This is a genomic window from Cohnella rhizoplanae (assembly GCF_948329515.1).
GTDB lineage: Bacteria > Bacillota > Bacilli > Paenibacillales > Paenibacillaceae > Cohnella > Cohnella rhizoplanae.
In genome coordinates this window covers 173,015-226,881 of sequence record NZ_CAOJCN010000011.1, presented here as the reverse complement: position 1 = coordinate 226,881, position 53,867 = coordinate 173,015, and the positions used below count along the sequence as shown (strand labels likewise).

The 53,867-nt window shown below is 56.3% G+C and carries 34 protein-coding genes (1 of these 34 cut by a window edge); all 34 read right to left on the bottom strand.

All coding sequences use genetic code 11. From position 1 onward, the window contains the following. Positions 1–1,044 (bottom strand): class I SAM-dependent methyltransferase (locus PQG80_RS17540; RefSeq protein ID WP_271752722.1); only part of this gene is annotated, 1,044 nt, incomplete at its 3' end. A 9-nt stretch (positions 1,045–1,053) separates the two neighbouring features. Next, complete coding sequence (locus tag PQG80_RS17535) at positions 1,054–2,295, bottom strand: ABC transporter ATP-binding protein (protein WP_271752721.1); 1,242 nt, start codon at positions 2,293–2,295, stop codon at positions 1,054–1,056. Positions 2,296–2,309: 14 nt separating this feature from the next. Further along, positions 2,310–3,107: an ABC transporter permease gene (locus PQG80_RS17530; RefSeq protein ID WP_271752720.1), complete on the bottom strand. Its 798-nt coding sequence runs from the start codon at positions 3,105–3,107 to the stop codon at positions 2,310–2,312. Positions 3,108–3,136: 29 nt separating this feature from the next. Next, a complete protein-coding gene (locus PQG80_RS17525; protein ID WP_271752719.1) occupies positions 3,137–3,628 on the bottom strand; it encodes a hypothetical protein in 492 nt (163 codons plus the stop codon). An 18-nt stretch (positions 3,629–3,646) separates the two neighbouring features. Beyond that, on the bottom strand, positions 3,647–4,624 hold the full coding sequence (locus PQG80_RS17520; protein WP_271752718.1) for a glycosyltransferase family 2 protein: 978 nt from the start codon (positions 4,622–4,624) through the stop codon (positions 3,647–3,649). A 15-nt stretch (positions 4,625–4,639) separates the two neighbouring features. Beyond that, positions 4,640–7,057: an O-antigen ligase family protein gene (locus tag PQG80_RS17515; protein ID WP_271752717.1), complete on the bottom strand. Its 2,418-nt coding sequence runs from the start codon at positions 7,055–7,057 to the stop codon at positions 4,640–4,642. A 15-nt stretch (positions 7,058–7,072) separates the two neighbouring features. Continuing rightward, positions 7,073–8,584 (bottom strand): sugar transferase, encoded by a 1,512-nt coding sequence (locus PQG80_RS17510; protein WP_271752716.1) that lies wholly within the window; start codon positions 8,582–8,584, stop codon positions 7,073–7,075. A gap of 137 nt (positions 8,585–8,721) precedes the next feature. Further along, on the bottom strand, positions 8,722–10,869 hold the full coding sequence (locus tag PQG80_RS17505; RefSeq protein ID WP_271752715.1) for a hypothetical protein: 2,148 nt from the start codon (positions 10,867–10,869) through the stop codon (positions 8,722–8,724). 163 nt (positions 10,870–11,032) lie between these two features. Next, positions 11,033–13,741: an S-layer homology domain-containing protein gene (locus PQG80_RS17500; protein ID WP_271752714.1), complete on the bottom strand. Its 2,709-nt coding sequence runs from the start codon at positions 13,739–13,741 to the stop codon at positions 11,033–11,035. Positions 13,742–14,318: 577 nt separating this feature from the next. Then, entirely contained in the window at positions 14,319–18,086 is a 3,768-nt protein-coding gene (locus PQG80_RS17495; protein ID WP_271752713.1) for an S-layer homology domain-containing protein, read from the bottom strand. A gap of 233 nt (positions 18,087–18,319) precedes the next feature. Further along, positions 18,320–19,450: an MraY family glycosyltransferase gene (locus PQG80_RS17490; RefSeq protein WP_271752733.1), complete on the bottom strand. Its 1,131-nt coding sequence runs from the start codon at positions 19,448–19,450 to the stop codon at positions 18,320–18,322. Between the two features lie 147 nt (positions 19,451–19,597). Beyond that, on the bottom strand, positions 19,598–20,365 hold the full coding sequence (locus PQG80_RS17485; protein WP_271752712.1) for a WecB/TagA/CpsF family glycosyltransferase: 768 nt from the start codon (positions 20,363–20,365) through the stop codon (positions 19,598–19,600). A 2-nt stretch (positions 20,366–20,367) separates the two neighbouring features. Then, on the bottom strand, positions 20,368–21,534 hold the full coding sequence (csaB, locus tag PQG80_RS17480; protein WP_334219829.1) for a polysaccharide pyruvyl transferase CsaB: 1,167 nt from the start codon (positions 21,532–21,534) through the stop codon (positions 20,368–20,370). 138 nt (positions 21,535–21,672) lie between these two features. Further along, positions 21,673–23,712 carry a DUF5693 family protein gene (locus PQG80_RS17475; protein ID WP_271752711.1) on the bottom strand — a complete coding sequence of 680 codons (2,040 nt, stop codon included), beginning with the start codon at positions 23,710–23,712 and terminating at the stop codon, positions 21,673–21,675. A 509-nt stretch (positions 23,713–24,221) separates the two neighbouring features. Further along, positions 24,222–25,925, bottom strand: a complete 1,704-nt coding sequence (locus PQG80_RS17470) for a phospho-sugar mutase (RefSeq protein ID WP_271752710.1) — start codon at positions 25,923–25,925, stop codon at positions 24,222–24,224. 91 nt (positions 25,926–26,016) lie between these two features. Beyond that, positions 26,017–26,457, bottom strand: coding sequence for a 3-hydroxyacyl-ACP dehydratase FabZ (fabZ, locus tag PQG80_RS17465; RefSeq protein ID WP_271752709.1), 441 nt, complete (start codon positions 26,455–26,457; stop codon positions 26,017–26,019). 181 nt (positions 26,458–26,638) lie between these two features. After that, positions 26,639–27,157: a CDP-alcohol phosphatidyltransferase family protein gene (locus tag PQG80_RS17460; protein WP_271752708.1), complete on the bottom strand. Its 519-nt coding sequence runs from the start codon at positions 27,155–27,157 to the stop codon at positions 26,639–26,641. A gap of 230 nt (positions 27,158–27,387) precedes the next feature. Then, positions 27,388–27,621 (bottom strand): DNA-directed RNA polymerase subunit beta, encoded by a 234-nt coding sequence (locus PQG80_RS17455; protein WP_271752707.1) that lies wholly within the window; start codon positions 27,619–27,621, stop codon positions 27,388–27,390. A 130-nt stretch (positions 27,622–27,751) separates the two neighbouring features. Further along, positions 27,752–28,597, bottom strand: coding sequence for a flagellar hook-basal body protein (locus PQG80_RS17450; RefSeq protein WP_271752706.1), 846 nt, complete (start codon positions 28,595–28,597; stop codon positions 27,752–27,754). Positions 28,598–28,618: 21 nt separating this feature from the next. Then, the gene (locus PQG80_RS17445) at positions 28,619–29,485 is read right to left on the bottom strand and encodes a flagellar hook-basal body protein (protein ID WP_271752705.1); all 867 of its coding nucleotides are present in this window, start codon (positions 29,483–29,485) and stop codon (positions 28,619–28,621) included. Positions 29,486–29,514: 29 nt separating this feature from the next. Beyond that, entirely contained in the window at positions 29,515–30,510 is a 996-nt protein-coding gene (locus PQG80_RS17440) for a rod shape-determining protein (RefSeq protein ID WP_271752704.1), read from the bottom strand. A 92-nt stretch (positions 30,511–30,602) separates the two neighbouring features. Further along, positions 30,603–30,890 (bottom strand): sporulation transcriptional regulator SpoIIID, encoded by a 288-nt coding sequence (spoIIID, locus tag PQG80_RS17435; RefSeq protein ID WP_090116189.1) that lies wholly within the window; start codon positions 30,888–30,890, stop codon positions 30,603–30,605. 204 nt (positions 30,891–31,094) lie between these two features. Next, on the bottom strand, positions 31,095–32,237 hold the full coding sequence (locus tag PQG80_RS17430) for an HD-GYP domain-containing protein (protein WP_271752702.1): 1,143 nt from the start codon (positions 32,235–32,237) through the stop codon (positions 31,095–31,097). A 165-nt stretch (positions 32,238–32,402) separates the two neighbouring features. After that, on the bottom strand, positions 32,403–33,143 hold the full coding sequence (locus PQG80_RS17425; protein ID WP_271752701.1) for a M23 family metallopeptidase: 741 nt from the start codon (positions 33,141–33,143) through the stop codon (positions 32,403–32,405). Between the two features lie 73 nt (positions 33,144–33,216). Further along, positions 33,217–34,554 carry a stage II sporulation protein D gene (spoIID, locus tag PQG80_RS17420; RefSeq protein ID WP_271752700.1) on the bottom strand — a complete coding sequence of 446 codons (1,338 nt, stop codon included), beginning with the start codon at positions 34,552–34,554 and terminating at the stop codon, positions 33,217–33,219. Between the two features lie 200 nt (positions 34,555–34,754). Continuing rightward, positions 34,755–36,158 (bottom strand): UDP-N-acetylglucosamine 1-carboxyvinyltransferase, encoded by a 1,404-nt coding sequence (murA, locus tag PQG80_RS17415; RefSeq protein ID WP_271752699.1) that lies wholly within the window; start codon positions 36,156–36,158, stop codon positions 34,755–34,757. Positions 36,159–36,388: 230 nt separating this feature from the next. After that, the gene (locus tag PQG80_RS17410) at positions 36,389–36,640 is read right to left on the bottom strand and encodes a DUF1146 family protein (RefSeq protein ID WP_271752698.1); all 252 of its coding nucleotides are present in this window, start codon (positions 36,638–36,640) and stop codon (positions 36,389–36,391) included. A gap of 40 nt (positions 36,641–36,680) precedes the next feature. Continuing rightward, a complete protein-coding gene (locus PQG80_RS17405) occupies positions 36,681–38,855 on the bottom strand; it encodes a S8 family serine peptidase (protein ID WP_271752697.1) in 2,175 nt (724 codons plus the stop codon). Positions 38,856–39,336: 481 nt separating this feature from the next. After that, positions 39,337–46,767: a cadherin-like beta sandwich domain-containing protein gene (locus tag PQG80_RS17400; protein ID WP_271752696.1), complete on the bottom strand. Its 7,431-nt coding sequence runs from the start codon at positions 46,765–46,767 to the stop codon at positions 39,337–39,339. Positions 46,768–46,988: 221 nt separating this feature from the next. Beyond that, entirely contained in the window at positions 46,989–51,170 is a 4,182-nt protein-coding gene (locus PQG80_RS17395; RefSeq protein ID WP_271752695.1) for a cadherin-like beta sandwich domain-containing protein, read from the bottom strand. Between the two features lie 237 nt (positions 51,171–51,407). Further along, complete coding sequence (locus PQG80_RS17390; protein ID WP_271752694.1) at positions 51,408–51,869, bottom strand: Dps family protein; 462 nt, start codon at positions 51,867–51,869, stop codon at positions 51,408–51,410. Between the two features lie 123 nt (positions 51,870–51,992). Further along, positions 51,993–53,018 carry a YpdA family putative bacillithiol disulfide reductase gene (locus tag PQG80_RS17385; RefSeq protein ID WP_271752731.1) on the bottom strand — a complete coding sequence of 342 codons (1,026 nt, stop codon included), beginning with the start codon at positions 53,016–53,018 and terminating at the stop codon, positions 51,993–51,995. A gap of 137 nt (positions 53,019–53,155) precedes the next feature. After that, positions 53,156–53,557 (bottom strand): F0F1 ATP synthase subunit epsilon, encoded by a 402-nt coding sequence (locus PQG80_RS17380; RefSeq protein WP_271752693.1) that lies wholly within the window; start codon positions 53,555–53,557, stop codon positions 53,156–53,158. Positions 53,558–53,581: 24 nt separating this feature from the next. Further along, a protein-coding gene (gene atpD, locus PQG80_RS17375; protein WP_271752692.1) for a F0F1 ATP synthase subunit beta crosses the window boundary here: on the bottom strand, positions 53,582–53,867 show its 3' end. Its footprint extends 1,121 nt past the window's final position; 286 of the gene's 1,407 nt are visible here — the last part of the coding sequence; its start codon lies off the right edge, out of view; the stop codon is at positions 53,582–53,584.

The window sequence follows — 53,867 nt, the reverse complement described above, 5'->3', positions numbered from 1 at the left end:
TATTAATTTTGATTTTTTTGCAAGTCTAATCGAAACTTGGCGTGACTTCCAGATGAGTGATTTTTTAATCGCTGCCATTTCTAATGTAAGTCTATACAGTTCTGAATTGAGCCACTGTTCCTGACGAGCTGCATAATCTAATTTATTAGTTACCTCCTGTATAACACTTTCGTAATAATTATGTTTATTCAATAAATCATTTATGTTTTCAAATTGCGTTTCGATTAATCTATCAAGTTGCGAATTCTTTGTTTTAAGTATTTCAATATCCACATGCAAATTTTTACTTTTATTAATTTCAATCTTCATTTTGTCACTCAGACGTTCATGCTTCAATAAAAGCTCTTTTCTTACATTATTTAAGATATCATATTCCTCTGACAAGTTTCCTATATAGTCTCCAAGTGTACGTTTGTGTTTGCTATTTATATTCTTACGTTCAAAGATAAGCAATAGCTGCTTTCCAGCCCAGAAGATATTTTCTACTTTAGAACAATCATACTCACGGGAATAAACAAGATCAAAATCTTTATAGTCAATTTGAAAATCACTGTATTCAAAAGTATAAAAATGCTCTTTAAACCTATTTCTCTCTTGAAAAGGAATTAGTATAACTACATATCGCTCAGCTTTTTCAAAAAGTTGATGTAAAATTTCAAAAGGCTCGTAAAAATGCTCAAGAGTGTTAGAAGAAAAAATGACATCAAACTTTTGATCCATTTCCTTAATGTCGGATACATAAAATGAATACTCTGGATACAATTTTAAAGCTCGTTCAATAGCTTCCTCTGAAAAATCAATTCCCACAAAATGGCTTTTTGGATATTTGGGGGCCAGGTGATGAACACCATCTCCTTCAGCACAACCTACATCAGCTACTGTCACTCCACTAGCGAGAATTTCGTGAAACCAATTAGGAAATAAACTATGAGCAACTTCAGCAAAATATAATGTCTGCTGACGCCCAGAGTTTTGCTCCCAGTCTGAGTCAAACCGATTATTCCAATAAGACCTACTATTAACTTCAGTTTTGAGATCTTCCATTCTTTCACACTACTTTCTTAAATACTTTTGAACTGGCGGATGGATGATGCCAAATATCTGACTTGGAGTAACGGACTTTAAGTACGTAGCCCCTTCTATATAATCATAATAACTCGGCTGAATGGAATTCCGATCTTCTACAGCAACCACCAATATAAAGTCACCATTAGTTAAATAATTCACAAATTCAAACGTAACTTCATTTTTGCTTTTTATCTCTTTGTTGCTAATCTGATCATCATCCATCGTTGTATAAACGACTAGATCTAATCCCATCGTATTTTTCAATGAAATCGCTACACTTATGTGCCCTTTCAAATCTGGAGGCAGATCATATATAACTCGAACTCGAATAGTTTCTCCAAAATTAATTAACGTGGTTTCTTTTCCTTTCTCATTAATCACCATTACTTTTTTAATTACATTCGGGTTACTTCCCCAACGATTAATATAGTTATTAACTTCATGAATATGTTCTGAGAAATCCGAATCCTTTTCTTGTGGGATAGCCTGCTCGATAAGCATTTCATCTGAATTCATAAATTCCATATATTCTGCTGTTACCTGCAACGTATCACCGAACGAAATTAACTTTCCTTGATGCATCCACAATGCTTTATCACAGAATTTCCTAATGCTTGATACATCATGTCCCACAAAAAGTATTGTTACATTCTCCTTTTTAAGCTCTTCAAACTTTTTAAAACACTTTGCCTGAAATTTCATATCACCTACTGCTAAAGCTTCATCCACAATCAATATATCCGGCTTAACATTGATGGCTACAGCAAATGCCAATCTAGCAAACATACCACTGGAATAGGTTTTTACTGGTTGATGAATATGCTCTCCTATATCCGCAAATTCTATTATTTTATGAATAACTTCGTCCATTTCTTTCTTTGACTTGCCTTCAATAGTGCCATTTAGGTAGATATTCTCAATCCCTGTATATTCCACATTAAAACCAGCACCTAACTCAAGAATTGCTGATACTTTTCCATTAACATTCACTGTCCCAGAGGTAGCATTAAGAACTCCTGTAATTATCTTTAATAGAGTTGATTTGCCAGACCCGTTTCTCCCAACAATCCCAACTGTTTCACCTTGATTAACCTCAAAGCTCACATTTTTCAGTGCATGAAATTCCGAATGATAACTCTTCCTCTTTCCAAAAAAAACCTCTTTTATCCTATCGTTCGCTGAATTATATATTTTATAAACTTTCGACAAATCCGAAACAATTATCATAAGTTTAACTCCTACTAAAGTACATCCGAAAAATGCGGACGCAATTTTTTAAATAGGTAAGAACCAAAAACCAGAAAAAATAGAGTTAGGAACCAAAAGTATGGAGTTTGTTTGTAATGCTCCCAGAACCACACTTGATCAACAAATGTATCACGAAAGCCTTGGATTATATAAAACAACGGATTAACTTCAAATATAATCCGATATTTCAATGGCACTAATGAAAAGGACCAGAATATTGGAGTTAACCAAAATCCAAACTGCAATATTATACTAACAATTTGCCCGACATCTTTAAAAAATACATTTAGTGCTGATGTTATCCAGGATAAACCTATAGTGAAGAGGGTTAAACAAATCATGTAATAAACTATTTGCAGTAAATAAAAATTCAAAGAGTATCCATACAATAAATAAACAACTATTGTAAGAATTATAAAAAACACATTAATACTTAGAGCAGCTATGATTTTGACGATAGGTAGAAGTTGAACTTTGAAAACAACTTTTTTGACGAGAAAACTGCTTTGTTCTATTGCAGAAGTAGCTGACGAGAGGCTTTCAGAGAAAAAGAACCACGGGACTATCCCGGCTAATAACCATAAAATAAAAGGCACATCGCCGACGGGAAAAGATCTAAAGCCGACTTGGAATACAACCCAATATGTTAATGTTAAAAGCATCGGGTGAATAAAAGCCCAAATCCCGCCTAACGATGAACCTAAGTACCTTGATGTTACATCTCTTTTTGCTAGTTGGAGTATTAGTTTGTAGTTTCTAATGATATCCCTAAAGTACCTTAATAAAGTCATTTTCTTTCCCCTTACTTAAATTCATAAAGCTACTTCTGAAGGGTATACTCCCCACGCACCAACACCGTCAGCCCATTCTTCTGCTTCGGATCGGGCTCAATGCCTCTTCCGTCTCGTGGAAACAAAATCAAATGATTTGTGGCGATCGGCATACCGGAAGCAATATCAGCACCAGCTGTAAGGTCTGATAGACCGTTTGTATCAGAACTATAGGCTACAGCTTTACCTGTGCGTACGACGATCTCTCCACCGGCACTTACCATCAGCTTGTTACCGAGCGGTACGGTGACGACTTCGAGCTTAGCGCTCGCTGATTCCGTGCTTGTATTCCCGCCTGTTGTGCCGCCATTCGCCAACTCTGCAATCTTCTGATCCACGTAACTTTTAGTCACGATCGGGTCATCGGAGAGCCCTGGCGTCGTCTGTTGAACGTCTGCATAGGCAGATTGGTACCAGTTGACGCCCCCGGCGACGACTGAGGCAGCGACGAGTATGCCGAAGATCTTGGTATATCGATTCATGGTGAACATCCTCTCCGCTCAATGATTGCTGACCGATTGTGCTTCGGCCTTGAAGATTACGGGCTCCCGCACGATTTGCGACTTGTCGTAATTTGACCAGAAACCTGGGTGCATGCTGAAGCGTCTTCTGAACATGACTGGCAGCTTTTTATAGGACACGCCCAAGCGGTAGCCTGCGTATTTTGCAGCTGCTTCTCCAATCCACTTCGGGATCCACTTCCAATCCCCCTGTTTCCACAAGCGCCCAAGCTGTTCCTTAACGAGCCTGCCGCCTTCCTTCTCCGCACGCGCATATTGAAAGATCCATTCGTTCATCCGCATGGATACGCCGATATCGAAGTTGCGCTTGAATTGCTTTTTTAAGCTGTAGTCATGCGAGTGTATGACGCTTGCGCGTGGGTTGTACACAACCGCGTACCCATTGGTAATGCACTTGGCTGCAATCATCATGTCCTCATTTAATATGATCGGGGCCGGAAATCCTCCCAGCTGCAGGAAAGTATCTCTTCGAATAGCCGAGCACACATTTGTAAAGAAAAACAGCTTAATACCGAATCGATCCAGATCGGCTAAGGTTTTATGGATATACAATTCCGGGTAGTTAATATCACGCGTCATTTGCTCGAGCACGTTGGAGTCGGATCTCGCGATCTGTCTGCCGCAGACGGCAGCCACTCTAGTATCCGCGAATGGCGCTATAATCTCTTCTAGGAATCTCTCATGATGCGGCACTGCATCCTGGGTCATAAAGACGATTACATCGCCAGTCGCCTTTTGCGCAGCGAGATTTCTCGTCCCGCCGTGGTCGAAGTCCTTACGTTCTACGGACATTACTCTAGTGCCTAGTCTTTTAGACATGAGTAGGGTCCCATCGTCTGAACGGGAATCTACGACGATAATTTCATGCGGACGGACAGTCTGTTCCTGCAGCTTGCCAATCAGCTTTACCAAGTATTTTTCTGCATTCAGAGTCGGCAGGATAACTGATATTTTCACCGCTATCCCTCCTTTCTAATTGAGCTGATCTAGTTGGCCCGCTTCATTGGCATCCACAGCTACTAGCTTCTCATACAACGCCTGATCATCTTGCCCTTGCTTTCTGAGCGAAGCCAGGTAGTATCTGGCCACCTTGCGATTGGTTTCCGCACTCAGATCTTCTTGCACGGTCGGCTTTAATATTTCAGTTGCTTGAGCATAATCCCCTGCACTAAAGGTGACTTCGCCCGCTGCCAGCCTTGTTGCACTTGAGATGGCGAATACCCGATTAACTTCAACGGTTTTCGGCAACTCCTGTACGATCCGCTCCTGTTCAAGGACCTTGCTGTAATACTCCATGATAGAAGCAGCCGTTGTCTTGGCGCCTTCGACATCGTTCGCTTGCGTCTGTTGCTCCCACTTCGCGAGCAGCGTCGTCTCCAGGCGATCATAAAAGGTTTGTTCAAATGGATATTGCGCGACGGCCTTCTGCATAATTTGAATGGCACCATCTTGGTTGCCACGTACCAGCTGAATGGTATAATCCAGGTCTATACCCGGACGATAATAGGGTTCAGTTTTTACAAGCTTCTGCAGATACTTCTCCGCTTCTACCAGATAACTCTCGTCCTCGGACTGGTCATACGCTTGATAGTTCCAGCTGGTTAACTGCTGCAGCAGCACGGGGTGTCCGGCTGTAACCTTCAGGCCTTGCTCCAGTAGATCGACAATCTCATTGAACGGTCTCTGCTGCGCATAAGCATCGTTCGCATTTTCGATCTGATTGGAGCTATAAAGCCGCAAGCTAGCGATGACGATCAGTCCTACGCCAAGCGCCGCCAGAATACTAGAGCCTGCTATTTTTAACTGACGAGCCTGCTTCTCCCCCCATTGCTTGACCGGCGACAGCGCGCCGCCAAGCACGCCGAGACATAGAAAGACTAGAATGTCATACAGCAGGTAGCTCATTTCAAAGTCGATCGATGCGTGCAATAGAATCGTAATCGGTACGATGAAGTAGAAAATATACTTATTTCGCAGCTCTTCGGACATTCTGCGATACTTAATTGCAAAGGAGATGAGCGAATATAGGATAAGACCAAGTATCGCAACCGCGCCGACAATGCCGACTTCGACGAGTAGTTGGGTAATAAAGCTATGCGTCTGTGCACTGAGGTAGGGGTAGGATTGATATTTTTCATAGGATGCCTCCCAGGCTCCGCTGCCCCCTCCGAACACCGGGTAGTCTTTCCACAACTGAATGGCATTCTTATACATTCTTAGACGCTCGTAAACGCTATGCGTTTCAAGATTAACGCCTTCAATGCGGTTGCGAAGTACCGGCGGCAGCAGCTTGACCATCGTATCGGACAGTACGGCTGCGGCTCCTAGGATAAATAATACGAGGAGTCCGATCGGCAGCCAAATGCCGGAGCGGTTGGAGGCTCGATTGCCGACCTTCTCCTGCAACCTAGGCTCTATGTATCTCTCTATTGCATAGGTTATAGCACCCATGGCGAGGGAGGCAACAATCAGAATTGCCCAATATCCTATAGCGTCTCCGGAGAAGATCGATACCGTATCGTACGGCTGCTCAGCCGCAATAGCGGCCTGGATGCCAGTGACGACTTCGATGCCTCGGTCGGCTAACTTAGAGTAAATTAGAAGCGCAATTCCCATGCCAATTACGGAGTAAAGGATCATCTTAATCTGCAGCTTCAACCGGAGCATGGCCAACGTCACGATCGCGATAATCGGGAGCACGACGAGCGCGCCCCGAGATAGCGTGAGAAAAAAGGACACCAACACGGGCACCAGCATGATGCCATGGAATATCTGGAGGCCCCTGCGAGTCGTTCGGCTAATCTCTATGAGCATGATGATCCACATGATGAGCAACAGCACGGCATATGCGTTCGCATATTGGAAGACGGAAGTGATCCGAATCCCATCTTGAGGCGTTAAGGAATCCAGCATATACGCATTGCCGAACATCGTGAGAAACCCGTATGCGACGAGGAGATAACCAAATATTAAAAATACTAGCGGGAACCGCTCAGTCAGTTGATTGGATCTGGACCAGAATGTACCGGCTGCATAAAACAAGAACAGAGCCAAGTGTATAAGAATCCCGATCTTAGCCATGTAGGGAGAAAAGGCTTGAAATGAACTTACGAGGTAAACGAGCGGTAACAACAGCGCTAGAGCGCTCATGATTAGATTGGCTCTCGTCCATTCGAAAGTGCTCGCACTCATCTGCACGATGAGCCACAAAGTCACGAAGGCGGAGACGATTAACGTCAGCATAGCCGGACTCTCGAATTGGTATTGGTTAGGGCTATGGAGGCCAAAGCCGAGGAAGATGCCGTTTTTAAACATCGCGATAAACAAGATAAACGCGATCCATGCCCACGCAAACCATTCTCTAAATCCCGACTTCTCTTGACGCTTCAACGCTGCCACTCCTCATCAATACGCTCCCGTGCCTCTTATGACGACAGGAACTGTTTTTAGCAATATTTTCATCTCAAGCGCAATACTCCAACGCTCGATATACTGAATATCCAGATTGATCCACTCTTCGAAATTCAGATCGCTGCGGCCGCTTACCTGCCATAGCCCGGTCATACCTGGCAAGACGTCCATGCGCCGCCAATGATAATTGGTATATTGGGCGACTTCATCGGGCAGCGGCGGCCTCGGTCCGATCAAGCTCATATCGCCCCTCAGTACGTTCCAGAGCTGCGGCAGCTCATCTAGCGAGTATTTGCGTAGCCACCGGCCCGTGCGCGTAACTCTGGGATCGTCCTTCAGCTTAAATGCAGGCCCTCCACTGACTTCATTCGACGTATCCAAGCGTTCTCTCAACCGCTCCGCATCGGTACGCATCGATCTGAATTTGATCATGGAGAACGGCACGCCGTTCTTACCGACCCTGACCTGTTTAAAAAACACGGGCCCTTTTGAATCGATCTTCGTCCACAATCCTAGAACTGCGAACAGGGGCGCTAATAGGATGAGCAACATCGCGCTGATCAAGATATCAAACAGCCTCTTCAATACGATGTTCATTCCTCTAAGCGGCGTTTTGACGACTTCCATATAGGGCTGACTAGAATCGGCGTGAAACGCGAAAACGGTAGATATGCGATCAAACATTTCCGGAATAATCCGGATATCCACATTGTATTTGTAAATGGTATGCAGAATCGATTCGATCACGCTTCGCTCGGATGGAATCGTGATGTACACGATATCGATATGCTGATTCTGAAGGGCTGCTTCCAACTCCGTCGTCTTGCCGATGACCTCCGAGCCGATCTTGTAATCATCTAAATAACCGACGACTTTGAATTTATGGCTTCGTTCCTGCTCCAGGGCCTTATGCAGCTCGTTACCTACCTTACCTGCGCCTACGATTAGAACACGGTCCTGCAAGTAGCCTTTGGCGTTCATAGCCTGATTCGTGTATTTATGCGCGGCGCGCCATATCACAGCCTCTACGAGCATGAGGATAGCAAACGTAACAAGCGTCACCCGGGAGTAGATAAACGTCGTTTTCAACAGAAAGGTAATACCGATAGACATGAGAAACGCATAACTTGTGGCTTTCGCAGAGAACAGCAGTTCCTCCGTTAGCCCGCGCTCTCTTTTCCCTGAAAAAAGAACGGCTTGCGCTCGAATAAACCCGTGAATAAGCAGAGTCATGCCTAGAAAGAGCAAGTACTTATCGAACACGTAAACATCTCGAATCCAATGTATCGGATTGAGCGTATCGACTGCAGGATAATCCGGTAATACCTTTAGATACATGAGCAAGTAGAACGTCAGAATGTATAAGCTATATTCGCCAGTTAAAAAGGAAATCTGAATTAATCTTCTTAGCTTATCAATCTTGATCCTCTGCTTGGAAGCATTCCCTACCGCCTTAATCCGCAACTGTGCCATGCTCTTGGCATGTGCTATCCGATTCACTTCCATGCTCGTTCACCATCATTCGGGTATAGATATCTCTATTTTATCACATTTTCCGACAAGCGGGTGGAATGTATTTTCCAGTTTTGTGAATAAAAAACTGCCGGTATAGGATGAATACCGGCAGTTAAAGGTTAGAGCGATCAGCTGTTCGTGTCTGCAGTCCAATCGTTTTGAATATACCAATTATCAATATTTCGTTCAGCAATGAGTTTCTTTGCCCCTTGGACACTTTCATATAATCTTAACTTATATTTAAGTGCACCATTAAAACCATTGTTTGGATTCGCTTTTTTTATAACAAGCTCTTGATTTGATCCTGCATGAAGAGTAGGCGTTGCCGGATCTCCTTCAATCGTCAATTCCTGACTAAGATAATTGGTCTCAGCGCCATTGGATGTATCTACGCCAACGACTTCCATTACGAGCTTGCGATCGGTGGGATAAATATTGTAAGTTGCGTCTTTATCTAAGTTATAAAGCAATGTCAACTGGACATCATCGCCAAGTAGGGTAGGAGTAATCTTATTTATTGAAAATTTATACGGTAACAGACTAATGTCTTTATAAGCGCTGTATAATCGCTGTTCTTGCGGAAGACCATAGGAGACTGCATTAATGAATCCTTCGGCGGTCGTCTTCGCATCCGTATACTTGGTATCGGTGACACCCTCTCCTACAATCAACTTCAGATTGTTCGTATCGTAGTTTTGCGGTACCGTCGCCGTAAATGTGAGCAACGCTTTGTTTGAAGCGTTCACTTGTCCTTCTGCCATCGTGGCGGTTGCCGGAAAAATATCGCCGTTGTCGCTCTTGAACAGCCCGACCAGACGGATCGGATCGATCGTTCGCTTTTCCGTGCTGGTGAGCGTCATTTGCACTGAGAAGATCTTATTCGTCGTCGTATTATATACATTCACATTGTTTAGCGCCGCTGTCATCTTACTGCCATCACGATCAATGTTCATAACCTTATCTACGGCATACGTCGGGATTTGAGCTAAGTACGAAGTACCTGTCAGTTCCCCAAGCTTGGTCGTCGTCTTGTCATCTACCTTGTTGTTCAACATCAGTTGAGCTTTCGTAAAATTAAAGTTAGAAGGTAGCTTCGCGTATACATCAAGATCCACATAGCCGCCTGCATTCAATCCGAACTGATTGTTAACCGCAATCGTCTTGAAATCCAGCTTCGTTTTATCGTCCAGATAGAAGTATCCTGATAAGCTAGGAATGGATACTGCCGTTGTCGATTTATTCGTAAGACGAATCCTCGCAGAAAGTACATCTTGGCTGTTCCAAGGCTCTCTGAGCAGCGACGTAAGCTTGTAATGGTAGCTGCCTTCCGTATTTGTGTAAGTAAAGTTGTCAGCCGCCGATGAAGTGGTTGGCGTACTGGTACTGAAGTAAAGATTGTAGGTTCCGACCGGAAGCGTAACTGCCGTTTCTCCTCCATTATCTCGCAGTATCATCAACTTCCATCCCGTTTTTGCCAAAGAATTTGGAACAGTTGCAGTTATGCTTAACTCTTTGCGTGTCAAAGGCTGAATGCTCAGGTCCTCCGTGATTGAGGGCGTCGCTTCATACATAATTCCGCTTGCTGTTACGAGATAATATTTATATTTGCTAAGCGCTACGGCTTTTTTTCCGATATTGTTATATACATAATTGACCGTTATCTGTTGATCCTCGTCGCCAGATGCTGCGATCTTAGCTGACGTTACTTTTGAATTCAATATAGTCGTAGCAAAATAAAGCGATTTGTAAGAACCTGCCGCTACCACGTTGTTAAAGTTTTTGGGGAATGTAAACCTACCAACGCCTTGCTCATAGCCGGCTACACTAAAGTTGAACTTGACTACTTTAAAAATAAGATCTGATAGTTTCGTTGATTCTCCTACGGTTGCATACAGCGTAATCATCAGTTTGGAGTTCGGAGCGATCCTTGTAAGTTTACCGTCTGCCGCTGATGTTTTGATGGAATACGTGCTGCCAGATAAGTTAGCTAACCTAAACCAATAGTTCGTGAGATCCAGAGAAGCTGAACTGCCGTTATAGATGCTTAATGTAAATGCAGCAATCTGTCCGCCATCAACCGGAGATAGTCCTACATCCACCAAGTTTATATAGCTTGTGCTATTCAAATATATTGGCTTCACGACTTGCGTCACGGCGGTTATCATTGGAGCGGCTGCTTTCGTAGTAGTTGCTGCACTTGCAGAAAAAGGAGCCACAGCCAGCATTACCGCAGTTAATCCGACCAGCACCTTAAACTTTTTGCTAGATCCGTTCATCCGACGATCCTCCTATAATCAATTTCATTTATTATAGCTTGCATACATGAATATTACGTGAACCTTATCTCAACCTACTATTATAGACGACGAATATAGTCAAAAAGTTGTGTGAACAGAAAAAAAGAGCAAGCCCGAAGGCTTGCTCTTTTCTGCTTAATTATTACTTGTTGATTTGGATATCGGCGATGGTGTTGCCGTTCATATCCGTAATGTTCGTGCTAGCAAACTTGACGGAGATCGTTTGAGCCGTCGTGAATTTGCTTGAAGTCGTCGTGATGACAACCGCATTGTTGCTAACGGTGATGGATTGGATGTCGGCAGCAGCAACATCGCTACCATTGATGGATACCGTTACACCCTTTACATCAACTGCTACACCAGCATCGTTCGTCGGACCCTTCAGCGTCTCGCTCGTAGCAACCGTCAGAATCTTGTCAGAAGTCAGAGCGACGGATTGAGCTACAGGCTTAACGTTCTCGTGAAGGTTAACCGAAGAAGAGACTTTCGAAGAGTCAAGCGTGTTGCCGTCCTTGTCGACGATGTTGCTGACTTTCAGCGTGCGGTATCCGTTAACCGGAATCGTGCCAGCAGGCAGTTCAGCAATTACAGTCGTAGCCGTATCCTTGAAGTACAGGTTCGTACCGGTCGGAAGAGCAACGTCGTTAATCAGGAACTTAGATACGTCAAGCGCAGCCGTAGTCAGCGGAGCGCTGAATACGAATTGCAGCTTGCCAGGAGCTACTTCAGTAGCAACAACAGATACATTGCCAGTCGTGCTGCTGGAAGAAGAAACCGTGAAGCTCAGCGTCTTGGCGCTGATTTTGTTACCTGCTGCGTCTTGAACGGAGTTGCTTTCCAGCGTGATGTTGTACTTACCAGCAACGAGTTTACCGTCTTTTACAACCGGATAAGTACCGTTGCTCGTACCCGATACAGTCAGCACCAGGTAGGACAACTCAGAGTCACCTGCAGGATCGCCACCGCTCTTATCAGCATCATAGCCGACAGCAGCAGTTGCTACCAGATTACCTGCGGAGTAAATACTGTTGCTATCCGTCAGGTTATAAGCAAACGTAGCTGGGCCGTTCCAAGTAATTTTCTCATCAAACTTCACGATGACCTTGTTGGCTTCATAAGCAACGCTTTGAACAGCAGGAGCCGTCGTGTCCTTAGAGATCGTCACAGCTTGCGTGAAGTCAGCGCCAGCGATGCCGGCAAGATCCTTGTAACCAGAGACCTTGACGGTCAGGTTCAGGAAGCTAGCACCCTTTGTAGTCAGCCAGGAAGATGCATCATAAGATTGCGTGAACGTAGCCGCATCGTAGTCAGCTGGTTTTGCAGCAATCGCGGACAGGCCAGTTACATCGTTTGCATAGATCGAGCTGACAACCGACGTGTCGATTGCTTCGCTGAATTTAACCTTGACAATGGAGCCGTTAACCGTCAGAGCTGCAACCGTAGGAGCAGTCGTATCGGTCGGAGGCGTCAGCGTCGTGTTGTAATCGAACAAGTTACCAGCAACGTCTTTACCGCCTACGAGGTAGAAGCTGTAAGAAGTACCCAGGTTGAGCGGAGAAATCGTGATCGACTTGTTGTCCGAAGCTACGGAGTAGACGATGGACGTGTTGGAAGACTTGATTTCAACGCCGTTTACAGAAAGAGTACCAACGGAGCTCAGAGGCTCGCTGAATTCGATCTTAGCCGTCTTGCCTGCATACGAAACGTTAGTAACCGTAGGAGCTACGGAGTCGGCAAGCAGAACAGCTTGCTTGTAAGCCGTAACCTTTTGGCCGGAAGCGGACTTCAGGCTGTCGCTAACGGAGAACTGAACATAACGCTCGGACATAGACTTCGTGTAGAACGGTGCAGCAAACGTCAGAGTGACGGTTTGCTTGTCGCTGCTCAGCGCTGCGGAAGCAACGGTAGAACCCTCAAGCGTGAAGTAGCCCAGGTTCTTATAGCCGCCTTCCAGCGTAGCTTCGCTAACAGCCTTGTTGAACTTCACAGCAATTTGAATACCGTTCAGAACCGTAACCGATTCAACTGCGAATGCGCCGATCGTGACGTCCTTCGTTACAGCAACGGAAGCCTTCGTGCCGTCATAAGCAACGACAGTCAGCTTGTAAGCGCCTGGAACTTGCTTAGCAGTCGTGTACGTGAAGGTCTTGTCGTCCTTCAGCGTAGCAGCTACTGCAGTAGCCGTACCCAGGGCAACCTTAACGCTGTCAGCCGTGCCGACAACCTTACCGGATACCGTGATCGTATCGTCAGCGTTGACCGTAGCCGTAACGTCGCTCAGAACCGGAAGGGCCTTGAGTTGGTATACAGTGTAGGCAACGTCGATCGTTTGACCGCGGGTAGCGGAAGCCTTGTAGTTCGAAGGAACGGACAGGCCAGCGTTGATAGCAGCTTGGATGTACGGGCCAGCCCATGCGGACGAACCAGCAACAACCGCGCCGTCAACCGGCTTGATGCCAGCGAGGATAACAGCAACCTTGATCACTTGCTCAACGGTAACGTTCAGCTTAGGACCAAACTTGCCAGCGCCGATACCGTTAACCAGACCAGCGTCGGAAGCGGATTGGATAGCAGTGAAGTACCAGTCTTTAGCCTTCACGTCAGCGAAAGAAGACGCGGAGTTGACCAGCTTCAGGCCGCCAACGCTTGCGACGATCGTCGCGAACTCTGCACGAGTAAGCGTGGAGTCCAGGCGCGGGTTGCCGCTAGGGTCACCCTTCAGAACGCCTTGATCAACAAACAATTGATACTTCTGAGCTGTAGTCAGCTCAGCTGTAGCGGCAGATGCCATAGAGGCAAACATGCCGAATACCATAGCGAGTGCTATGAGAAGAGACAAACTTTTCTTCATAACCTTTTTTTCTCCTCCTCGGAAAGGACTCTGTAATGTTTTTGTGGAAGATTTGTAGCTCGATTCTCTCATCGGTGTGTCACCCCCTCTCCGGAGTTGAGCGTTGTCTATAATTGATGTCTGCAGCCATGTCTAGGTAGTAGAAGCATGTCGCAGAAACTCGTAAACACGCAGAAAATGGCCAGGGTAATAATGCCACTTTGATCATTATACATGCGAGCAAACCTAGCGTAAAGAGAATTCTTGGAAATGCTAGCCGCTCGTATGTCTTTAGTCCCTCTTGCGAGTCACATGATGTTAGACGCAGTTCGCCAGGAAAAGTTGCGCCGTCACTCCATTTTTTTGAGCAAATTTTTGCCGGAATTATCTTGACTACTTTTACACGGATTCTTTGCGTTCCAATCAAGCCAGTCAGGCTAGTCCTAGTTATTCTTTGCTTTCTATGTATGACTTAAGACTTCCATAGTATAGCCTACGGCCTCGCCGGCGTCATTGCCAAAAGATTTCCTCCATCGCACAATTCTATGAAAAATGAGAACGGGAGCCGCCCGCCGCAGCGGTAGCTCCCGTTCCTCCATTAAAGCTTCTTCAGCTTTTTCATTACGCGCTGAGCGATGACGGCCGCATCCGCGCGAGACAGGTTGGAATCCGGCTCATAGCGGAACGTAGCCTTGCCGTCGGCAACCGTGTTGGCAATCCCAGAAATAAAGCCCGCCTTATTCACCGCCAGTATAGAGCTGACCGCGTACGCGTCGGTCGTGGATGCATCGGTAAATATCTTTTGCAGAGAAGCCAGGTCCTTCTCTACATCCGCATTGCTCTTTACCAGGTTCATCGCGCGAGCGATCATGACGGCCGCTTCGCCGCGCGTCAGGTTGTCGTTCGGCATGAAGAGACGGGGCGACTTCCCTCGGATATATCCCTTCTTCACTGCTGTCTCTACATAACGATAATTCCAGTATGGCTGGTCCGGATAATCGAACGGCTGTACATCGTCGAAGGTCATGTTGTTCGGATCGTATTGTAACGGAATGCCCATAATCTTGACCAGCATCTGTGCGAATTCGCCGCGAGTGATGTTCTCGTATACGCCGAAGGAATTAGAATCTTTGTTGTTCATGACGCCGTGAGAGAAAATCGACTCCAACGCAAGCCTCGCGTACTTGTGGCCGATAATGTCGCTGAAGCTGTAACGTAGCCCCATGACCGTGTAATAACCGAAGCCGTCAAATGGTGCCGTCACCGTTTTATTCGACGTATTGACTACGCCGCCGATGTTCTCCCACCCATTGCTCGTATACCGCCACATGCTAAGGTTTTGTCCGTATGCGTTGGCGATATCCGAATCGTACTTAATGGTGATCGTGCCTCGCTGCGAAGGCTCAAGCCACTTGGACGGATCATAGACGCGGCCGTAGAACATATTGCTGGCTTGGTATGGCTGCATCGGATCTAAGAGGTTGAAGTCGCCGGTAGGCGTCGTCGTGCCATCGAAGTATCCCGCATCAATCCAGAACAGGTTGGAAGCCATACTGAAGTTCGTCTTGGGACGCAGCCGGTCCGTTGCATAGGAATCAGTGGCGACCGTTTTGATCATACCGTCCTGAGAGTTGCCCGCGTTGTCCGTTTCTCCGACGGCATTATATTTTTTGACCGTCCGTCCGTCCGTACGATCCGCAATGCCGAAGTAGATCATCTGTGAATTGAACAGATCGACCGTTTTCACGTCCTGACCCGGGCTTGCATTCGCCTGTCTCAAGAACGTGTTCTTTGGAAACGCGAGCTGCAAGTCCCCGGTAAAAATAGAAATCTTGCCTGACGCCGCGATAGAAGTCTTGAACTGAGCCGTAATCGAATCGTCGGCCGCATAAGTGACGTCGAAGGCACCGTTCACTTTTTGCGTACCCGACACGACCGTAAATTTCACCGAATTTTTGCCCGCTTTCAGATTCTGCATCTCGTAGCGGAAGATATCGCCTTCGCCCTTGGTCATAGCGACCTTGCCGATCAACACCTGGTCCGCTCCCTCAGCCTTGATGCTAACCTTCAGGAAGTTTGCGTTGATAACCGCCTCGTTCGGCAGTTTAGGCGAAAGGATCAAGTAGGGGGACAGATCGCGAATAATCGTAATCGTTTGAGATACCGTATTGGTTCCTTTGCGCAGAATAATGGTGACGTTAGTTGCGCCGGAAGTCGGGAGCTTAATCTCGGACAGACGGATCTGGAATTCCTTCTCATTGTTTGCCGGATCCAGCGTGTAATCCTTTTTCGGCAGTGTCGTCGCGTACATGTCAATAAATGAAACGATGGAATCCGTCGTAATCGGGTCACTAAGCGACAAAGTCGTCCCCGACGCCGTGCCTGCGGCCACTTTGTTACCGTTAATCTGCACTTCTAGAGAATCGAACTCGACGACTTTAAATAATAAATCCAGGGATTTCTCGGTCGTTGTATACTCATTGTCGTCCGTTACCGGAAACTTCACTGCGGTATCGGAAAACTTCCGTTGAGGCAAAGTAGTGCTGTCATTGGCTGGCGGAAGCACATAGGGTACAGGATGCACGTTAGTGATGATCGGTGCTTCCTTAGAGAATAAATAGATCGTTACAGATGTGGAGACCGGGATTCCGTTCGCCGTCCCGGTAAAGGTCAAGGTGTTGGCCCCAGCGACCAAGGTCAACGCGCTTGGCGTCAACTTGTAGCTGCCGTTGGAGATATCCACGACGATATCCGCCGCGCCGGCGCCCCGCGATACGACCACGCCGTTCAAAGTAGCTTTGATCGAGTCAAGTTCGGCCGAGCTGCCGAGATTGAAGTTCAAAAGACGGCCCACGATATCCCTGGCCTTAAATTCAGCATCGCTGTTGAACGTTTGTCCTGTAAACAGGTTATCGATCTGGATCGCAGGTGCCGGATAGTACGTGATGTTGCGCACGATGGAATTGGTTAATCCGCCGCTCGTAATCGTAAACGTCAGCTTCAGATCGCCTGCCGGAAGAGATCTCAACTTGATTACCGGATAGCCCCCGACCGTAGTGCGTTGAAGCTTATCGAACGAAGCGGACGCGGTGACGTCAACTCCGTTCTGCTCCACTTTCATATCGGCCGTGCCTGCATTGTCGAAGTTGTTCGCCTCGAGCACGATCCACAATGGAAGCTGCGAAATAGAAGCATTATTGGAGAAGTTTGCGCTAGATTGATACGTAATGACGTTGCCGCTGTTCTCGGTAACCCCGTATGCCTGCTTAACGCCCGTAATGACTGGTGAGCCGCCCTGAAGGTAGGTGAACGCCACCAGGTCGACGGCAGAGGCGCTTGGGCCAATAATTTTAAACGAGTAATCCCCGTTGGATGCCAACGAGAATACTCCGTTGGTCTCAAAACTGTACACCGCATAGTCAGTAGTCGATTCGATAAATGCGCCCGTCACGGTCGCGGACGTGATCGGCGTCCCAGTGGAAAGATCGGCAGTCTTGAATAGCTGAACCGTAAAGCTCGGAAGCGGCGAGCTCGCGGTCACTGGATCTGCGGTAGGGAGAATCAGACGTCCAGCTAGCTTCTTATTGGTTACGGTCGCGCTGATCGTCGGCTTGCCGTCCAATTGCAGCGTGTCGAGCGTTACATTGTATGCGGTAAGGGAAGCATTATAATAGATCAATTGTCTCGTCAGCTGGTACGTCTTGCTGCCGTTGCTGGCAATAATCGTAAGCTTGTTAAGCCCGTGCGTCAGCGCGATGCCGGACAGCACATAGCTAGAGCCGGAGCCGCCGAACATCTCGGTGCCGTTGATCGTCACCTTTGTCGCATTAGGCGCTTTGAGCGAGATCGTAGCGGTCGGGTTCGTCGTTACGGTCGATACGCCTTCGGACAGCGTCGTGCCGTCGATCAGCTTGACCTCCGAGATAACGGGCACGTTAGTGAAATAAACGTAGGCTTCCCCTGTAACCGCATTGCCCTGCGTATTGGTACCGGACACGGTAATCCGGTTCAGACCGTCGTAAATCTGGACTGCGGTGAAACGAAATCCGCTCGTCCCGGTGATGATCGGTATATTAGAACCCGTAGATGACTCGGCGACTTTATAGTCGGTCGCACCGGTACCGTTCTTGACCAGCTTCTCGATCTTGTAGCCGAGACTCGACTGAGAAACGCTGTTGAACGTACCCGCGATATCGATCAGATTGCCGTTCACGTCCGTAGGCGAGGTAATGACTGTGCTGTAATCATCGAATTGAAAGTACGCCGATGCCGCGTCCGCGGACTTGGCGGGCGCCCAGGGCAACAGCGTAGCGACGAGCGCCATCGTCAGCATCCATGCGACAAATCGTTTGTTCAGATGTTTCAAAGGGGAAATCCTCCTTGTGCGGACTCGATAGTTATAGGGACGTCAGAAAACGGGATAAAGGAACGCACACCACCCTGCTTGCCTCAGCGGACAGTTATCGTATTGTTGTTATCGGCCTGGCGCGTCCAATAGTTTAGGCATTTCCTCCATAATAAGACTCCGTACCCAAACGACTCGTGCGGCAAAAGAAAAAGCCCCGCCCCGAAACCGGGACAGAGCCGTAAAGTTCAAGTTCACTTGGAGCGCGTGTCCGCCGTTTCCTTCACGCGCATGCGCGCGAGGAAGTTCAGGATCGGACGACGCGACTTGTCCACGATGCCGATGAGCTCCGCGCCGATCTGCAGCAGGACGAGGAGCACGCAGATGACGACAAAGGTCAGCCAGTTGCCGACGCCCGAGTTCGAGAACACGGACTGGAGCACCGCGCATGCGCCGAAGAACGCGGCCACGCCGTAAATGATGAGCACCGTCTTGCGGTGGCTGAAGCCCAACTGCTGCAGGCAGTGATGCAGATGCCCTTTGTCCGGCTCGAAGATCGGCTTCTTCTGCACGCGGCGGCGGATGATCGCGAAGAACGTATCCGACAGCGGCACGCCGATCAGCAGCAGCGGCGTCACGAACGAGACGACGGTGATCTGCTTGAACCCGAGCATGGAGAGCATCGCAAGGGCAAAGCCAAGGAATAGCGCGCCGGAATCTCCCATGAAGATCTTGGCGGGGTGGAAGTTGAAGAACAGGAATCCGATGATGCCGCCGAGCAGTACGGCGCAGAGGATCACGACGGTGCCTTGACCCATCAATGCGGACATGACTAGAATCGAGCTGATCGCAATGCCGGATACGCCGGCCGCGAGGCCATCGAGTCCGTCGATCAGGTTAATGGCGTTGGTGACGCCGACGATCCAGAAAATCGTGAGAGGAATGCTGATCCACTCCGTCAGGGACTGTCCGGCAGCGCCGAACGGAATATTGACGAAGTCCATCTGTATATCGAATCCGAAGACCACGACGCAAGCGGCCGCGATCTGCACGAGCAGTTTGAGCTTGGCTGACAGCTGGAAGCGGTCGTCCAGCGCGCCGAGCAGCACGATCAGCGTACCGCCCGTCAGCAGAGCGCCGATGAGACGCTTGTCGTGAGGGCTGAACCAATGATCGGGAATGAGGGGCAGCAGGAGAAGAATAATGGCCGTAAACGAAGCGTAGAAGGACAGGCCTCCGAGCCGGGGCATGATCCGCGTATGCACTTTGCGATAATTCGGTTTGTCGACCGCACCCACGATAAAAGCAAACTTCTTGACGAGCGGCGTTAGGACCAGCGCAAGCGCGAGCGATAACACAAATCCGGTGATCCCGATTCCAACCATCCAGCCTGTCGGCATCTTTACATCTCCTTTACCTTATGTACCGGATAGAATTATACGCTCCGGCACGGGAATGAACAAGCCAATAATTCCGGCGAATTCCGGCAAAAAAGGCCGTTTTCCTTCGCCCTGGCCGATTTTCATGTGCTTTCATTTCGTTTGCAAAAGGTTATCTCCGTCTCGGGCCACTTTGATCGCGAATTGGGGAAGTACCATCATTCGCCTGATCCGCGTCGGCTCCCGGAGCAGCCGGTAGAACCACTCCAGCCGCAGGCGGATAAACAGCGCAGGCGCGCGCTTGGTCTTGCCCGCCAGCACGTCGAAGCTGCCGCCGACGCCCATCATGACCGGAACGCCCAGCGCGTCCTGATGCTGCGCGAGCCATGGCTCCTGATTATCCATCGAGCGCGCGACGAACAGGAGATCCGGCTTCGCCGTTCGGATGGCGGCTACGACCGATTCATCGTCTCTGTCGGTAAAATACCCGTTGCGCACGCCCGCGAATCGAACGCCCGGATATAAGGCGGCAAGCTTGGCATGCGCCGCATCCACGACTTCCTGCGAGGCGCCGAGCAGGTAGACGCTCCAGTGGCGGCGGTCACCCTCGCGCATCAGCTCGTGCAGCAGATCGTATCCGGCCACGCGCTCCGCCACCGGGTGACCGACGCGGCGCGCCGCCCATACGACGCCCGTGCCGTCGGGCACGACGAGCTCGGCGGTCGCCAGCGCCCGGCGGAAGGCCGGATTCTGCAGCGACTTCATGACCATCTCCGGGTTGCCGGTGACGACGCGGTGGCTCTCGCCGGAGGCGACAGCCCCGATGAGGTAGTCGACCGTCTGGGCCATATTCATCTTGGAAAAAGGAATGCCGTAAATCGGTACGGTCGGAAAACTGCGGACATCCGCGGTCTGAGACATGTCTATCTCCCTCTAAGCTCCAGGCAGGCCGCGACGATTCGCTGCGCCGGTACGGCCGCTTCTTCCCTCAGCCGCCGGATGGCGCTGTAATGGTCGATGCGCCACTGCGCCGGATCTTCTATTAATTGGACGGCCTTGGCCGAAAATTGTTGCATGTCGATCGCGTCGACGGTGCCGATCGCCCGATCGCCGAGCCGATGCAGGAACTGGTCGATCTTGGGATCGTACGACAGTCCGAGGAGCGGCACCTCGCGGTTGGCGGCGTAGATGAGCGAATGAAGCCGCATGCCGACCAGCAGGTCGCAGCGGTCGATCTCGCGCAGCATCTCCTGCGGCGCCTCGTGCGCGGGCGCGATCTCCGCCATGGAGGCGGAGGCGCCCAGCCGCTCGATCACGTAGCGCGAGGCGTCCTCGTCCGCGCCCTCGTGAAAAGGCAGGAAGCGCAGCCGCACCGCGCGCCGCTGCGCCAATGCAGCCAGCGCGGCGGCCGTCCGGTCCAGATCGGACCGGTCGCCGCGCCAGAACCGCACGGACACGCCGACCAGCGGCGGCCTGTCCGCGCCCTGCCCGCCGGCCGCGCCAGCTGCGCCGCCGATCTCGCGCTCGCCGCCGCCCGCAGGCGGCAGCGGCATCCCCATGACCGGGTCCGGCACGACCGCGACCCGGTCCTCCGGCACGCCGAAGCCGGCCAGCAGCGCGGCCGATTCGCCGTCCCGCACCGACACGTACGCAGCCTTGCGCATCGCCCGCGCGATGAACGGCTTGAACATCCCGCGCTTCACCGGCCCGATGCCCTGGGCATAGATGAATCCCGGCTTGCGCGCCCAGCGCGCCATCTCCAGGATACCCAGATAATACGGGATCGACCCGAGTCCGGTCGCATCCTGGAGCAGGCTGCCCCCGCCGCTGATGACGCCGTCGCTGGCGCCGATCGCCTCGCGCACCTCGCGCAGCTTCATCCGCGGTACCGACCAGACGCCGTACTGGCGGGCCGTCCACGCCGGATCCCCGGACAGCACGATCGGCTCGACGAATACGCCCTGGTCCTCGCCGGCCTGCTCGAGCGCGTTCAGGATGCTCAGCAGCACCGCCTCGTCCCCGCTGTTGCGGAAGCCGTAGTAGCCGGACAGCACCAGCCGCAGCTTGCGATCCGTTTTAGCCATACCCATTATGCCATGCACCGCCCATGTTTACCTTAATATCGGATGAACGCCCGCCCGCTTGCGGACATAGGCGTTCACCCCTTCGCTTATGACTTACCCCGTCGATAGCGCGCTCTCACCGCTACCGGCGGCAGTCTCACTTCGTCACTTCGTCGCCAGCTGTCTTCTCCAAGCGGCCCATAGGCGCTCGAGCACCTGCCAGACGACGATCAGCACGAGCCCGATGAGGAAGCCGATGCCGAGTCCCAGCAGATCCCGGGTCGCTGACAATACGGCCGGCGTGTGAATGTGCGCGAACGTGTCGACCATCGACAGCTGTCCGATCGTGGCGGCGACGATGAGCACGAGCGGCCACTTCGGATAGCGGAGCGACAGGAAGAGGCCGAGCAGCATGAGCGGATGCCCCATCGCGAATTCCTTGAATCGCGGACGTACGTGGAAGGTGGTCTCCAGGAACGTGCGCAGCTTCATCTCCAGGCCGGAGGCGGAACCTCCGTTGCCCGTGCGCGTCAGGTAGTAATAGCCGGCCGCCAGCACGAATACGCCGACGACGACCCAGAATACCTTGATCGGCATGACCAGCAGCTGCCGGATGTTGCCCCAGAACCCGCTCGCGGAACCGTAGAAGAACACGTACAGCGCCACCAGCGCGATCGGCGCCAGGTGAAGCAGGCTGACGCCGCGGAACTGCTGCAGCACCAGCTCGTACGTGATGTGGTTCAGCAGCGCGATGACGAACGGGATCGCGATCACCGAGAGGATCGCCGTGCGGATGTACAGCGCCACGGCGGAGCCCAGCCGCTTGCCGGCGGACATCCGGAAGTTCTCGGGCCGGCTCCTGCGGGCGCGGAGCAGCCGCACCAGCGTCACGACCGATACCGTCGGCGCCGCGATGGCGACGAACAGCGCCAGCGCCTGGTTGAGCAGCGAGGCATCGAGCGCGAGCACGCCGGCGCCGCCGATGAAGCCCAGGATCGTGACCGGCAGCAGGATCGGCGGCAGGAACAGGCCGATCAGGATCGCGATCAACGCTACGCTGCCTGCGATGGCAAGCGCACGCCACAGCGTTTCCGCCGGGGCATGATGAACCTTGAAGGCGTGGGCTTCGCCCGTCTGAAAGCCGAAGTCGCGCATGCGCTCGATGGCGCCGTCGGCGCCGGACAGCGCGGGCACGATCGTCTTGTCGATCGGATGCGTCACCTGCGCTCTCTTGTCGTCGCGCGCAGGCGCGGCGTTCAGGTAGATCATCCGGATGTTGCGATCCTTCACGGCCAGCACGAGTCGGTCCTTCAGCGTCTCAGGACTGATCACCATCATCTCGCCCTCGGATACCGAGTGCAGGCGGACCGCGTCGTAATCCAGTCTCTGCGCCAGCCCGTTCATCCCGGATTGAGGCGCCTTCAGGTTCTCGATGACGGCGATGCCGATTCCGTTGTCCTTGAGCTGCTTGGCGAAGTCGTTCAGACTCTGCGCTTCGACGTGATTGGTGAAGCCTGTAACGGCGCTCCCGTCGAAAAGAATCCGCGTGGCGCCTACGGCCTTGAACTTGGCGAGCCAGTCCGCCACGCGCGCGGCGTCATAAGGGAGAATGCGATCGGAGATGCGCGGCACGACCATCAGTCCCGCATCGTGAATCACCTGCATGAAGATCGGATTCGGCTCCATCGGGCGCAGCTTGGCGTCTTCCGGTCCGATGCCGAGCACGACGCCGTCGCGTCCCAGAACGGACCAGGGCGCTACGCTGATGCCGGCCTGCTCGAACGCGTTCTCTACGATCGGCCTCAGCGCAGATTCGGTGTCCGGCTTGTTGAACAGCACGTATGTACGATTATCCCCAGGCGCGCTGAGCTGTCCCGCCAACTGAGCGGCCTGCGCGGCGCTGTACACCGTGACGTCGCCCGTCATGCTAAGCTCGTCCAGATTGCTTTCGAATACGGCCATCGCGTTCACGCCCGCATCCTTCAGCTTCTTGATCTGCTCATCGGCGAACGCCTTCGGATCGGCCTGGGTAGCGGCGATCGTCAGTATATCCTTGTAATCCACGATGATTTCCACGTTGTCCGCCGAGTTCTCCGTCTGCACGCGCGCGTACGCGACGGGCAGCGAGCCCAGCACGCCGATCAGCACGACCCACCAGAGCCACTTTGCCAATCTCCGATTCCATTGTTCCAGCCATACAGGCACTGCGTTCCACTCCTTTTATCCTCTTCGACGATGGCGCGCGTCTCGTTCAACCGCCCACCCTACGTCCGCACAACTCCGAATGCCGCGAATTAAATGTAGTATTGCAGTTAACCGGGCATTGAATGCCGAAAACGCAATAATTTCCTGCCGGCCGACGCCGTACTCGACGGCTTAATCAATCTGCTCTGTTTCCTTATCGACGGAGTTCCACTGGTTCAAGTTCGCCGTTTTCAACCGCCTTCGTCAGCAGACTTCATTTCCCGCGCAATACCGCGACAGAATGCGACAGGGCGAGGGCGCGGCTGCCCCACGGCAAGGGACACAACCCAGCCCATGTTGCGAAATGAATTGAACCAGCCGCTCAAGGCACGCATCCGCATCGCCCGCCAGCCCGGCAGCCGCCGCCCCTTCCTCCCGGACCCGTGCCGCCAAGCGCACAAGCGCCCGCAGCCGTGGGGAGCGCATGCGGCTGCGGGCAAATAATGGCCGGTGAGGGCGCGGATCCGCGCTTAGCTAAGCGAATCCACGCGCGCCATCACCGCGGCGACGAGCGAATCGAGCGCGGCGTTCGCGCCGGCCAGGTCGTCGCCGCGAACGGCGAAGTATACTTTGATTTTGGGTTCGGTACCCGACGGGCGGAGGCAGAACCAGGAGCCGTCCGCGCGCAGGAATTTCAGCACGTTTTCCTTCGGAAGACCGTCCAGACCCAGCTCGTAGTCCAGCACCTGCTCCACCTTGATGCCGCCCACCTCTGCAGGCGGATTCGTGCGCCAGTCCGCCATAATCGCGGCGATCTGGGCGACGCCGTCCTTGCCCTTGAGCGTGCGGGACTCCAGCTTCTCCAGGTACGTGCCGTATTTGGCGTAAAGTTCGAGCAGCACGTCGTACAGCGTCTTGCCCTGCGTCTTGTAGTAGGCGGCCGCCTCGCAGATGAGCAGGGACGCGACGACCGCGTCCTTGTCCCGCGCGTAGGTGCCGGCCAGATAACCGTAGCTCTCCTCGTAGCCGAAGAGGAACGCGTGCTCTCCGCTGGCTTCGAATTCGGTCATTTTCTCCCCGATGTACTTGAAGCCGGTCAGCGTGTTAATCACCGCGCTGCCGTAGGAACGCGCGATATCGGCGCCCATCTCGCTCGTGACGATCGTCTTGATCACGGCGCCGTTGGCCGGCAGCCGCCCCTTGGCCTGAAGGTTGGAGAGCAGGTAATGCACCATCAGCGCGCCGGACTGATTGCCGGAGAGCACGACGTACTCGCCCTTGTCGTTCTTGACGACCGCGCCCATGCGGTCGCAGTCCGGGTCCGTGCCGACGATGATGTCCGCGCCGACCTCGTCCGCCAGCTTGATCGCCAGCGTGAACGCTTCATGCTCCTCCGGATTCGGAGACTTCACGGTCGAGAACATGCCGTTCGGCTGCTCCTGCTCCCGCACGACGTGGACATTCGTGAAGCCGGCGGCGGCCAGCACCCAGCGCACGGGCATGTTGCCCGCGCCGTGGAGAGGCGTATAGACGACGGAGAGCGCGGATCCCGCACCGCTTTTCAGCACCTCGGGATGTACGGATTGAGCGGCTACCGTATGTACGAACCGATTGTCCTCGTTCTCGCCGAGCCAGACGATCAGACCCTGCGCCTCGGCTTCGGCCTGGCTCAGGCGCTTGACGTCCTCGAACGCGTCGACTTCGCGGATCTCGGCGATGACCTGCTCCGCCTGATGCGGCACGAGCTGGCAGCCGTCCTGTCCATAGACCTTGTAGCCGTTGTACTCGGGCGGATTGTGGCTGGCCGTCACGACCACGCCTCCGGCCGCCTTGAGGTCGCGTACCGCGAACGACAGCTGCGGCGTAGGTCGAAGCGAGCGGAACAAGTACGCCTTGATGCCGTTCGCAGCCAGCACTCGGGCGGTCTCCAGCGAGAAGATATCGGAATTATTGCGGGAATCGTGCGCGATGACGACGGACGGAGATTCAAAGTTGCGGAGCAGATAGTTGGCGAAGCCCTGGGTCGCGCGGCCGATCATATACCGGTTCATCCGGTTCGTGCCCGCGCCCATTACGCCCCTAAGGCCGCCCGTGCCGAATTCGAGCTCGCGGTAGAAGCGGTCGTCGATCTCCGCCGGCTTGATTGAGATCGCGCGCAGCTCCTCCTTTGTCGTATCGTCCACCTTGGGGTTGTTAAGCCAGGATTCATAAACTTCGTTAGCAGCGTTGGTCATCATTGTCTCATCCTTCCGTCATTGATCTCTTTATCTATACCCAGGCACCGCGCTCCCCGTCACGGAGAACGCGGCGCGCCGAAGCAAAAATTCATCTCTCCTTCGACGGGTCCGTCAGCGCGAACATCAGCACGCCCTCGGCCACGACTTTGCCGTCGACCTTGGCGGTCGCTTGCCCCTTGCCGATCGGTCCCTTCAGCCGGATGATCTCCACCTCGAGCGTCAGCGCGTCGCCCGGCGTCACTTGTCCGCGCCAACGAAACTCGTCCACGCCGGCGAACAAGCCGATCTTGCCCTTGTTCTCCTCCAGGCCGAGGATCGCCGTCGCGCCGACTTGCGCGAGCGCCTCCAAGATCAGCACGCCCGGCATAACCGGGAAGCCCGGGAAGTGTCCGGCAAAATACGGCTCGTTCATCGTGACATTCTTGAGGCCCACCGCGCGTTTGCCCGGTTCAAGCTCCAGAATCCGGTCGATGAGCAGGAACGGCTGACGGTGCGGGATGATTTCCTGGATTTGATTGATGTCGAGCATGAACAGGTCTCCTTCCGAATGTGGGCGCGCGCAGGAATAAGCTGCGGTCCGCGCGACCATACTATGTATAATCCTTTCGCGCACTGCAGTCGCGAAGGTTGAATATAAGAGGGCTTGCCTCAAGCGCCGATCGCGTCCGTCGCGCGGCCTGACGGCAAGTCCTTTTGTTGCCCCTGCCCCATTAAGCCGACTTGGTCTCGTTGTTCAGTTCTTTAAATGAAGTGAAGTATACGAACGAGGTCAGGAACGACAGAACCACCGCGAACCACAACGCCGCGAGCCCCCAAGGCAGGTCGAGAATCAGCAGGACGATGGCCAGATAATAGATGACGGTCGTCAGCTTGCCGTACGAGTTGGCAGGCACCGTGCGCTTGCCCCGGAAATGGAAGAACGCGCCCGTGGCGATCATGCCCACCTCGCGAAACGCCATGACGCCTGCCGCGGACCAAGGAATCTCGCCCTCCGCCAGCAGCGCGCCGACGACGGCGAGCATCATGAGCTTGTCCGCCAACGGATCGAGCATGATGCCGATCTGCGTCACGAGACCGCTGCGTCTGGCTATGTATCCGTCCAGCATGTCGGTGAGTCCGGCCGCGAACACGACGACCAGCGCCCATACGGGATGTCCTCCCAGGTACAGCGCCAGGAAGACGGGAATCATGACAAAGCGGGACATCGTCAACAGATTCGGCACATTCACGCCGGAACCTCCATTTCCGCCTCCGGCATCGCGAGCGCGAGCCCTTGTCAGCTTTTATTATACCGTCAGTCCCGCTTCGGGTAAAATCCCTCACGGTCCTTGCCGGCCGATGATACCATATGTATCGCTGTAAGGCATAAAAAAAACTCCCCTTGCCGTCAGACGGGGAGCCCTTGTTGTCCTGCCATTCGCGGCGTCTATCGATCACGAAGTCCATCCTCGAACGGCGACTACCGGCTGCCCTCGAAAATGAGATCGTACATGTGCTTCCAGGTATTCCAGTCGAACACGTCCGACCATTCCTGCTTGCCGAGCACGGCGTACCCGATCCCGAGGCCCGCGATGAGCGCCACGATGCACAGCACCGGAATGAACAGAACCTTAACGCTAGTCCATACGATCAGCATCAGGAGCCGTCCTGCGGATCGCCGCTTCTTGTCCGTCGGACGCTTCGTCGCTGACACGGTAGATCCTCCTTCAGAAAAAAGAAGCCCGAATAAATCCTTGTTCGAGTCAATTTATTCTAAGCTTTGCGCCGGAATTGCGCAAGCGGGCAGGCTAAAGCGACGGCCCGCCGCCGGCCGTCAGACCGCATCAGGCGCGGAGATTGGCCGCCATCTGCGACATCTGATCGCCGGAGCTGAGCGCGCGGGCGCTCAGCTGATAGGCGCGCTGGACGTTGACCAGATCGGCCATCTCGTCGCCCAGGCTGACGTTCGACTCCTCCAGGAAGCCCTGGCGGATCGCGACGCCGCCGGCCTCGTCCGGACTGGCGACGACGTTCGCCACGACGTCCTCCACGTTCACGTCCGAAGGCACGCCGTACAGGTTGTCGGCGACGGCCTGCAGCAGCTCGGGCTTGTTGACCTCGACGAGCCGCAGCGTGCCCAGCTCGATCGATTCGTTGCCGTCGGCGGAGCGGGCGTTCAAGCGGCCGTCAGCGCCGACGACCAGCTCATAATTGTTGGGCACGCGGACGAACGTATCGTCGCCTGCAGCGGAGACGGCGACGACGGGATAGCCCTCGGCCGTCGTGAGCAGGCGGTCGCCGTCGCCGGTCGGCGACAGCTGGAGCGCGCCCTGGCGCGTAAAGGCGCGCGCGCTGTCGAGCGTGCCGCCGGAGCGCACTTCGAACAAGGCATTGCCCGCGATCGCGAGGTCGGTCATGCTGTCGGTCTGCTGCATCGGCCCTTGGGTCATGTCGATCTGCTGGCCGACGACGCGCGCGCCCCAGCCCTGCGTGAAGCCGAGCGGCGTGCGGCGGCCGGGCAGCTCGAACGACTTTTCATGCGGCTGGATGTTGGTGAGGATATCCTCGAAGACGGTGCTCTTGCGCTTGTAGCCCTTCGTGTTCACGTTGGCGATATTGTCGGCGAGCACGTCCAGCTTCTGTTGGAGAGCGCCCATGGAGGCTGCTGCGCTGACGATGGAGTTGTTCATCTCGTTGCCCCTTCGCTTCTATTATACTCGGCCGACGTCGTTGACGGCCTTGTCCAGGCTGCGGTCGTAGTATTGCACCATCTTCTGGTTCGCCTCGTAGGCCCGCAGCGCGCTCATCATGTCGACCATCGATTGGGAGGCGTCCACGTTGGAGCGCTCCAGATAACCCTGCTTGATCTCCACGCGTTCGCCCGCCTGCACCTGGCGCAGTCCGTTCGCGTCTCCCGCGTAGACGTATTTGCCGTCGCCCTGCCGTACCAGCTGGTTGGGATCGTTCACTTCGGTGAGGAGAAGCGCGGGATTGCCGGCGAGCGGCTGCTGCGTCTCCTTGTTGATCAGACGGCCGTCCGCCGTGACCTGCACGTTATCCCAGCTGCCGTCTACGCGGATAGCCTGTCCGTCCAAGCCGAGCACCTCCATGCCGTCCGGGGTGACCAGCATGCCGTCCGCCGTCGTGCGGAAGCCGCCGTCGCGCGTATAGCGGCGCTCGCCGTCCGCGTTCTGAACGGTGAACAGCGCCTGCGGCTGGTAGGTGACGTTGCCATTGTCGTCCACGTACTTGCCGGAGCCGTCGAACGCTTGTCCATCGACCAAAATGTCCGATACGAGCGCGAGGTCCTGGCTGCGCCCCGTCTCGTTCAGGTCGCCCTGGCCCAGGTTGATCAGACTCTCCTCGGCGAATACGCCGGTGTTGAGCTTGCCGATCGTGCCCTTGGTATCGTCCGGGCTGCCCATCAGAGAGACGAGCATCTCGGGGAATGCCCGGTTCACCGAGTTGACGCCTTTGTAGCCGGGGGTGTTCAAGTTGGCGACGTTGTTGGTCACGGTATCGTGCCTACGCTGCTCCGCAATCATCCCCGCAGCCGCAGTATACAATCCTCTAATCATGTTGCGTATTCCCTCCCGTTGTGAGAAAGCTACTTGCGGCGCGCCATCTTGTCCAGGTGATCGAGCATGATGCCCGTCCCCTTGACGACGCAGTGCATGGGGTCTTCGGCGATCAGCACGGGTACCTTGAGCTCGTCCGCCAGCAGGGAGTCGAGTCCGTCCAGCAGCGCGCCCCCGCCCGTCAGGATGACGCCGCGGTCGATGATGTCGGCCGAGAGCTCCGGCGGCGTCCGCTCCAGAACGGACTTGGCGGAAGCGACGATCGAAGATACCGGCTCCCATAGCGCCTCGCGCACCTCGTCCGAATGAATCGTCACGGTGAGCGGCAGGCCGGAGACCATATCCCGTCCCCGGATGTCCATCTCCCCTCGGCGTCCTCCCGTGTACACGGTGCCGATCTTGATTTTGATATCTTCGCTCGTCCGTTCTCCGATCAGCAGCTTATACTTATTCTTGATATATCTCATGATGGCGGCGTCGAACTTGTCTCCGGCGACCTTGAGGGACGAGGCGGTCACGACGTCCCCCATGGACAGCACGGCGACGTCGGTCGTCCCGCCCCCGATATCCACGACCATGTTGCCGCTGGGCTGGAAGATGTCCATGCCGGCGCCGATCGCCGCCGCCTTCGGTTCTTCCTCCAGAAATACTTCCTTCGCCCCGCTTCGTTCCGCGGCCTCGCGAATCGCCTTTTGCTCCACGGAAGTGATATTGGTCGGCGCGCAGATCAGGATGCGCGGGCGACCGTACCAGCTGCGCCCCCCGACCCGCTGAATGAATGCCTTCAGCATCATGTCCGTAACTTCGAAGTCGGCGATGACGCCGTCCTTCAGCGGGCGGATCGCGATGATATTGCCGGGGGTGCGCCCGACCATGCGGCGCGCATCCTCCCCGACGGCCAGCACCCTGCGGGTGTCGCTCTCGATCGCGACAACGGAAGGTTCATCGAGCACGACGCCCTTGCCTTTGATATGGATAGAGACGTTCGCAGTGCCCAAGTCGATTCCGATGTCTTTGCTGAACATATGAAAAACAAGCCTCCAACGCGCAGATAGTTCTTTAAGTATTCGCCATGATTTCTCATAATCCTCTAACATTTCTAACGTTATGACAATTTTTATGCTTTTGCGACCGCGAACACCTCGCGCTTCTTGATCGTCGTCTTCTTGTACTTGATCTTGGTCGCTTCTCCGCCTCTCAAGTGGCGAATGGACTTGTGATACTCGAGGATGTGCTTCACCTGATCCGCCAGATCCGGATTGATCTCCGGCAGACGCTCGGTCAGGTCCTTGTGCACCGTGCTCTTGGAGACGCCGAATTCCTTGGCGATGGTACGAACCGTATTGCGCGTCTCCACGATACTTCGGCCGATCTTAATGGTCCGTTCCTTGATGTAATCGTGCACGCTCCCGCCTCCCTGCTCTGATTGATTGGTACAGTATATGAGGGGGACGTTCACTTATTCTTTGTAACCAAGCCTGACAAGCCCATAAAGTCCGCAAGGGGCGGGGTTTATGGGCCTAAGGGCTGCCTTCGCCGTCCTAATTAACGCAAAAAAAGACGAGCCCAAAGGCCCGTCTGGCGCGATCGTATGTATAATGGCGTCCGTTTATCCCTTGAGCGGCACGGCGCGGGACACGTAAATGCTGGCGTTCTCGTGGAGATCGATCTCGTAAGGAGAGGGCACGCGGCCGTCGGCCTCCCGCACGACCAGCACGACCGGCTTGTGCGCCGGCCTGCCCTCGGTATCCTTGACGATCGCGGTCTGTCCGCTGCTGAGCATGACCGCCATGCCCGAAGGGAAGATCGTCACGTTCTTCAGAAAGGCCCGGACGACGCCGATCCCGAACTCGTAGTTGCCGGCCGCGAACATATACTCCATCGCCTCGTACGGCGGATAAGGATCTCGATAATGGCGGGGCGAGAGCAGCGCGTCGAACACGTCGGCGATCCCTACGATCTGCGCCATGTCGGGGATCTTGTCCTGTTGAAGGCCATACGGGTAGCCTTCGCCCCTGTAGCGTTCGTGGTGGAGCAGCGCGCACTTGGCGGCGGCGTCAGGCACGTCCCGCATGCGCGAGAGCGACTGATAGCCGAGCGTCGTATGCTGCTTGATCGCCGTCATCTCGGCGTCGGTGAGCTTGCGCTTCACGCGGAGCAACTCGGGCGAGATGCGCGTCATGCCGACGTCGAAGAGGAGGGACCCCAGCGTCAATTCGTACTGGGCGTTCGCGTCCATCCCGCTGGCGGCGCCGATCAACCCCGACATCAACGATACCTGGAGCGTATGGTCGAACAGCGACTGATCGGTCTGCCTCAGCACGCTGAGCTCCTCGGCTACCGCCCTGTGGCTGACCGCCGCGAGGAGACGCTCCCTGTAGCCCCGCCTGAACTCGGTGAGCTCGGCCAGCGGCAACCTGACCCGGACGTAGTTCTCGTCCGTCTCCAGAAATCTGATCAGGTTGTGGTGCGTCTCCTGGAGCTGGACCGGATCCGCGCGCAGAAGATCGATCTCCGCGATATCCCTGAGCTTCTCGTCGGGGCGCAGCTTCATGCGCGACGCCAGGATCGCTTCGGCCGCCGCGCCGCGCTTGCCGAGCGCGACCGACTGGAACCCGAGGAGCTGCAATCTATCTATGTACTGCGCCGTCAGCTCCGTGCCGGCCTCGAGCATGACCAATCCATTTTTACCGAATACCGGCCTGTCCAACACGTCGCCGGGGTGAAGTTCGTCTACGGTCACGAGCTTCATCTATCACGCGTCCTCTCCGAAGTCGATAGATCCTCAGTAGTATCAATAATGGTACTATCGTAACACATCTGCCATCATTTGGTCAGCTATAAAATGTCAAAAAAATAAACAAGGTTGCCCTTGCGCGCCGCCGCGCGCCCGGACAACCCTGTCTGCGGTACTAGATTACTGTTGGCCTTCGATGAGAGAGTCCGGATCGACGGTCTCGCTGTTGCTCTTGACCGCGAAGTGCACGTGGACGCCCTCTTCCTTCTCCATCTCGCTGACGCCGGCCGTACCGAGCACGTCGCCCTGCTTGACCAAGTCTCCCGTCTTGACCTTCATCTCGGCCAGACTCTGGTAGACGGTAACGAGGCCGTTGGGATGCTTGATCTGAACCTCGTAGCCGCTCAGCGGCGTCTGCTCCGCCACCGATACTTCGCCGCTCATCGCCGCCTTCACGTCGAACGGCTTGCCGTCCTTGCTCGCCAGGTCGATCGCCGTATGCGGCACGAACTGATTGTCGTATTGCACCATCGCCGCCGCCTGTTCTTCCTCGGTGCCGTTCTGGTTGTAGTACGGCATCGACACGGTCATCGCTTCCCGGTTCGTGACCGGCCAAGCAAGCGTCTCGCCCGTCGCCGCGACCGGCAGCGCATCCGGATCGGCGGCGGCCTCTCCGTCCTTGCCCGCTTCCTGCTGAATGCCCGCGGAGCTCGCTTGGTCCTCCGGCTTGCCGCTCGTGCCCGAGCCGGCGTTCAGCCAGAGGATCGTTACGATGATTGCCGCAGCGGCCATGTACATGGCGGGGAATACCCACCGCTTGGCGAAAAACCGTTTCCATGCCGAAGGCCTTGCCGACGTGCTGACGACGCTTCTCGTACTGCTTGGTTCGATCTTGCCGTTTGGTTTGTTTGAATCATTCATTTTTTATCACCTCAGTAACAGAGTGTTGCCAGGTGATAGTTTTTTAAACATGCGATTTGCAAGATTACGGGATTTATAGCTTAGCAGTCTCCGTGCGCGCCGACTGAAGCTCGCTGATCGACTTCAGCTGGATGCCGGTATAGTAGTGCTGCACGATATCCGCCGCGGTCGCGCCGGCCTTGGCCATGCCCTCCGCCCCCCACTGGCTCATGCCGACGCCGTGTCCGCTTCCGTAGGTCGTGATCGCGATCTTGCCTTTGTCGATCTTCCAATCGAAGGCAGCGGAACGCAACCCTAGCAGTCTCCGAACCTCGATTCCCTGAAATGTCTTGCCGCCGACGGTGGCAGAACGCACTCTCTTTCCTTCCGTCCAGCCATTAATGACGGCCGACGGTTTCTTGCCGATGCCGGTTAGGGCCGCCAGCGACTTGATGCCGAGCTTGCGGTAGAATTCGCCGAGCTTCATCTCTATGGTTTCCTGCGCGCGGGGCGAATCCCTGCGGTCCCACGGACTGGTCACGGATACGAGATAGGGGAGATCCGCGTGAAATACATCCTTGGCGTTCTCGGTATACCCGTTGCTGCTGGCAAAGTAGAGAGATTCAATCGGCGCGCCGCCGTAGACCATGACGATGCCGCGCGTCCGGCGCACCGCTTCGTCAACCGCCGCCCACGCCTTCGGGTTCTCCCTCCTGAGCTTGTCCATCTCCTCCCGGGAGCGGTACACCTGATGCGTCACCGTGTCGGTCACGTCCGCGCCGCGCACGGGCACCCCCGTCCGGTCCTCGTTCCACAGACGCCGGATCAGATACGTACGCGCCGCGATCGCCTGCGCCTCCAGCGCGGCCGGTTCGAAGTCCGTCGGCATCTCCGCCGCGACGACCCCCTTGATATACGTTTCCAAGCCCGCGCGTTCGATGCGCTTGTCGCCGGACAGATAGACGCGTACGACGAGCGAGCTGTCTTTCTGATCCGCGCGCAGCCCGCGCGCCGCATCCGCCGCGGACAGCGGGCGCTTTGCCTTGACGTCCCCCCCCTGCGTTTTGGCGGAATTCTCGCCGCCCTCCTGATTCGTCTTCGCAGGATTCGTATGGTCGACGCCGGTCCCTCCGGCCTTCTGACCGCTGCCGCCCTCCGGTTTCTCCGCGGCCTTCGGCGGTTTTAGGCCGTTCGTCTCGGCCCGCTCTTCGATCGCTCGCGCCGCGGGATCCCCATTCGCATGCCGGCTCGCCCACGACCAGCTCGCCAGCAGCGTGCCGGCGCCGAAGGCGATGACGAGCAGAATGCCGATCGACCGCATGCCTGCGTTCTTCCCGCCCTTTACGTTCGCGCTATCGCGTCTTCCTTCGCGCCGCATGCCGCGAATCTCGCGCAGCCGCCCCTTATTCGCTCGTCCGTTTTCCGTTCGCATGCCGTCGCCTTCCCTTCTTCGTTGTCCTTTTCTCGCACGCTACCAATCTATGAGCGGCACGGCGTTGATAGAACAAGGCAGGAAGACGACCGGCTCGTCCGCCGAGCAAGCCAAAAAAAGCCTTTCGCGCCTTAAGCCGATGCAAAGCGTCGGCTCAAGGCGCGAAAGGCGCGGGGATGATAAGTGCTATTAAAGGAAATTCACGCCAGCGTCGGCTGCGCGCGCAGCATGGCTACGTTATCCGAAGCGATCCGCTCTTCCGAAGCGGCCTGAAGCGTGCGCCGCACGGCGAAAGGCTCGGCGGCTACCGGCGCCTGAACGGCGGCCGGCGCAGGTACTTCGGCGTCTTCGGGCAGCCGGCTGATGTCGGCGCCGAGCGCGGCCAGCTTGCCGACGATGTCCATGTAGCCGCGGTCGATGTGGTGCGTACCGGTTACCTCGGTGACGCCATCGGCTGCGAGCCCCGCGCAGATCAGCGCGGCTCCCGCCCGCAGATCCGTCGCGCAGACCGGCGCGCCGGACAGCTTCTTGCCGCCGGAGATGACGGCGGCGCGGCCTTCGATCTTGATATCCGCGCCCATCTTCGCCATCTCCTCGACGTGCATGAAGCGGTTCTCGAATACCGTCTCGGTCACGATGCTCGTGCCCGGGCTGGCGAGCAGGAGCGCCATGAACTGGGCCTGCATGTCGGTCGGGAAGCCCGGATAAGGCAGCGTCTTGACGTCGACGGCCTTGAGCGGGCGATTCGCGTAGACGCGGATGCCGCTGTCGTCCGACTCGATGCCGACGCCCATCTCCTCGAGCTTGGCGACGACCGGACCCAGATGGTCGCGGATCGCGCCTTCGATGTACACGTCTCCGCCCGATATAGCGGCAGCGATCATGTACGTGCCGGCTTCCACCCGATCCGGAATCACCGTATGGCGGATGCCTTTAAGACGTTCTACGCCCTCGATGCGGATGATACCCGTACCCGCGCCGCGCACCTTCGCGCCCATTGCATTCAGGAAGTTCGCGAGATCGACGATCTCCGGTTCCTTGGCCGCGTTCTCGATCGTGGTGATACCGTCCGCGGTCGCGGCCGCCATCATGATGTTCTCGGTCGCGCCTACGCTGGCTACGTCCAGGTAGATGCGCGCGCCGCGCAGCCTGCCGTCCACCTTGGCTTCGACGGAGCCTTGGCCGAAGCCGATCTCGGCGCCCATCGCCTCGAAGCCCTTGAGGTGCTGGTCGATGGGACGCGTCCCGATCGCGCAGCCGCCCGGCAGCGAGATCTTGACCTTGCCTTCGCGGGCTAGCAGCGGTCCCATGACGAGGAACGACGCCCTCATCTTGCGGACGAGCTCGTACGGCGCCTCGTGCGAGATGAGCCGGTGCGCACGCAGCGTGACGCGGGACTCATGGCGCAGCGCTTGAACGCCGAGGGCCGAGAGGACTTCCAGAATGTTATACACATCGTCCAAGGCTGGTACGTCATCGATGACGCAAGATCCTTCTTCAGCCAACAAAGTGGCGGCCAGGATCGGCAGGACGGAATTTTTGGCGCCGTGCACGCGGACAGTCCCATTTAGGGGACGGCCGCCGCGGACGATGATTTTGCTCATGGGTGGTTCCCTCCGCGGGTGTAGAATCATTTCCGAAGACCGTGCTTTCACCGATGCCGGCTCCAGAAAACCCAAATTTCATCATACCACCGTCCGTCGGTTCGGTACAAGCGGCATCTTTTGACAAATTTGAAACAAATCGCGGTCATCATTCGCCTTCATGCGACTTGCTTCTGCTTTATTACCCATTGTGATCATTTTGATTCGACGTTATGCGGAGAAAATAGCCGCTACGACGAATTGAACAGGTGACGGAGCGATGACGCCCAGTTCCAGTAATCCAGCACGAACCCGGCCAGCAGGCGCCCGCCGATAATCGCCAGGAAGAGCTGCGCGAGACGCACCCTGACGCTCTTGTGATGGCGGAAAAATTGCTCCCACTTGACCTCCTGCAGCACGACCCACGTCACGGCGATAAACCCGAGCGTGATAAAGATGGAGAATAAGCTGTCCCAGCCCATCGAATAGTAGATCGATTCCATTCGCCGATAACGCTCCTTATGGCCGCATTTCCAAACCGGGTCAATCGACCTTCAGTACGCTGAACCGATAGTAAGCGGAACGGTCCGCGCGATCGGCCGTGATCCGGGCATAATAAGTGCCGGCGGCCAGCTTCTGCCGAATGGCGATCGAAGAAGCTCCCGCCTTGTTGGTCCATTGCCCGAGCGGCTTCAGCTCCTTGCTGTACACGACCAGCTTGAAATCCGAGCCGTCGGGTATGCCCGTCAGCTTCCAATCGTAACGCCCGCCCGTCGTTTTGAAGCGGAACCAGTCCTCGTCCTCCTCGGCCGAGATGAGCCCTTTGAGGGCGCCTCCCGACCCGGGAGCGAGCGCGGCCGAGGTCAGCGGACCGCCGTTCGGCTCGCCCAAATCCGCGTACGTTGTAATGTATTCCAGACGGACCGTATAGGTCCCTATCACGGGTGGCGCTCCGTCGGCCGCTGCGTTCCGGACCCCTATGTAGTATCTGCCTGCCGACGCGTTCTTCATCGTGACCGTCTCCGGGAGGCCGTCTCCGTTCCCGTCCGTCCAGACCGGCGGCTGTCCGTCCCGCTGCAGCGCGACGGCAGGGTCGATCCGCGTGGTGTCCGACTCGACAGTTACCTTCAGGGTACCGGACTGAGGCAGCTTGACCGTCGTCCAGTCCTCGTCCGACTGGCGCTCGAACGTCCCGCTCCACGTCTGCGTGCGAGGTTCGATCGCATACGCGGCATCGCTGGAAGACCCGGGCTCCGTTCGGTCCGGGAGCATCCGGAAGCCGGAGGTCAGCCTATAGGGCAACGGCAGGGATGCCGAAGACCCGTCCGCCCGGAGGTAGTATTTGCCTTTGCCGAGCTTCCAAGTCGTCTTGCCGCCGACCGTACCGCTGTCCGCGATCGGCTTGGCGGCGCCGGGGCGGTATAGCGACAACTTAACCGCGGATGCGCCGATGTCAAACAGGTTTGTCTGCATCCGCACGGACAAGAAGCCGTCGTAGCGCGCATCCACCTCGTACCAGTCCGTATCGCGCGAGCCGCTCCAGGCCGAATAGACCTCGGTGCCCGGAGGAAATGGCGTTGCAGACTGCTGGGCGCCGTTAGGCTCGCGCCAGTCTGGCAGCGCTGTCGCCGACAACGCGCGGTCCGCGCGGATCAAGCCATAGCCCGTCGCGTCGTCCCGGCCCGCTTCGCCGATGTCGTCCGCCGTCCTGCGCAGCGTCTCCCGGAGCAATGCCGGCTTCCAGTCGGGATGCGCCGCCCGCAGCAGAGCGACCGCCGCCGCGACCTGAGGCGCGGCCATGGAGGTACCCTCCATGGCGATGCGCCCTCCGCCGAGGGCGAGCGTCTCCACTCGCCAAGCAGCGGCTACGTCGACTTCAGGGCCGCCCGTCGAGTTCAGCTGCCCTTTGCCCGACTCCGCTCCCGCTACGGCAATCACGGTCGGATAAGCCGCCGGATACTGCACCGCGGCTTGCTCGCCGAAGTCCGCCGCATCGTTGCCCGTCGCGGCGACGAGCAGCACGCCTTTGCGCTCGGCGAGTTCGATCACGCTCCGCATGTCGGCGGCGTCTCTGCGCAGGCCGAGAGACAGCACCACGATGTTCGCGCCATGCTCGATGGCGTAGCGGATGCCGCCGGACAGGTGCTTCTCGTCGCCCTCGCCCTGGTCGTCGAGCGCTTTGACCGGCATCAGCTTCATCTTCCATGCGGCGCCCGCTTCTTGCCCCTTCGCCGCCTCGGCCGCCGCGACGATGACGCCCGCCACGGCCGTGCCGTGTCCGTTGTCGTCTTGCGGCGGCTTGTCATCGTCCAGCAGGTTAACGCCGTCGGTCAGATACGGCGCGAGCGCCGCATTTTTCAGATCGACGCCCGTATCCACGATGGCGATCGTGCCGGCAACGTCACTGCGCAGCAGCTTCCAGGCCTTCGTCATGCCCGTCTCCTGGAGAAACGACGCGCCGGACAACGCCGATATCGCCGCCGTCGAACGGGATGCGGAGGCCCAAGCGTCCGCTCCTCTGCGCGTCTCCTGCTGTAGCTCCGGCTCCGCCGCCACGCCCGTCCAGCCGATCTGCCGCACCTCGGCCTGTACCGATTCGATCCCGCCGACTTGCGCCTGCGGGACCGAGGCATGCGGCACGGCCAGAGCCGAGCCGAGGAGCGCGGCCGCCGTTGTCGCGCCAGCTTTTCGCCACTTTCCATATTGTCCTGCTGCCATTCCATGCCACGCCCTTGCCTGTCAGTAAGTGAAGCTATGAGTATGTACCCACTATTTGGCGGTTACCCAACACTTATCCTTCATTCGACATATGTACACAAGCCGCGGGCGGGACATAAGGCCGAGCAGAACCATGTCTTCGCGAATCCAGCCTAATATATATCGCTCATCCATTATTCATGCATTCGCTATACCGATCAAGTTAAGATTATTTAATGCTTCGCGCTCGCGGTCTCATCTTTTTCTCATAATTCTACCGCCCCGATGACCTTCACCACGCCCCATTCCGATAACCGCTCCAGCACGAAGAACCGTGCCGCTTTCCATTTTATTATGATTCGATTTTTCGACATCATTTCCCTTCTTTCGGGATAAAAAGAGTACTTAGGTCATGGGTTTATCATGGACGAAAATCCATTACAACAAAAAAAGCCTATGCAACGCGAGTTTTGTACTCGTCGTGCATAGGCTTAAAAGATAATTAGGACGATTCTCCGTATCCGGGTATCATCAGCGCCAGGTAATAGTTTTTGGTTTGCCCGTGGAGCGTGCTCACTTCGATCTTAAACGATTGATAGGGTTCATAATAGTTAAAGGGATTCAACATCCGCTGCGTCCCGTCGTGAAGCGTGACGTTCTGCAACCCGATCTCAACCCAGTCTCCTTCGCCCTCCGCGCGGTAGACACGCACCGTCTGGCCTGTCTCGGCAACTGCTTCGATGCCGAACGGCAGGTAGGGCGTCCCTTCCGGTATGAGTATGTCATGCGGGATCTCGATCGACATCTCGCTTGAGATACTGACGTTGTTAAAGCCGCTGCCCGCCGTATACCAGAGCCTCAGCGACGTCAACTCGGGAACCGGCTCGTAGTAGACGCGAAGCGGATACATGATCGTGCCGGAGCCGTTGCTGGCATGCACATAGTAGTTTTGTTGGCGGCCAAAGGCGAACAGGTCGAATGTCGCGGTCAACGCTACAGTACCTTCCGTATTGTTTTCTTGACCGATCACACGTCCGTAATCATCGTAGATCGTCATACGCACGCCCGCCGCCAGCACCGAGCTGAGCTCCAGCTGCTCAATGTCAGCGGGAACCGTCGCATCCCAATCGCCTACGCCTTTATGAACCGCATATGGCTCCCCGGCTGCTTCAATCGCCGGCTGCAGTCCGTAGTCCGATCCATTGCCGTCGAGCTCCTCCGGAATGGGACCCAGATAGTAATGAAACGTAAATTCATGGCGATGGCCTGAAGCATCGGCTATTACGATCGGATAATCGACACTCGAGCCGGGAGCCGGCTTCTCGACGGGAAGCGTGTACTTGTAGGCGCCGAATCCGTCATCCATGCGTTGGAAAGCCGTGCCGCCGCTGGAGATATTCCAATCGGCACCCGATGTTTCAACGACAATACGGAAGTCGGATGTATGCTCCACCTGATCCGCGCTTGTGTTGTACTGCACCCAGTAGTCGCCGCCTGCATAGCGGTTGGCAACGGCGCCCGTATCGTTGCCGCCGTTGTACAGCGTGTACATCAATACGCTCATATCCATGTGAAATATCGTCAGCGCCGCTTCGATGCTGTTGCCGTTCGAATCATGTGCTCTCACTCTTACGGACAGCAGCTCCGGGTGGGCTACCGTGATCGCGGAGCCCACTTTGAGCCTGCCTTCCTCTCCGATCGTGAACAGCGCGTTATGATCGTCGCCCGCCCCTTCCACCAGCTCATAGGAAACCGCGCCGGTGAAGGCAGACGGCTCGAGCACGGTTAACTGACCGACATAAGCGCCTGCCGGTGTCGCTCCGTCTACCGAGTTGCCTTGAAGCGAGATGCCCGGCACCGTGATCCCGACCTCCGCACTTTGGGACCAATAGGTCTGCGTGCCCTCGCCTCCCTCTTCTTCAACCGTGTAGATTGCCCGGTACTGGATTGAATCTTTTCCGGTAAAGCCCTCATTCGGCGTATAGCTCAACGTCGACCCATCGATCTCGTAGCTTCCATTTACCGGAGGCGTGACGACTTCAATCGTCGGAGCGTCCGAGAAGCCTGATGGCAAATGAATCTGCAGTTCGACGCTTGTTGTCTGACCTGCCAGGGCGGTTAGCGCCGCGTTGTCGGCCAGCAGGCCGTGCACGAGCGTCAGCGTCCTCGGAATCAGCTTGTTGTCCGGGGTGCGGACGATCAGACTTACTTCCGTGGACGCAGACAGCCCGTCGTATAGCTCGCCTAGCGGGATATCGTAGGAGCCTTGAGCCTCGCTCTGACCGATCTCCGTTCCGTCGGCGTATACGCGCTCAACCGATCCGCCCGTCACGACCGGCGTAATGATGGCATAGCTGCTCTCCGGACCGATGACCGCCCGACGGCCCGTATTCAACATTGTCGCCACATTGGCGAACTCGTCGAGCAGATTCCATTCGACGCCCATGTCGGCCGGCTCCATGGCTCCTCGCCAGACGACAACCTGATAGATATTGATCATCCCGCCGTGGTAATCGTACGTGTGAATATAAATATCTTCGTTCCAGTAGTTCGCGAGCGAGATCGGATCGTCGTTGCTCGCTAGCTTTTCACCATGCGCCCAAATTTCGAAATGGCCGTCATAATCCCTCATGGACGGGTAAAGCTTGATGCTGTCCATCTGCGTCGCTGCATAATACTGCTGCGGTCCGGTTTTCTCATACGGAATAACTTCGTAGCCGACGGCGCTCGATATTTCCAGATCCTCCAGCGGCATCTCGCCGCGAATCAGGTCGACGTAGATGTCGCTATAGTTGTAATCCTCCGGTTCCACGCTTATATGGATTCCGTTCATGCCTTGCTCGGGCGACAGCAGCCATACGCCGCCGCCCAGATCCTCGATCGGGAAGTTGCCGCTGACCTCGATATTCGCGCGATCCGCCTGCAATTCAAGCCTGACCGTCGATACGTTCTCACCGACGACGGCATAGACGGAACCGGAGCCCTCCCCGCCGGCTTCATCGTACCCTGCATGGATTACAGGGCCATCCGCCGAGGATCCTTGCCTCAACGTCCAACTGTTCAGGCCAATGACGGAAGGCATAGCCCGTACCGACAGCCTGTGCACATAACGTTCGCTGCCTGATGCTACAACGATGCCGGCCACGGTCTCTCCCTCTGAAGGAACGCTTAACGCGAACTCGCCGCCATCCAGCGGTACCGCCGCGCCGTCAACGATGACGCGCTCGACGCTCGCTCCGGCGAGCGCCTCGACATTCAGCGTTACAGCGCTTGCCCCCGTAGCCGCCACGTATTCAAAGGAACGCGTTATCGGATTGAACCAAACGTCGGTCCCTTCCAACGTAAGGCTGGAGAGCTTGAGGGACGGCGACGGCGGCGTTTTCACGACGCGAAGCTTGAAGACGTCCTCTGAGAACTCGTCCGAGATGTGCACATTAAGCAGCGTCTCCCCGGGACCGATCGGGATATCGTAGGTCGCATCTTCGAACGGATGATCTTCCGCGTCCATCACCGTGAGATCGTTATTATAGTCGTACGAATCGAACGATAGGGATGTCGCATCCTCGCCGGCATAGAGAACATACTCTTTATCCGTAGACCATGGCAGGATACTGTAGCTGTTCCAGTCCTGATCGCTGACGTCGAGCGACGTCATGACGGACGAGAAATTACCGGCGCCTCGGCGGATTTTGAGAACATCCCGGATGTTTTCTACGCTCTGGCCATCTTTGTAAAAGTACATTTCGTATCTGCTGATCGCTCCGTCCTGAAGCGGAAGCGCCTGCGTCTGCCCGCTGTAGAACTCGATCTCCTCGCTCCCCCACGGGTAGATCAGAGCGTAATCGTACTCACTCTCATCAAAATTGAGCGTGAGCTGTACGGAATCCGCCGCCTCCGGCACTGTCGCCGCATAAGTGTCCAGCGGTATGCCGTCGTCCCATTGGACCGAATATATCCAGCTCAGCCAAGCGCCGTCGGGCGTTCGCGCCGACCAGTTCGTCAGATGCGGCGGCGTGTCTCCCGATGAAGGCGGCGGCGTATCGTCCGCGCGCGTCACATGAACGGTGTACAGAAGCGGAGCCTTGCCCGCCTCCGCGACCTCGATCTCGATCTGCTTCTCCACGCCCGGGTCTAACGCGATCTCCTCCGACGGCATCCCGCTGACGACCGTCGTACCGTTAACCTTGATCGTGCCCGCGCCTTGCGGCCAGACTTGGATCGTTTGCACGTCAGCCGATACCGTCACGCCTTTATATTCATAGACGCCCGGCGAGAAATTAAAGCCTTGCACATCCGCACCTAGCGCCAGCTCCGACAGGTTCGCCGAGACCGGAACCGTATATTCGGCACTCGCGACCGGGCTGTCCTGAAGTCCGCTCTTGACCGCGATCGCCTTGAACGTAACCGGCCCCAGGATCTTCGGTTTGTCGGCATCACTATATTCTAGGGTCGAGCCGCCTGCCGACGTGCTAGGCTCGCTCCCGTCCGTCGTATAGAAGATATGATCCGCGCCCGCGGATTCGATCGTCAGCTCGCTTGCGTACGGCACGACTCCTCCAGCAGGATTAAAGACGGGCGCCAACAGCGGCGCGGAAGCTCTGTTTACCGTAATCGCATAAGTCCTAGTCGATCCGCTCTGGGCCGTAACGAGGATCAAGATCTCGTTCTCGCCGATCGAGAGATGCAGTTGGCCGCTAGCTTGTCCGCTGGCCACTATATTGCCGTTGACCGTCACGGTCGCATGCGCCTCGGCCACCGTAGGCGTTACCGTCACGCTGCCGACGCCGTAGCCCACGCTTGCTGCGTAATCCGTTACCGATGAACTAAATGACGGATCGAGCGTTAGGCCCTCCACGAACAGGTCGCTCAGATCCGCATTTTGCGAGAGCGGCGCAGCATTGCGCGTCACGCGGATCGTATACGTCTTAGACACCATGCCTGGCGTGGCGACTACGACCGTGATCGTTCGCTCGACGCCTTCCGTCAGCAGAATCGGGTCGGACGATTTGCCGCTCACGACCGGCGTGCCGTTCACCGAGATCGTACCGGAGCCTGTCGGCGTAACCGTCACGCTGCCGATGCCGTTGTCCACTTGAACGCCGCTATAATTATAAATTCCGCTTGCAAAGCCGTACCCGGTAGGCGAGCCGCTCAGCGCCAGATCCGTCAGATCCGCGCTCGCCGCCTGCGTATAGCTCGCGCTGCCGACCGGGCTGTCCGGATAGCCCGCGCGCGTCGCGACGGCCTTGAACGTGACCGCGGCATCGATCGTCGGCTTGCTGCTCGCCGAGTATTCCTTGGTCGTACCGGTGACCGAATGCGCCGGATGGCTGCCGTCCGTCGTATAGTAGATATGCTCGGCGCCCTCCGAAGAGATCGTCAGCTGCGTGCCGAACGCGACCGCGCCGGACGGCGGGTTGAAGGTCGGCGCGGCCAATGCCGCGTTTTCGCGCGTGACCGTCACGGTATACTTCTGCTTGGTGCCGTCTTGTGCCGTTACCTCGACGGTGATCTGGTTCGAGCCTGCGCTCAGCGCGATCGCACCGCTCGCGCTGCCGCTCTGCACGGTCGCGCCGTTAACCGTGATCGTCGCCGCGCTATTCGCTGCGGTTGCCGTCACCGTGACGCGGGCCACGGCGTTTCCGACGCTAGCCGCGTAACTCGTCTTTCCGCTATCGAACTCCGGAGTCAACGAGATAGCGGACAGCGAGAGGCCGCTGAGCGAGGCATTGGATGAGGCCATACGTTGAATCGTGATGGAATAATCCTTTACCGTTTGGCCGTCCGCTGCGCGCACCCGGAAAGGCACGCTCGTATTAATGATCGTGTACGGGATCTCGGCGCCGGACGCGTATTCGTTGCCGCCCAACAGCACCTTGGCCGTTTCGTTGATCGTGTCGATTTTCAGTCTGACCGCCGCCGTCTCGGACGGAACCTTGACCGTCCAGGAACCGTTGCCGGCGGAGACGACTTCATAGGTTGTCGCTCCGTCCGCGCCGGTCGCAGTCAGATTCTTGACTGCCGTCTCGTTCGACATGGTCCGGTTCGCGAACAGCGTGTAAGACTTGATTATCCCGTCCAGCGTCGCTTGGATGACGATCTTGTTGGTGACTTCCGTCAGCGGGATGATATACCGCCAAGAGATCTGATTCGGCAGCACCGTACGCGCAGCCATGAACATCGGCTCCGGCTCGACGTTCTGGCCGTTGACCGCGATGTCCAGCTCCGGTCCCGTCACGGGGACGACCAGCGTCAGGTTGCTCGAGCCGCTCGGAATGCTCAGCGGCGCCGGCGCGGTCGTCGAGTTGAAGTCGATGTCGATCCCGCTCTCGCCGGGGAACACGACGCTGACGTTGTTCAGCAGTTGACGCGTGACCGTGACCTTGTAGACCCTGTTCGAGCCGCCCGGCGCGGTGACGACGAGCGTAATCTCGTTGTCGCCGTAGGCGAGATTAACGATCTGCTGCCCGCCGCTCGGCGCTTGCCCGTTGATCGTGAGCGATGCCGCGCCGCTCTGGACGCTCGCCCCGACGACGATGCTCGTCCGGCTGCTCTCGACGCTGGCAGTGTACGACGTGACGCCTGCATCGAATGCGGGGCTGATCGTCGTACCCGACAGACTGAGCGAGCCGAGATTCGCGTTGGAGGAGACATTTGTATCCGGCGCCGGCGTACTGACCGGAGCGCTCCCGTTGTTATTCGACTTGTCCGTCTCATACTGCTGCTTCTGCTGGTCGTTCAGCTTCTTCAGCAGCTCTTGTTCCGCCTTTCGCCTGGCCTCCTCGAGCGCCTTGCGATTCGCCTCTTCCTGCGCCTGCTTGGCTGCCTCGATGGTCTTGAGCATCGCGGCGTTAATCTTGTCCGCCAGTTCCTTAAGCTTCGCCGCTTCCTCGTCCGCCTTTTTCTTCGCGGCGGCCTCTTCTAGCTGCTTGGCCTTTTTCTGTTTCTCCTTTTCCTTCTCGTTCAGCTGCGACAGTTGATCCTTGTCGAGCCCGAACGATGTCTTCTCCTGCGCCTCGATCTTCTTGATCTGCGACTCTTCGATCTTTTTCTGCTCGATCGCCTGCTTCGCGATGACGCCCAGCAGCTCCTGCGTATTCTGAATAAACTGCTCCAGCTGCTGCTGCAGCTCCGGCGGCACGCCCGTCTGCTTGAACTTCTCGACCGTCTGCCGGTTTTCCTCGTCGATCTTCTCCTTGCTCCGCAGCAGCGCTTCGATGACCTCCGGCGGAGCGTTCTTGACGATCTCCCGGATGTCCACCAGCGTCGTCAGCTCCCCCGGATCGGAGCCGCTCGACGGTTGAAGCGAGATCTGCTGGGTCGGGTACAGGTCCACCGTATTGCGCTCAGTCGCGCCCTTCCCGCCGGAGGCCTCGCCTCCGCTCCCCGTCTTCTCCACGTTCTCCGACGTGAACCGCACGACGCCCGACATGACCGCCGTGTTCGTCCCGCCCGTCGTCGGATTCACGCTCGCGAAGAACGCCGTGCCCCGCACGCCCATGATCGCCGTCGGCGTCTCCAGCTTGAAGTCGTCGTCCGCGCTCTTGATCGACTTGACGTCCACCCAGGCCGTTCCCTTGAGCATGCTGACCTTCGTCACCGTGCCCTTTTTGTCCGACAGCTTGGAAAACGTCAGCGTCGCGTTCTCCCCCACCGTGAACTTGTCGTCCTCCGACGTGCCGTTCGCGAACTGCAGCACCGCCGAGCCCTTGCTCCCGGTGATCAGCTTGTCCCCCTGGTTCAAGCTCAGCTTGGCGAACGCCTTGAACAGCTTCGAGCCCCCGGACTTCTGGACCTGCACGTCCCCGCTCAACTGCTTGATGACCGCGATCCGCGACGAAGACGCGGCCTGCGCCTTCCCGCCGAACGCGCCCGATACCGGCAGCAGCACGAGCAGCGCAGCCAACAGGTACATGCCTAACTTTCGATACATGAACTTCACTCCTACTTTTCTATATACTTTTAAGCATAGATATCAAGCTGCCAATGCAAGAAATCAGTGGAAACGGGCTCTTTGATTATATCTTAAAAACGTTGTTTTTTGTCGATTTACAATCGTTAATTTGCAAGAAATTGGCTAATATAATACAAAAAACTCCCCCGTTCACCCTAGAATGAAGTCGGGAGAGTCCTATTCAAGCAGTGACTACGGTCTTAATAGGACATGCGCCTAAATACTAGGTCGCAAGACCAGCCGATGCCGTCGAGCAAGCCCGTTACGTTAACTGCGATTTCCTCGGTCTCCGGGGTCGTCGTCAGCTCGTACAAGCCGTCGCCGTTCGCCGAATAGGGCATGTCCGCCACGCTCACGTCCGCCTCCGCGCCTTCGGGCAGATTCAGAGCGATCCAGACCTTTTCCGGCAGTTCCTCGAGGCTCGCTTCATAACGACCGGTTGCCGTATCGTACGCAAACGGCACGCTCCACCCCCATCCGGAATAGATCAATCTTGGCGAGACGGGCGCTCCCCGATATACATACAGGCGATAGTTAATCGCATTTCCGTCCTGATCCAGTATCCTGATCGCATAGTCGCTTCTCCCCATAGGCAGCGTCATGCCGTAACTCCCCGCTTCTCCGGTGCCGGAGGGACCCGTGACTACAGCTTCGGCTGCACCTTCTCCAAGTGTCCATCGCAGATCCAGACGATCCTCATTCTCCGGCACGATCAGACGGAACTGGTCTTGTCCCTCGTAAATCCAGGAGACCTCGCGCTCCGGATCTTCGCCATTCGAGCTATGGGCGCTCCATGCAGCGATTCCGAGAGGCTTCAACCCCTCCGCCCCGTAGTAAAGGTGGATCTCGATGCTCGCATCCCTTCCATACGGATCCGTCGCTTCGATCATGAACGCATTGTCCCCCGGCGCGGGCGTAAACGGATACGCGAAGGCCGACCCGACAGCGTCGTAAGAAACGGCATTATCGTTGATCCGAACGGACGAACGCGGACTCGCGCCGGTCAAGTGGAGCTTGAAGTCGCTAAGTCCGGGAGTGTCGTTTACCATGCCCTGGAGAGTTCCGGCAAAGGATTGAAGCGAGGCTTCCCGGTCCACGCCGTCCTGCTTGTATGAGATTCCCGCCGCCATATTCAGCGTCTGGCCCAGTTCCATATCGAGCGTATACGCCAGCGGAGGACCTTCCCCCGAGAGCGGGCGGACGACGACGAATCCGAAGTTCGCCCAATCTCCGTATAACTGCACTTCGTAGCGCCCGGAGCCCTCGGCGTCTTCGTGTACGCGATCGAAGGAGGTGTATCCCCCTTCGTAGACGGCATCGACCTTCACGCTTCCGCCAGGCACGGGTTTGACGTTCACGGCTACGGCGTCGGAGGGCAGCGCGAGGCGGTAGACGCTCTGCTGCGATTCATCCCGGATGAATTCGCGCGGCGCCGCGGAGGCCTCGGGCGGATATTGCACCGCCGTTCCCCGTATGCTCGACATCTCGTAACCCTCCGGTATGCCGTTCCCTCTCCAGATGTGTACGACGCCTTCTTTGGCGCTTGCTTCATAACCGGGGTAATAAGTCCGAATATCGGCGACGTTCCATCCCGCCGAGAGCGGCACTTCATAATAGCCTTCGCCATTCCTGATCGCTTGCACCCGCTTCGGCGGGGCGCCCGGAGCAGCCGGGTCCCTCGCATAAATCCAAACGTCCGATTCGACCGGCCTATCGTAGCTTCCGTTACTGCGAAGCAGCAGCTTCTCATCCTCGTTCCGGACGGATACCGTATAGTCGCCGCCGCCGACCGGCACCAGGTGTACGCTCGCCATGCCGTCCGTTGGCAGATTGGCGGACCATAGCTGCTGCTTGACTACGACATAGTCCATTTCGTAGTAATCCGTTCTGTCATCTTCGGTCACGGAATAATACAACCTGACGCTGTCACCCGGACCCTCTATTGGAAAACTGCCATGCAGCGAGCCGTCTTCCTCCTGGTCGATCGTCTCTTCCCCGAAAACAAGCCGCGCATCCGACACGACAGCCGGATCGAACGCAAATTGCATGTCGAGGCGCGCGTCTTCCTCGTCCGTCACGAACAGGCCGTAATTCTTGCTCTTGTACGATCCGTCCACGGATCCGTACAGATACATCGGTTCGACTATCGTTCCGTCCCATGATATCGCAGTCGACGCGAGACCCTTCATTTCAAAATCGGGAGGCTTGACCCATATGAACACGATCGCGGGCTCCGATTCTTCCCCGCCGGCGATCGCCTTGAAGCGGAAGCTGTCCACGCCCGTGAAGTCCTCGCCCGGCGTATAAGTGAACGCACCGGAGCCGTTCGTGTCCAGCGCCACCTCGCCCGATGCGCCGTTCTCGACGAGTTCATATCTTACCGCCCCAGTGCCGCCATAGCTTTTCAGCGTGCCGGAGACGGGCGTATTGTAGTTGGTCTGCAGGGAATCAGGCAGCGCAGTCAGCGATACCGCCTTGTTGGCGATAAGCGTATAAGTCCTCTCGGCGCCCTCGACCGCGGCAGTGATCGCGATGGTATTGGCGCCTGGCTGCAGCGGTACGTTATAGGTCCAGGCCGACTCGGCGGCGACAAAAGCGAGCGAGGCGACCCTTGCGCCGACCGGGGTTACCGGCAAGCCGTTTACTGTGACCGACGGTTTCTCGGCCAGCGGCAGCTTCAGCGTCAGCGTTGTCGCGTCAGCGGGCACATCGAACGTGGTCGCGGGATTCGCCGCCGTAAAATCGATATGGATCGGCATGCCGCCGCCGATCTCGATCTCTGCGCTGTTCAGCAGGTGGCGCATAGCCGTGACGGTGTACGACCGCGTTGCGGCGCCATTGGCGGCCGTCACAGACAGCGTGATGACATTGTCCCCGTACGAGAGCGGGAGATGAACCGATCCCCCTGTCCAATCCGTACCGTTGATCTTAAGCTTCGCTCCCGGATCCTGCAAGGATGGCGTGACGTCGATCGAGGAGACCTCGCTGCCGAGATTGACCGTATAAGCCGGCAAGTCCGGATGGAACGACGGACTCAGCGCCATGCCGGCTGTCAGCGCGAGACCGCTCAGCCGCGCCTCTCCCGATCCGGGCGTCGGCGTCGGGCCGTTCCCCGTGGTAGGCGTCGGCGTCGGTGCCGGGGATCCGTAAATCCCCGCCTTATCCTTGTTATACTGCTGCTGTTGAACGGGGGTCATCGAATGAAGCAGCGCCGCTTCCGCCTTGGCGGCCGTCTCGGCCGCCGCCCTGCGGTTCGCCTCCGCCTGCGCAAGCTTGGCCGCTTCGATTGTTTGCATTTGCCCCGCCAGCCGCTGTTCCAGCTCCTGCTTCTTAGCCGTTTCCTCCGCAGCCTTCTTTTTCGCCGCTTCAGCTTCCCTCTGCTTCACGGCTTGCTGCTGTTGTATTTGCAGGTCCGTCAGTTCCAGCTGATCCTTCGTCAGATCGAACGACGTTTTCTCCTGCTCCTCGATCTTCTTCAGCTGCGACTCTTCGATCTTCTTCTGCTCGATCGCCTGCTTCGCGATGACGCCCAGCAGTTCTTGCGTATTCCGAATAAACTGCGCCAGCTGCTGCTGCAGCTCCGGCGGCACGCCCGTCTGCTTGAACTTCTCGACCGTCTGCCGGTTCTCCTCGTCGATCTTCTCCTTGCTCCGCAGCAGCGCTTCGATGACCTCCGGCGGCGCGTTCTTGACGATCTCCCGGATGTCCACCAGCGTCGTCAGCTCTCCCGGATCGGAGCCGCTCGACGGTTGAAGCGAGATCTGCTGCGTCGGGTACAGGTCCACCGTATTGCGTTCTGGCGCGCTCTTCCCGCCGGTGGCCTCGCCTGCGCTCCCCGTCTTCTCCACGTTCTCCGACGTGAACCGCACGACGCCCGACATGACCGCCGTGTTCGTCCCGCCCGTCGTCGGATTCACGCTCGCGAAGAACGCCGTGCCCCGCACGCCCATGATCGCCGTCGGCGTCTCCAGCTTGAAGTCGTCGTCCGCGCTCTTGATCGACTTGACGTCCACCCAGGCCGTCCCCTTGAGCATGCTGACCTTCGTCACCGTGCCCTTTTTGTCCGACAGCTTGGAAAACGTCAGCGTCGCGTTCTCTCCCACCGTGAACTTGTCGTCCTCCGACGTGCCGTTCGCGAACTGCAGCACCGCCGAGCCTTTGCTCCCGGTGATCAGATTGTCCCCTTGGTTCAAGCTCAGCTTGGCGAACGCCTTGAACAGCTTCGAGCCCCCGGACTTCTGCACCTGCACGTCCCCGCTCAGCTGCTTGATGACCGCGATCCGCGACGAAGATGCGGCATGCGCCTTCCCGCCAAATGCTGCTTGTATCGGCAGTCCTAGCAATAACAGCGCCAGCAGCGCTAATCCGAATTTGCGAGTCATTTTACACGCTCCGTCATGAATATCGTTCCATATTCCCCATTATAAATTTAGAAAAATGACGAATATATGCGACTTCCCGCACAATTATGGTCATATCGCGTCATTTCATCATATATCGGTCCCGCTGCACTTTTCTGTAACGACCGCCACACAATCGGCTTTTGCGCATCAAAAAGAACCCCGTTCGCCGGATTCGCTCCGACTTACGGGGTTCTCGCTAAGTATTGAATGTTTTTCTTATGCTTTAACCTTGGTCGGCACATTTATGCCTGCGGTGGCGCTCAGCATCCAGATGTGCTTTTGCAGCGTTCCGATCTGCTGCGTCAGCAGGTCCGCCGTCGCCGCGTCGCCGGCTTCCTCCGCCATTTCCTGCGTCTCGTTCAGCCGGTTGGTGAGGAGAATGAAGTCGTCGATGACGGCCTTGACCATGTCGACATCCTTCGTCTCGTCTCCGCCTTCCTTAATGTTCGATTGCGACAGATAATCCTTCATCGTAGATAGCGGCTTGCCGCCGATCGCCAGGATACGCTCTGCCACTTCGTCCAACGACAGCGCCGCGAAGTTGTACAGTTCTTCGAACTTCTCATGCAGCGTCTGGAAGTGGGGCCCCTTTACATACCAGTGGAAGTGATGCAGCTTGAAGTAAATGACGCTCCAGTCCGCCAGGTTTTGGTTGAGGCTGTTCTGAATCTTTGGCATGTGAATCCCTCCCGGTTGGTTAAGCTTGCTCTTCTCTATTTTACCCGGGGAGGCCGCCTTTCAAGCAGCGCGTTGCCATGCAGGGTCGCAAGACCGCCCGTCAATAGGGCTTCGCGTGTGTCTCTACCTGGCCGTTCCCTCGCGCAGCGCCGCGAGATGCGCGGCGATCTTGCGGCCGTGATACCGTCCGCTCTCGATGAAGATCTCGTTGGCGTCCCGGCCCGTCGAGACGACTCCTGCCAGATACAGACCGGGCACGTTGGTCTCCATCGTGTCCGGATCGTGGGCCGGCGGGATAATGCCATCCGGGGCTTCGATGCCCATCGCCCGTAGGAAGCCGCGGTCAGGCCGGAATCCCGTGAGCGCCAGCACGAAGTCCGCCGGCAGCGTCTCCCTGACGACCTGAGGTTCCGTCACATCGTCGAGCGCCGCAGAACTTTGCACCGTCTCTACCGTCACTTGGTCGTATCCGATCTCCACGACCCGGCTCAGCAGACGCAGGTCGATCCGTCCCTTGGCCGCGTAGCTGTCGAAGATCGGGCGCACCCAAGGCTTGATATTGGCGGATACCGATTCCCCGCGATACACGACCGTCACCTTCGCGCCTACGCGCTCCATCTCCAGCGCGGCGTCGACGGCGGAGTTGCTGCCGCCGATGACGACGACGCGCGTCCCCGCGTACGGATGCGCCTCGGTGAAGAAGTGGCTGACGTGCGCGTGGTCCTCTCCCGGGATGCCGATCCGGTTCGGATGGTCGAAGTAGCCGGTCGCGATCACGACCTTACGGCACGACGTCAAGCTCGGTTGTCCGGATCTGCCGACCGACGCGACGCGGAACCCGTCGCCGTCCCGTTCGACGGCCGTGACCGCTTCATACCGTCGAATCCGCAGCTCGCGTCGCTCCGATACGATGCGATAATAGTTCAACGCTTCGAGCCGCGATGGCTTGTCGTTCGGCGTAATGAACGGCACGCTAGCGATCTCGAGCATCGGTGCCGTGCTGAAAAACTGCATGTTGACCGGGTATCGGGAGATCGAATACCCGACGTTTTCCTTTTCGAATATTAAGGGGTTGAAGCCCTGGTCCTGCAGCTCGGCAGCAGCCGATAGTCCGCAGGGGCCCGCCCCGACGATGACGACATCTTCCATTACATTCAAGTCCGCCTTTCCTTGCGATCGTTACGTTTAAGTATACGCCTGCCCGGTCCCGGTGTAAAAACGCAGAAAAACGCCGGGAGGCGGCTGCCTGCGAACAGGTGCCGCCTCCCGGCGTTCAGTGGATAAGTTTATTCTCCGCCGCCGACCCGGATCCGGGTGAGCGCCCGCTGCAGAGCGAGCTCCGCGCGACGGTGGTCGACCTCGGATTGCTTGTGGTTCAGGCGATCTTGCGCACGTTCCTTAGCTTGCTGAGCGCGGTGGACATCGATGTCCGAGCCGAGCTCGGCGGATTCCGCAAGGATGACGACCTTGTCCTTGCGGACTTCCATGAAGCCGCCGTGAACCGCGATGTACTCATCGTTGTTCCCGATCTTCGCCTTGACGGGCGCGATCTTGAGCGGCGTCACCAGCGGAATGTGTTGCGGCATGATGCCCAGGTCTCCGTCCACGCCGCGGGCGACGACCATGTTGACGTCCTTGTCGTAGACTGTCCGCTCGGGAGTGACGATCTCCAAACGTAAGGTGCTCATATCGATACCTCCATCAAAAGCGGATTAGAGCCCTTGAGCGAGCTTCTTCGCCTTCTCGACTGCGTCTTCAATCGAGCCGACGTTGTGGAACGCCGGTTCCGGAAGATCGTCATGCTTCCCATCAAGGATCTCTCTGAAGCTGCGAACGGTATCCTTAACCGGTACATATACGCCTGGCATGCCGTTGAAGGCTTCGGCGACGTGCAGCGGTTGGGACAGGAACAGTTGAATGCGACGTGCGCGCAATACGACGAGCTTGTCGTCCTCGGACAATTCGTCCATACCGAGGATGGCGATGATATCGAGCAGC

Excerpts from the sequence above, each read along its gene's own strand:
- PQG80_RS17535 (WP_271752721.1), bottom strand. The coding sequence starts at position 2,295 with ATGATAATTGTTTCGGATTTGTCGAAAGTTTATAAAATATATAATTCA.
- PQG80_RS17530 (WP_271752720.1), bottom strand. The coding sequence starts at position 3,107 with ATGACTTTATTAAGGTACTTTAGGGATATCATTAGAAACTACAAACTA.
- PQG80_RS17525 (WP_271752719.1), bottom strand. The coding sequence starts at position 3,628 with ATGAATCGATATACCAAGATCTTCGGCATACTCGTCGCTGCCTCAGTC.
- PQG80_RS17510 (WP_271752716.1), bottom strand. The coding sequence starts at position 8,584 with ATGGAAGTGAATCGGATAGCACATGCCAAGAGCATGGCACAGTTGCGG.
- PQG80_RS17505 (WP_271752715.1), bottom strand. The coding sequence starts at position 10,869 with ATGAACGGATCTAGCAAAAAGTTTAAGGTGCTGGTCGGATTAACTGCG.
- PQG80_RS17500 (WP_271752714.1), bottom strand. The coding sequence starts at position 13,741 with ATGAAGAAAAGTTTGTCTCTTCTCATAGCACTCGCTATGGTATTCGGC.
- PQG80_RS17490 (WP_271752733.1), bottom strand. The coding sequence starts at position 19,450 with ATGGTTGGAATCGGGATCACCGGATTTGTGTTATCGCTCGCGCTTGCG.
- PQG80_RS17485 (WP_271752712.1), bottom strand. The coding sequence starts at position 20,365 with ATGTCTCAGACCGCGGATGTCCGCAGTTTTCCGACCGTACCGATTTAC.
- csaB (WP_334219829.1), bottom strand. The coding sequence starts at position 21,534 with ATGGGTATGGCTAAAACGGATCGCAAGCTGCGGCTGGTGCTGTCCGGC.
- PQG80_RS17470 (WP_271752710.1), bottom strand. The coding sequence starts at position 25,925 with ATGACCAACGCTGCTAACGAAGTTTATGAATCCTGGCTTAACAACCCC.
- fabZ (WP_271752709.1), bottom strand. The coding sequence starts at position 26,457 with ATGCTCGACATCAATCAAATCCAGGAAATCATCCCGCACCGTCAGCCG.
- PQG80_RS17450 (WP_271752706.1), bottom strand. The coding sequence starts at position 28,597 with ATGAACAACTCCATCGTCAGCGCAGCAGCCTCCATGGGCGCTCTCCAA.
- PQG80_RS17445 (WP_271752705.1), bottom strand. The coding sequence starts at position 29,485 with ATGATTAGAGGATTGTATACTGCGGCTGCGGGGATGATTGCGGAGCAG.
- PQG80_RS17440 (WP_271752704.1), bottom strand. The coding sequence starts at position 30,510 with ATGTTCAGCAAAGACATCGGAATCGACTTGGGCACTGCGAACGTCTCT.
- PQG80_RS17430 (WP_271752702.1), bottom strand. The coding sequence starts at position 32,237 with ATGAAGCTCGTGACCGTAGACGAACTTCACCCCGGCGACGTGTTGGAC.
- PQG80_RS17425 (WP_271752701.1), bottom strand. The coding sequence starts at position 33,143 with ATGAATGATTCAAACAAACCAAACGGCAAGATCGAACCAAGCAGTACG.
- spoIID (WP_271752700.1), bottom strand. The coding sequence starts at position 34,554 with ATGCGAACGGAAAACGGACGAGCGAATAAGGGGCGGCTGCGCGAGATT.
- murA (WP_271752699.1), bottom strand. The coding sequence starts at position 36,158 with ATGAGCAAAATCATCGTCCGCGGCGGCCGTCCCCTAAATGGGACTGTC.
- PQG80_RS17410 (WP_271752698.1), bottom strand. The coding sequence starts at position 36,640 with ATGGAATCGATCTACTATTCGATGGGCTGGGACAGCTTATTCTCCATC.
- PQG80_RS17405 (WP_271752697.1), bottom strand. The coding sequence starts at position 38,855 with ATGGCAGCAGGACAATATGGAAAGTGGCGAAAAGCTGGCGCGACAACG.
- PQG80_RS17400 (WP_271752696.1), bottom strand. The coding sequence starts at position 46,767 with ATGTATCGAAAGTTAGGCATGTACCTGTTGGCTGCGCTGCTCGTGCTG.
- PQG80_RS17395 (WP_271752695.1), bottom strand. The coding sequence starts at position 51,170 with ATGACTCGCAAATTCGGATTAGCGCTGCTGGCGCTGTTATTGCTAGGA.
- PQG80_RS17390 (WP_271752694.1), bottom strand. The coding sequence starts at position 51,869 with ATGCCAAAGATTCAGAACAGCCTCAACCAAAACCTGGCGGACTGGAGC.
- PQG80_RS17385 (WP_271752731.1), bottom strand. The coding sequence starts at position 53,018 with ATGGAAGATGTCGTCATCGTCGGGGCGGGCCCCTGCGGACTATCGGCT.
- PQG80_RS17380 (WP_271752693.1), bottom strand. The coding sequence starts at position 53,557 with ATGAGCACCTTACGTTTGGAGATCGTCACTCCCGAGCGGACAGTCTAC.